The sequence below is a fragment of the Stenotrophomonas sp. B2 genome (assembly GCF_014947095.1).
Lineage (GTDB): Bacteria > Pseudomonadota > Gammaproteobacteria > Xanthomonadales > Xanthomonadaceae > Stenotrophomonas > Stenotrophomonas maltophilia_P.
Window position 1 is genome coordinate 231968 of the sequence record NZ_JADCQA010000004.1, and the last position, 56864, is coordinate 288831.

At 63.7% G+C, this 56864-nt stretch carries 51 protein-coding genes and 1 tRNA gene (1 of these 52 cut by a window edge); 31 read left to right on the plus strand and 21 right to left on the minus strand.

Features of this window, described 5'->3' with window-relative positions; translation table 11 throughout:
* Positions 1-79 precede the first annotated feature (79 nt).
* A complete protein-coding gene (locus IMX13_RS06225) occupies positions 80-514 on the minus strand; it encodes a PepSY domain-containing protein (RefSeq protein ID WP_053520368.1) in 435 nt (144 codons plus the stop codon).
* 147 nt (positions 515-661) lie between these two features.
* On the opposite strand from IMX13_RS06225, the gene IMX13_RS06230 reads away from it, so the two are divergent.
* From IMX13_RS06230 to IMX13_RS06240, 3 genes are read left to right on the plus strand one after another with little or no spacing between them, the layout of a single operon-like run.
* A complete protein-coding gene (locus tag IMX13_RS06230) occupies positions 662-952 on the plus strand; it encodes a PepSY domain-containing protein (protein WP_193396024.1) in 291 nt (96 codons plus the stop codon).
* Positions 952-1611 carry a response regulator transcription factor gene (locus IMX13_RS06235; protein WP_053520370.1) on the plus strand — a complete coding sequence of 220 codons (660 nt, stop codon included), beginning with the start codon at positions 952-954 and terminating at the stop codon, positions 1609-1611. Before IMX13_RS06230 ends, IMX13_RS06235 begins: the two co-directional genes overlap by 1 nt.
* On the plus strand, positions 1608-2951 hold the full coding sequence (locus IMX13_RS06240; protein ID WP_193396025.1) for a sensor histidine kinase: 1344 nt from the start codon (positions 1608-1610) through the stop codon (positions 2949-2951). The genes IMX13_RS06235 and IMX13_RS06240 overlap by 4 nt, the downstream gene beginning before the upstream one ends.
* Positions 2952-2978: 27 nt before the next feature.
* Here the strand turns inward: IMX13_RS06240 and IMX13_RS06245 are convergent, their stop codons facing one another.
* Both IMX13_RS06245 and speA read right to left on the minus strand, forming a co-directional pair.
* Complete coding sequence (locus IMX13_RS06245; RefSeq protein ID WP_053520372.1) at positions 2979-3299, minus strand: DUF6122 family protein; 321 nt, start codon at positions 3297-3299, stop codon at positions 2979-2981.
* Positions 3300-3342: 43 nt separating this feature from the next.
* Positions 3343-5232 (minus strand): arginine decarboxylase, encoded by a 1890-nt coding sequence (speA, locus tag IMX13_RS06250; protein WP_053520373.1) that lies wholly within the window; start codon positions 5230-5232, stop codon positions 3343-3345.
* Positions 5233-5438: 206 nt separating this feature from the next.
* Between speA and speE the strand changes: the two genes are divergently transcribed.
* Positions 5439-6293, plus strand: coding sequence for a polyamine aminopropyltransferase (gene speE / locus IMX13_RS06255; RefSeq protein ID WP_053520374.1), 855 nt, complete (start codon positions 5439-5441; stop codon positions 6291-6293).
* A gap of 77 nt (positions 6294-6370) precedes the next feature.
* On the opposite strand, the gene IMX13_RS06260 is transcribed toward speE, so the two are convergent.
* The gene (locus IMX13_RS06260) at positions 6371-7276 is read right to left on the minus strand and encodes an aspartyl/asparaginyl beta-hydroxylase domain-containing protein (RefSeq protein ID WP_053520375.1); all 906 of its coding nucleotides are present in this window, start codon (positions 7274-7276) and stop codon (positions 6371-6373) included.
* A gap of 447 nt (positions 7277-7723) precedes the next feature.
* Between IMX13_RS06260 and IMX13_RS06265 the strand changes: the two genes are divergently transcribed.
* Complete coding sequence (locus IMX13_RS06265) at positions 7724-8383, plus strand: RIO1 family regulatory kinase/ATPase (RefSeq protein ID WP_053518133.1); 660 nt, start codon at positions 7724-7726, stop codon at positions 8381-8383.
* A gap of 147 nt (positions 8384-8530) precedes the next feature.
* On the opposite strand, the gene IMX13_RS06270 is transcribed toward IMX13_RS06265, so the two are convergent.
* A complete protein-coding gene (locus IMX13_RS06270) occupies positions 8531-8869 on the minus strand; it encodes a P-II family nitrogen regulator (RefSeq protein ID WP_005411374.1) in 339 nt (112 codons plus the stop codon).
* 154 nt (positions 8870-9023) lie between these two features.
* Here IMX13_RS06270 and IMX13_RS06275 point away from each other — a divergent pair, with 154 nt between their 5' ends.
* Both IMX13_RS06275 and arr read left to right on the plus strand, forming a co-directional pair.
* The gene (locus IMX13_RS06275) at positions 9024-9275 is read left to right on the plus strand and encodes an accessory factor UbiK family protein (protein ID WP_053518135.1); all 252 of its coding nucleotides are present in this window, start codon (positions 9024-9026) and stop codon (positions 9273-9275) included.
* Positions 9276-9400: 125 nt separating this feature from the next.
* A complete protein-coding gene (arr, locus tag IMX13_RS06280) occupies positions 9401-9835 on the plus strand; it encodes an NAD(+)--rifampin ADP-ribosyltransferase (protein WP_193396026.1) in 435 nt (144 codons plus the stop codon).
* Positions 9836-9928: 93 nt separating this feature from the next.
* On the opposite strand, the gene IMX13_RS06285 is transcribed toward arr, so the two are convergent.
* On the minus strand, positions 9929-10537 hold the full coding sequence (locus IMX13_RS06285) for a DUF998 domain-containing protein (protein ID WP_193396027.1): 609 nt from the start codon (positions 10535-10537) through the stop codon (positions 9929-9931).
* 600 nt (positions 10538-11137) lie between these two features.
* On the opposite strand from IMX13_RS06285, the gene IMX13_RS06290 reads away from it, so the two are divergent.
* On the plus strand, positions 11138-11494 hold the full coding sequence (locus IMX13_RS06290; protein WP_128988331.1) for a hypothetical protein: 357 nt from the start codon (positions 11138-11140) through the stop codon (positions 11492-11494).
* A gap of 67 nt (positions 11495-11561) precedes the next feature.
* On the opposite strand, the gene IMX13_RS06295 is transcribed toward IMX13_RS06290, so the two are convergent.
* The 3 genes from IMX13_RS06295 to IMX13_RS06305 all read right to left on the minus strand — a co-directional run bounded on the left by IMX13_RS06295 (position 11562) and on the right by IMX13_RS06305 (position 15370).
* Positions 11562-14555, minus strand: a complete 2994-nt coding sequence (locus IMX13_RS06295; protein WP_193396028.1) for a TonB-dependent receptor — start codon at positions 14553-14555, stop codon at positions 11562-11564.
* A gap of 313 nt (positions 14556-14868) precedes the next feature.
* Entirely contained in the window at positions 14869-15072 is a 204-nt protein-coding gene (locus tag IMX13_RS06300; RefSeq protein WP_193396029.1) for a hypothetical protein, read from the minus strand.
* 4 nt (positions 15073-15076) lie between these two features.
* A complete protein-coding gene (locus IMX13_RS06305) occupies positions 15077-15370 on the minus strand; it encodes a hypothetical protein (RefSeq protein WP_128988337.1) in 294 nt (97 codons plus the stop codon).
* Between the two features lie 88 nt (positions 15371-15458).
* On the opposite strand from IMX13_RS06305, the gene IMX13_RS06310 reads away from it, so the two are divergent.
* Positions 15459-16964: a YifB family Mg chelatase-like AAA ATPase gene (locus IMX13_RS06310; RefSeq protein WP_193396030.1), complete on the plus strand. Its 1506-nt coding sequence runs from the start codon at positions 15459-15461 to the stop codon at positions 16962-16964.
* Between the two features lie 7 nt (positions 16965-16971).
* Here IMX13_RS06310 and IMX13_RS06315 read toward each other — a convergent pair whose 3' ends face one another.
* The gene (locus IMX13_RS06315) at positions 16972-17409 is read right to left on the minus strand and encodes an NUDIX domain-containing protein (protein WP_180875595.1); all 438 of its coding nucleotides are present in this window, start codon (positions 17407-17409) and stop codon (positions 16972-16974) included.
* Between the two features lie 194 nt (positions 17410-17603).
* On the opposite strand from IMX13_RS06315, the gene IMX13_RS06320 reads away from it, so the two are divergent.
* Genes IMX13_RS06320 through IMX13_RS06335 form a run of 4 tightly spaced genes read left to right on the plus strand, consistent with a single transcriptional unit; the run spans position 17604 to position 21987 of the window.
* On the plus strand, positions 17604-18299 hold the full coding sequence (locus IMX13_RS06320) for a response regulator transcription factor (RefSeq protein WP_053518144.1): 696 nt from the start codon (positions 17604-17606) through the stop codon (positions 18297-18299).
* A gap of 45 nt (positions 18300-18344) precedes the next feature.
* Positions 18345-19565: a HAMP domain-containing sensor histidine kinase gene (locus IMX13_RS06325; protein ID WP_193396069.1), complete on the plus strand. Its 1221-nt coding sequence runs from the start codon at positions 18345-18347 to the stop codon at positions 19563-19565.
* Between the two features lie 60 nt (positions 19566-19625).
* On the plus strand, positions 19626-20045 hold the full coding sequence (locus tag IMX13_RS06330) for a diacylglycerol kinase (RefSeq protein ID WP_193396031.1): 420 nt from the start codon (positions 19626-19628) through the stop codon (positions 20043-20045).
* 49 nt (positions 20046-20094) lie between these two features.
* Positions 20095-21987 (plus strand): phosphoethanolamine--lipid A transferase, encoded by a 1893-nt coding sequence (locus IMX13_RS06335; RefSeq protein ID WP_193396032.1) that lies wholly within the window; start codon positions 20095-20097, stop codon positions 21985-21987.
* A 213-nt stretch (positions 21988-22200) separates the two neighbouring features.
* Here IMX13_RS06335 and yidA read toward each other — a convergent pair whose 3' ends face one another.
* Positions 22201-23034, minus strand: coding sequence for a sugar-phosphatase (yidA, locus tag IMX13_RS06340; protein ID WP_193396033.1), 834 nt, complete (start codon positions 23032-23034; stop codon positions 22201-22203).
* Between the two features lie 149 nt (positions 23035-23183).
* Between yidA and IMX13_RS06345 the strand changes: the two genes are divergently transcribed.
* Positions 23184-23846, plus strand: a complete 663-nt coding sequence (locus IMX13_RS06345) for an exopolysaccharide biosynthesis protein (protein WP_193396034.1) — start codon at positions 23184-23186, stop codon at positions 23844-23846.
* A 130-nt stretch (positions 23847-23976) separates the two neighbouring features.
* On the opposite strand, the gene IMX13_RS06350 is transcribed toward IMX13_RS06345, so the two are convergent.
* Together IMX13_RS06350 and IMX13_RS06355 are read right to left on the minus strand one after the other, a co-directional pair.
* Positions 23977-25287 (minus strand): sorbosone dehydrogenase family protein, encoded by a 1311-nt coding sequence (locus IMX13_RS06350; protein WP_053518151.1) that lies wholly within the window; start codon positions 25285-25287, stop codon positions 23977-23979.
* Positions 25280-25720 (minus strand): DUF2231 domain-containing protein, encoded by a 441-nt coding sequence (locus IMX13_RS06355; protein ID WP_053518153.1) that lies wholly within the window; start codon positions 25718-25720, stop codon positions 25280-25282. Before IMX13_RS06355 ends, IMX13_RS06350 begins: the two co-directional genes overlap by 8 nt.
* Positions 25721-26006: 286 nt before the next feature.
* Between IMX13_RS06355 and IMX13_RS06360 the strand changes: the two genes are divergently transcribed.
* The 6 genes from IMX13_RS06360 to IMX13_RS06385 all read left to right on the plus strand — a co-directional run bounded on the left by IMX13_RS06360 (position 26007) and on the right by IMX13_RS06385 (position 31954).
* Complete coding sequence (locus tag IMX13_RS06360) at positions 26007-27782, plus strand: S8 family serine peptidase (protein ID WP_193396035.1); 1776 nt, start codon at positions 26007-26009, stop codon at positions 27780-27782.
* On the plus strand, positions 27782-28378 hold the full coding sequence (locus IMX13_RS06365; protein ID WP_193396036.1) for a DNA breaking-rejoining protein: 597 nt from the start codon (positions 27782-27784) through the stop codon (positions 28376-28378). The genes IMX13_RS06360 and IMX13_RS06365 overlap by 1 nt, the downstream gene beginning before the upstream one ends.
* Positions 28379-28559: 181 nt before the next feature.
* Entirely contained in the window at positions 28560-29384 is an 825-nt protein-coding gene (locus tag IMX13_RS06370) for an AraC family transcriptional regulator (protein WP_065174337.1), read from the plus strand.
* A gap of 30 nt (positions 29385-29414) precedes the next feature.
* A complete protein-coding gene (locus IMX13_RS06375; RefSeq protein WP_193396037.1) occupies positions 29415-30503 on the plus strand; it encodes an alpha/beta fold hydrolase in 1089 nt (362 codons plus the stop codon).
* 90 nt (positions 30504-30593) lie between these two features.
* Complete coding sequence (locus tag IMX13_RS06380; RefSeq protein ID WP_193396038.1) at positions 30594-31277, plus strand: VOC family protein; 684 nt, start codon at positions 30594-30596, stop codon at positions 31275-31277.
* A gap of 59 nt (positions 31278-31336) precedes the next feature.
* Positions 31337-31954, plus strand: a complete 618-nt coding sequence (locus tag IMX13_RS06385) for a YiiX/YebB-like N1pC/P60 family cysteine hydrolase (protein WP_053518162.1) — start codon at positions 31337-31339, stop codon at positions 31952-31954.
* A gap of 52 nt (positions 31955-32006) precedes the next feature.
* On the opposite strand, the gene IMX13_RS06390 is transcribed toward IMX13_RS06385, so the two are convergent.
* From IMX13_RS06390 to IMX13_RS06410, 5 genes are all read right to left on the minus strand, one after another.
* On the minus strand, positions 32007-32189 hold the full coding sequence (locus IMX13_RS06390) for a hypothetical protein (RefSeq protein WP_193396039.1): 183 nt from the start codon (positions 32187-32189) through the stop codon (positions 32007-32009).
* 241 nt (positions 32190-32430) lie between these two features.
* A complete protein-coding gene (locus tag IMX13_RS06395; protein WP_193396040.1) occupies positions 32431-33855 on the minus strand; it encodes a TIGR00366 family protein in 1425 nt (474 codons plus the stop codon).
* Between the two features lie 105 nt (positions 33856-33960).
* Positions 33961-34845 carry a 4-hydroxybenzoate octaprenyltransferase gene (ubiA, locus tag IMX13_RS06400; RefSeq protein WP_193396041.1) on the minus strand — a complete coding sequence of 295 codons (885 nt, stop codon included), beginning with the start codon at positions 34843-34845 and terminating at the stop codon, positions 33961-33963.
* Between the two features lie 43 nt (positions 34846-34888).
* The gene (galE, locus tag IMX13_RS06405) at positions 34889-35878 is read right to left on the minus strand and encodes a UDP-glucose 4-epimerase GalE (RefSeq protein ID WP_193396042.1); all 990 of its coding nucleotides are present in this window, start codon (positions 35876-35878) and stop codon (positions 34889-34891) included.
* A 106-nt stretch (positions 35879-35984) separates the two neighbouring features.
* Positions 35985-38210 carry a polysaccharide biosynthesis tyrosine autokinase gene (locus IMX13_RS06410; protein WP_193396070.1) on the minus strand — a complete coding sequence of 742 codons (2226 nt, stop codon included), beginning with the start codon at positions 38208-38210 and terminating at the stop codon, positions 35985-35987.
* A 436-nt stretch (positions 38211-38646) separates the two neighbouring features.
* On the opposite strand from IMX13_RS06410, the gene IMX13_RS06415 reads away from it, so the two are divergent.
* The 11 genes from IMX13_RS06415 to IMX13_RS06465 all read left to right on the plus strand — a co-directional run bounded on the left by IMX13_RS06415 (position 38647) and on the right by IMX13_RS06465 (position 50841).
* Positions 38647-39813, plus strand: coding sequence for a nucleotide sugar dehydrogenase (locus IMX13_RS06415; protein ID WP_065181483.1), 1167 nt, complete (start codon positions 38647-38649; stop codon positions 39811-39813).
* A 104-nt stretch (positions 39814-39917) separates the two neighbouring features.
* Positions 39918-40892: a nitroreductase family protein gene (locus IMX13_RS06420; RefSeq protein WP_193396043.1), complete on the plus strand. Its 975-nt coding sequence runs from the start codon at positions 39918-39920 to the stop codon at positions 40890-40892.
* A complete protein-coding gene (locus IMX13_RS06425; protein WP_065181482.1) occupies positions 40889-42007 on the plus strand; it encodes a polysaccharide pyruvyl transferase family protein in 1119 nt (372 codons plus the stop codon). Before IMX13_RS06420 ends, IMX13_RS06425 begins: the two co-directional genes overlap by 4 nt.
* Positions 42004-43440, plus strand: coding sequence for an oligosaccharide flippase family protein (locus IMX13_RS06430; RefSeq protein WP_065181481.1), 1437 nt, complete (start codon positions 42004-42006; stop codon positions 43438-43440). The genes IMX13_RS06425 and IMX13_RS06430 overlap by 4 nt, the downstream gene beginning before the upstream one ends.
* Positions 43430-44335 carry a glycosyltransferase family 8 protein gene (locus IMX13_RS06435; RefSeq protein WP_193396044.1) on the plus strand — a complete coding sequence of 302 codons (906 nt, stop codon included), beginning with the start codon at positions 43430-43432 and terminating at the stop codon, positions 44333-44335. The genes IMX13_RS06430 and IMX13_RS06435 overlap by 11 nt, the downstream gene beginning before the upstream one ends.
* Before the next feature lie 21 nt (positions 44336-44356).
* Positions 44357-45157, plus strand: a complete 801-nt coding sequence (locus IMX13_RS06440; protein WP_065181479.1) for a WecB/TagA/CpsF family glycosyltransferase — start codon at positions 44357-44359, stop codon at positions 45155-45157.
* Positions 45158-45220: 63 nt separating this feature from the next.
* A complete protein-coding gene (locus IMX13_RS06445; protein WP_065181478.1) occupies positions 45221-46162 on the plus strand; it encodes a glycosyltransferase family 2 protein in 942 nt (313 codons plus the stop codon).
* Entirely contained in the window at positions 46159-47313 is a 1155-nt protein-coding gene (locus IMX13_RS06450) for a hypothetical protein (RefSeq protein ID WP_065181477.1), read from the plus strand. Before IMX13_RS06445 ends, IMX13_RS06450 begins: the two co-directional genes overlap by 4 nt.
* Positions 47314-47394: 81 nt before the next feature.
* The gene (locus IMX13_RS06455; RefSeq protein WP_193396045.1) at positions 47395-49239 is read left to right on the plus strand and encodes an acyltransferase family protein; all 1845 of its coding nucleotides are present in this window, start codon (positions 47395-47397) and stop codon (positions 49237-49239) included.
* Positions 49240-49328: 89 nt separating this feature from the next.
* Complete coding sequence (locus tag IMX13_RS06460) at positions 49329-50354, plus strand: acyltransferase (RefSeq protein ID WP_193396046.1); 1026 nt, start codon at positions 49329-49331, stop codon at positions 50352-50354.
* A 410-nt stretch (positions 50355-50764) separates the two neighbouring features.
* Positions 50765-50841 (plus strand) — tRNA-Arg (locus IMX13_RS06465).
* A gap of 187 nt (positions 50842-51028) precedes the next feature.
* Here IMX13_RS06465 and IMX13_RS06470 read toward each other — a convergent pair.
* The 3 genes from IMX13_RS06470 to IMX13_RS06480 form a co-directional block, all read right to left on the minus strand.
* A complete protein-coding gene (locus tag IMX13_RS06470) occupies positions 51029-52384 on the minus strand; it encodes a Gfo/Idh/MocA family oxidoreductase (protein ID WP_111187265.1) in 1356 nt (451 codons plus the stop codon).
* 65 nt (positions 52385-52449) lie between these two features.
* Positions 52450-55425 (minus strand): TonB-dependent receptor, encoded by a 2976-nt coding sequence (locus IMX13_RS06475; RefSeq protein WP_193396047.1) that lies wholly within the window; start codon positions 55423-55425, stop codon positions 52450-52452.
* Between the two features lie 119 nt (positions 55426-55544).
* A protein-coding gene (locus IMX13_RS06480; protein WP_193396048.1) for a TIM-barrel domain-containing protein crosses the window boundary here: on the minus strand, positions 55545-56864 show its 3' portion. Its footprint extends 2034 nt past the window's final position; 1320 of the gene's 3354 nt are visible here — the last part of the coding sequence; its start codon lies beyond the right edge, outside the window; it ends in the stop codon at positions 55545-55547.

A 56864-nucleotide genomic window follows, 5' to 3' on the forward strand; every position in this document is an offset into this window, starting at 1 on the left:
GGGGCGGCGCGGGCCAGGCCCCGCGCGCCGCCCCCCGGGCATCCGCCCGCGGGGCTGGCCCCGCCGCTACCCGAGGCGGTCAATCCAGCCAGCCGTCGCGTTCGCTGTGCAGGATGCGGCCGTCATAGCCGCTCAGGCGCACCTCGACCTTCTGGTTGCGGGCATTGCGCGCTTCCAGCGACCAGGTGGCGCCATCGCGCTCCAGCGAGTGGATCTCGCGCAGGCCCTGCGACTGTGCCTTGGCCAGCACCTGCTCGGTCGGCAGCAGCGCGCGGCCGTTGTGCTCATCGAAGATCTCGCCGGTCTTCGGGTCCACGTAGACCTCGCTGAAGCGGCCATCGGCGCGGCTGACGTCGGCTTCCCACAGGCCGTCATCGCGTTCGATCTCGTGGATCTGGGTGTAGCCGGCCTTGCGCAGGGCCTGCTCGGCCTGGGCCATGCCCAGCGGTGCAGCGTGCGCGGCCGGAGCGATGGCCAGCACGGCGACGGTGGCGAGGGTGAGCGACTTCAGCATGGGAGTTCTCCTGTTCGTGGCCGGACCATTCCGGCAGCACCACGATGTCGCGGTCGGCTAACAGCCCCTTAGCGGCCATCGTTAGTCGGCTGTTAGTCAGCGGTGCCATGCTCGCGCCTGTCGCCATCGCCCGAGGATCCGTCACCGATGCTGGTCTCCCTGCCCCTGCTGCTGGCCCTGGCCACTCCGGGCTCCGCTGCCGCCCCTGCGCCGGACCCGGCGCAGCAGGTCGCGCGCCGCGCCGTGCAGCAGGGCCGTTACGTGCCCCTGGAACAGGTGGTGCGCGACGCGCTCAGGCGCCAGCCTGGCCAACTGCTGGAGGTGGAGCTGGACGACGCGGTGTACGAGGTGGAGATCCTGCGTGACGACGGCGCAGTGGTGGAGCTGGACTATGATGCGCGCAACGGGACGTTGTTGAAGATGGAACTGGACGACTGATGCGGATCCTGCTTGCCGAGGATGACACCGAGCTGGCCAAACGCCTGCAGCCCCTGCTGGAGCAGGCCGGCTACGTGGTCGATGTGGCCACCGATGGCCGTCGTGCGGAAGAGATCGGTCAGATCGAGGACCTGCATGCCGCGGTCGTCGATCTTGGCCTGCCCGGCCTGGATGGACTGAGCGTGATCGAGCGCTGGCGTGCCCATGGCCGCGATTTTCCGGTGCTGGTGCTGACCGCACGCAGCCGCTGGCACGACAAGCTGGCCGGCTTCGATGCAGGCGCCGATGACTACCTGACCAAACCGTTCCAGGCCGATGAACTGGTGCTGCGCCTGCGTGCCCTGATCCGCCGCAGCCGGGGCCACGCCAGCCCGCGCCTGCAGTGCGGCCCGCTGCAGCTTGACGTCAACGCCGGTCGCTTTGAACTCGACGGGCAACCGTTGCCGCTGAGTCCCCAGGAGTTCCGCGTACTGAGTTACTTCATCCATCACGCCGGCCGCGTGATCAGCCGCGACCGCCTCGGCGAACAGGTCTTCGAAGGCGGTTACGATCCGGACTCGAACGCGCTGGACGTGCTGCTTGGCCGGGTGCGGCGCAAGCTGGGCGTGGAACTGATCCATACCGTGCGTGGCCAGGGTTGGCGGCTGGCCGAGGCATGAGCGCGCGCCAGCCTTCATTGCGGCGGCGGCTGCTGCTGGTGGGGGGCATCGGCCTGGTGCTGGTGTCGGTGCTGGCCAGCGTGCTGCTGGGCGAGCTGTTCAAGCGCAGCGCGCGCGACCGTCTTGACGGCGAGTTGCAGCAGGACATGCTGACTCTGCTCGCGCAGGCGGAGATCGATCCCGACGGACAGCTGCGGCTGCGCCAGGAACCCAACGACGCGCGCTTCCAGCGTGTGTTCTCCGGCGCCTACTGGCAGATCACCGACCGCAACGGCAAGGTGCTGCTGCAGTCGCGCTCGCTGTGGGACCAGACGCTGCCGGTCACGGCCACCGGCCCGACCGAGCGCAATCTGAGCGGGCCGATGCAGCAATCGCTGCGTGCCCGTGTGCAGCAGGTGCGCCTGCCACGTGCATCGCGGCCCTACATTGCGCTGGTTGCCCATGATCGCAGCGCGCTGGACGCGGACACCGCCGCCTTCCGTCAGCGCAGCGCGCTCGCGCTGGGCCTGCTGGTCGCGGCATGGCTGGCGGTGCTGGCCAGCCAGGTGCATTTCGGCCTGCGCCCACTGCGCGGCCTGGGCCAGCAGCTGGAACGCATCCGCCGTGGCGATGCCGAGCGCATCGACCGCAGCCGGCTGGATCTGGAGATCGCGCCGCTGGCCGATGAGCTCGATGCCCTGCTCGATCACCACCAGCGCATGGTCGCGCGCGCGCGCAGCAGCGCCGAGGACCTGGCGCATGCGCTGAAGACGCCGCTGAGCGTGTTGGCGGCCGAAGCGGAGGGTGAAGGACGCGGCTGGCGGCGCACGGTGCACGAACAGGGCGCGCGCATGCGTGCGAGCATCGACCGCTACCTGGCCGCCGGCCTGGCCGTGGACCACCACCAGCGCAGCGATGTGGCGCCCGCGGTGGAGGCATTGTGCCGATTGATGACCCGCGTACATGCCGGCCGCCGCATCCGCTTCCAGATGGACGTGGCACACGGGCTGGCCTTCGCCGGCGCAGCCACCGACCTGGAGGAGATGCTGGGCAACCTGCTGGACAACGCCGGCAAATGGGCCGCCAGCGAAGTACGCCTGCGGGCCCTGGCCAAACAGGACCGGCTGCATATCGAAGTGCGCGATGACGGCCCGGGGCTGGACGAAGCCAAGCTGGAGAGTGTCCTGCAGCGTGGCGTACGCCTGGACGAACGGGTGGAAGGCAGCGGCCTGGGCCTTGCGATCGCCGCGGAGATCGCCGCCAGCCACGGCGGCTCACTGCGCCTTTCCAACGAGAACCCGGGACTGCGCGCACGGTTGGAACTGCCGCTGGCCCCGACGGACGCCCCGCCTCCCCGGTAGAGCCGCCCCGGCGCTGCACGACCCGCCTCAGCGCTGATGCATCCACCAGCAGTCGATGGCGTCGAGCACGATGTGGATCACCAGGCCGATGCCCACCAGGCGGGTCTTCTTCGGCACGCACAGCCCGGCATACACCGCGATCGCCGGCGCGGTGTGCAACGGGTGGAAGCCGATGCTGCAGCGGTTCGGCGCGTAGATCGGATCGGCCAGCAGATGGTCGAGGTCGATGATCCAGCCCAGCAGCATCAGCAACCACGCCGACGCAAAGCGCTTGCGCCAGAACAGCCATGCCAGCAGGGCTGGCACGGCGGCATGCAGGAACAGGTGGAAGATCGCGCGGGCGCTCATCAGGACCGTTAGCGCCGGGCCATGCCCGGCGTTGCCGCAGGCATCAGACCAGCGGCTCGTCGGACAGGTAGGTGTAGCCGGTCAGGCCCGCCTCCAGCGCCTGCGACAGTTCCTGCGCACGCTCCGGCGACAGCCCGGCGGCAGCCACGCGCTGGGCATAGGCCGCGCGCAGGTCATCCAGCCGGTAGCCCACGTAGTCCAGCATCACGTCGGTGGTGTCGCCACGACGCTGCTGGGTGATCGCGTAGCCGTCCGCATCGGCCACCACTTCCACCGCGTCGGTGTCACCGAACAGATTGTGGATGTCGCCCAGGATCTCCTGGTAGGCACCGACCATGAAGAAGCCGATGCGGTAGCTCTCGCCGTGCTTGATCGCGTGCAGCGGCAGCGAACTGTCCAGGCTCTCGTTCTCGACATAGGTCTTGACCATGCCGTCCGAGTCGCAGGTCATGTCGGCAATGATGCCGCGACGGTCCGGAACTTCGTCCAGCCGCTCGATCGGCACGATCGGGAACACCTGGTCGATGGCCCACGCGTCGGGAATCGATTCGAACACGCTGAAGTTGACGAAGTACTTGTCGACCAGGCGCTCGTTCAGTTCATCCAGCGCCGGACGGTGGCTCTTCTCGTCATAGCTCAGGCGCGCACGCACGCCGTGGGCGATGGCGTAGAACAGGTCGTCGATGCGCGCACGCTGCGGCAGGTCGATCTGGCCCAGCGCGTAGCTGGACAGGCCTTCGGCATGGAAGTGCTGCGCCTCCTGGAACAGTTCCACCGCCGGGCGCACGTCCAGTTCCTCGTGGATCTCGCGCAGATGACGGATCGAAGCCGGCTCGTCATCGTGCTGGTCCGGCACGCGGCCTTCCTGCGCCTGTTCCACTTCGGACACATTCGCGATCAGCACTGCATGGTGCGCGGTCATCGCACGGCCGCACTCGGTAACGATGCGCGGGGGGGGCAGGCCGTGCTCTTCGCAGGCGTTGGCCAGCGGCTGCACGATGTTGCTGGCATACGAATTCAAGCCGTAGTTGATCGAGCAGAAGCTGCGCGACCGGGTGCCTTCGTAATCCACGCCCAGGCCGCCGCCCACGTCCACATGGGTGATCTTCGCGCCCAGCTGCGACAGTTCAACGAAGTAGCGGGTGGCTTCGCGCATGCCGTTGGCGATGTCGCGCACGTTGGAGATCTGCGAGCCCATATGGAAGTGCAGCAGGCTCAGGCAATCGGCGTACTCGGTATCGCGCAGCGACTTCCACAGGTCCAGCAGCTGGCGCGGGGACAGGCCGAACTTGGCCTTGTCGCCCCCGCTGTTCTGCCACTTGCCGGCGCCCAGCGAAGCCAGCCGCATGCGCACGCCCAGGCCGGGCTTCACGTCCAGCGCCTTGGACTCTTCCAGCACCAACTTCAGCTCGGACGGCTTCTCGATGACGATGAAGGTCTGCAGGCCCAGCTTGCGACCGATCAGGGCCAGGCGGATGTACTCACGGTCCTTGTAGCCGTTGCAGACGATCAGGCCGCCCGGGCGCGACAGTGCCAGCACCGCCATCAGCTCCGGCTTGCTGCCCGCTTCCAGGCCGAAGCCCTCGCCGTGGTGGCTGGCCAGGGTACCGGCCACGCCGCGGTGCTGGTTGACCTTGATCGGGTACACCGCGGTGTAACCACCCGCGTAATCCCAGTCCTGCTGGGCCTGGGCGAATGCCGCCTGCAGCTTGCCCAGGCGCTGGCCGAGGATGTCCGGGAAGCGCACCAGCAGTGGCAGCTTGGCGCCCGCCTCGCGGGCGGCGTCCACCACCTTGGGCAGCGACACCACCGGGCCGTCCGCCCCGGTCGGTCTCACCACCATGTGCCCGGCCTGATCCACGTCGAAGTAACCATCCGCCCAATGCGGGATCGAGTAGGTCTTGCGGGCTTGGTCGAGGGACCAATCGGTCATTTCAGTCGGCCTTGTTGGCAATAAAAGGGGGGGCATGATAACGCCTATATGCCCACAGGTTCGTTATCATGCGCGCCCGCGCCCGTGACCCGGCTCCTGCCGGACCTGAACAGGCCGATCCGTCCGGATGTGGCTTGCGCCACGCGGCCCCGTGCCGCCAACCCGGCTCTACCCCCTCCGAACAGGACCCCAGAAGGACACGTCCCATGACTGACAGCAACAACTGGTACATCGAGCATTTCGAGCGCACCGGCTCGGCCATCGGCTACCGCATCACCGGCAAGCTGGACGAGGTGCAGTCGCCCTTCCAGAAGATCGAGATCTTCCAGACCACCGACTGGGGCAACCTGATGACCATCGATGGCGCCATCATGCTGACCAGCAAGGACAATTTCTTCTATCACGAGATGATCAGCCACCCGGTGCTGTTCACCCACGCCGCCCCCAAGCGCGTGGTGATCATCGGTGGCGGCGACTGCGGCACCCTGCGCGAAGTGCTCAAGCACAAGGGCGTGGAGAGCGTGACCCAGTGCGACATCGACGAGCAGGTCACGGTGATGGCGCGCAAGCACTTCCCGGAGCTGTGCGACTCCAATGACGATCCGCGCGCCGAACTGCTGTTCGACGACGGTGTGGCCTACATGGCCAACTGCCCGGCCGGCAGCGTGGACGTGGTGATCGTGGACTCCACCGACCCGGTCGGCCCGGGCGAAGGCCTGTTCAACAAGGCCTTCTACGAGAGCTGCTTCAAGGCGCTGAAGGACGATGGCATCCTGGTGCAGCAGTCCGAATCGCCGCTGATGCAGCTGGAACTGATCAACGAGATGCGTACCGAGATGGGCAAGGCCGGCTTCGGTTCGTTCAAGACCCTGCCGTTCCCGCAGCCGTGCTACCCGACCGGCTGGTGGAGCGTGACCATGGCGCGCAAGGGCGACAGCAGCTTCGACTTCCGCCAGGCTGATTCGGCCGCCAAGACCTTCACGACCCTGTACTACACCGCCGCGCTGCACACCGGCGTGCTGGTGACCCCGCCGTTCGTGCAGGCGGCACTGAAGAGCTGATCCAACAAAAAACCCGCGCTGGCAGCAGCGCGGGTTTTTCATTTGCAGGCAACGCCGGGCGATGCCCGGCGTTTCGCTTACAGCGCCCAGATTCCGGCAATCACCGCCGCCACCAGGCCCCACTTGATGACCTGGTAGGCCACCACGCTGCGCTCGCGCAGCGCCTTGGCCTTCAGGCGCACCTTGTACAGGCTGCCGAATGCCTTGTTGACACCCCCGGTCGGATCACCTGGCAGGTTCGGCGAAGCGCCACCGGCCAGCAGCGTGGCGGCCACCGCACGGTTGAACAGGCCCGGCAGGCCGAAGCGCAGCGGGCGCGCGATGTCGCAGAACAGGATCACTCGGTCCTGCTCGGTCTCGTTATGCGCGTGGTGGATGTAGGTTTCGTCGAACATCATCCACTCGCCGTCGCGCCAGCTCTTCCGGATGCCGTCCACTTCGATGTAGCAGGCATCATCGTTGGGGGTGCTCAGGCCCAGGTGCAGGCGCAGCGAACCGGCGAACGGATCGCGGTGCGGACGCAGCTCGCTGCCCGGCGGCAGCTGCGCGAACATCGCTGCGCGAACATCCGGAATCGACTCGATCAGGGCCACGGTCTTCGGGCACAGCGTCTTCGCTGACGGGTGCGAGGGGCCGTACCAGCGCAGGTAGAAGCGCTTCCAGCCACGGCGGAAGAACGAGTTGAAGCCCGCATCGTTGAAACTGCTGGACGCAGCGATCTTCTGCGCATCGCGCAGCGCCAGCGCCTCGTCACGGATCATCTGCCAGTTCTGGCGCAGGGGTTCCAGCTGCGGGAACTCCTTGCCCGGGTCCAGAAACGGCGTGGTCGGCACCTTCGAGAACATGTACATGACCACGTTGATCGGGGCCATGAAACTGGAGTGGTCCAGCAGCTGGCGCGACCAGCGCGCGCGGACCTTGCCACGGAAGTGGATGTACAGCACGCAGGCCACGAACAGCACTGCCAGTACGATCTTGATCATCAAAAACTTTCCTCCGGCGGCAGCCGGAACGGGAATCAGGGGGCGATGCACGGCGCAGGCGGCCGGCATCGGTGGCAACGCGGCAGGGGACGGGGACGTGCCGGAACGGGGCGGCCGCCGATGTCGCGGATGAACAGCTTATGGTCGGCAGGCCGTGCGCCGGGGTCAAGCCACACGTGCGCCATGTTCAGCGGCGCTTGGCTGAACGGGTGGATTTCCTCTTCAACTTATTGATTTTCAATGCCCCAAACCTAAGAGTGAGACGAAATTGTCCGCCCGTGCGCGACGAACTGTTCCAGCCACGGCCCCGACATTTCTCCGACAGAACGTGGATTAGCGAACTTGCCGGTACTAAAATTGACTTAACGAAAGTTTAGCCAGTTTCCCCCGCCTCACCGGTTCGCTTGACGCTTCAGCGCCGCCCACCGGGTCGTCCGAGACCCCGCCATGCCCCTTCCTGCCTCCCCCTGCCAGACCTGCGGCGATGACGCCACCACGCCCCTGCTGCTCAAGCGTGGCGAACGCCTGCTGGCCCCCGATGTCTATCGCACCTGCCTGGATGGCCGCGAGGCCGTCATCAAGGACTACTCCCGCTATCGCGGCACGCCGCTGTCGCTGGTCGCACGCCTGATGGTGCGCCGTGAAGCGCGCATGCTGCAGCGCCTGGGCGGCTGGAAGCACGCGCCGGCGCTGCTGGGAACACTGGGAGGCCTGGCACTGGGCATGGAGTTCATTCCCGGCCAGACCCTCAGCACCGCCCAGGCAGTCGGCAATGAAGTGTTCGAGCAGCTGCAGCACGCACTCAGCCGCCTGCATGCGGCCGGCATCACCCATAACGATCTGCACGGCACCAACGTGGTGGTCAGCGGCGGCGTACCGGTGCTGCTGGACTTCACCTCGGCCTGGCGCGCACCGCGCTGGCTGCGCCGCAACCCGCTGACCCGGCAGATGCGCCGCAGCGACATGAAGAACCTGCTGAAGATCCGCCAGCGCGTGACCGGGCAGGCGCCCAGCGCCACCCAGGCCGCCCTGGTGGCCGACCCCGGCTGGGTGGCCGCAGTGCGCCAGGGCTGGAAGCGGTTCTATAAGTGGGCGAAGCGCCGGTAAGCGTCGCTCCGCTCACCGCTTTACCGCTCCTTGTAGAGCCGAGCCCATGCTCGGCTGCTCTTTGTAGAGTCGAGCAAGCTCGACTCTACATAACGGCGGAACGGCAGCCGCGCATCGGCTCGGCTCTACAACATCCCGCCGGACGGCTTACAACGCGTCTGCGTCCAGCTCGCCGGTACGGATACGCACCACGCTGCCCAGGTCATACACGAACACCTTGCCGTCGCCGATCTTGCCGGTGCCGGCCGCCTTGACGATGGCTTCCACCACCGCCTCCACCTGGTCATCGGTCACCGCCACTTCCAGCTTCACCTTCGGCAGGAAGTCGACCACGTACTCGGCGCCACGGTACAGCTCGGTATGCCCCTTCTGGCGGCCGAAGCCCTTGACCTCCGTCACCGTGATGCCGGTGACGCCACGCTCGGCCAGCGCTTCGCGCACGTCGTCGAGCTTGAACGGCTTGATCACCGCCATGACCATCTTCATCGTCGATCTCCTGTCTTCCGGCGTGGAGGATAGCGCCTGAACGCGCCCGGTGCGACGCCGCGGCTGCCTGTCCGGGCAGCGCGCGCCGGCAGTATCCTTGTGGCTGAACGGCCTGCCCGCGCCTGATGCGCGGGCGCCACCCACGGAGCACCCCATGATCGACCTGAACCAAATCGATGACCTCGCCCGCCGCCTCAGCGACCTGGTGCCGCCGGGCCTGCGCGAATCACGCGAGGAACTGCAGGCCACCTTCAAGAGCGCGCTGCAGGCTGGCCTGGCCAAGCTCGATCTGGTCACGCGCGAGGAATTTGAAGTGCAGCGCGCGGTGCTGCTGAAGACCCGCCAGAAGCTGGATGCGCTGGAAACAGCGGTGCGCGAGCTGGAAGGGCGCCGCGCCGCAGAATGAAAAAGGAGGCGCGCTGCGCCTCCCACTTACAGATTATTTCCCGGATGGGGCCTTGCAGCAAGGCCCACCTGGCCCCCTAGACTCGCCGGCCTGTCGATCCGGCAGGACAACCTGGGGGTATCGCGATGACGCAGGACACCGAATGGACACCCGTTTCGCAGGACACCTGCGATCAGGTCGCCGGGCCGTTCTATCACGGCACCCGGGCCGACCTGGCCACGGGCGATCTGCTGGTTGCCGGCTACAGCTCCAACTATCGCGATGGCGTGGTGATGAACCACATCTACTTCACCACGATTGCCAAGGGCGCCGGGCTGGCCGCGGAGATGGCCCGGGGCGAGGGACCGCCACGTGTGTACGTGGTGGCACCGACCGGGCCGTTCGAGGACGATCCGAACGTCACCAACAAGAAGTTTCCCGGGAACCCGACACGGTCGTATCGCAGTGCACAGCCGTTGCGGATTGTCGGTGAGATCACCGAGTGGGAACCCTACGATGCGGACTTCATCCGGCAGTTGAGGGAATTCGTCGCATCGGGGAGTGGCGAGATCATCAACTGATCGTTGGAAGACGCCGACGCGATACGTCGGCGTCTTCCAACAGCCGCGCATGTACGTAGCGTGCTTCCATCATCAGAACCTGATGTGATGGCCTTAGAGGCGCTGCTCGGGCGGCGTCCGCAGTGCATTGGGGCCGTTGCGCAGCAGGTACAGCGCGACCAGGAAGGGCCACAGGGAGTTGATGGAAGAGAACAGGCGCTGGGTGAGTCCCCTAAAACCCTGCGGATCCGCGCCCACCAGGTTCAACCATAGATAGACCACTGCCGCGATGCTCACCACGGCAGTCACGGCATAGGCCCTTCGGTTGACCGACCAGGCCCTCAGTTCGATATGCGACATCGCCGGCGCAATGATGTTCGCGATACCGATGGCGTAGAAGCCGTGCATCGGATGACCCATGGGCCAGAGCCCGTTGGTCAACATGGAGACGCCAAAGATCATCCAGCAGGCGGCACCCACGGCGATCCGGCGACCGGATTCCCGCCATAGCGCAATGGCAAACAGTACGAACCCCAGCCCGCAGCCGATGGCGGCGATCCGTGCGCACAGGCTTGCGAGCGCGGGTGCCTGCAGCAGCTCGCTGGCGTGCTGTGCAATCGGGTTGTAACCGGGGGCGAGCATCGCAGCAACGGTGGTCCAGAACAGGAACCATGGCAGGGGTATCAGACCCGCGAAAAGAAGAGGTCGGCTGTCGCGCAACATCTGCAATGATCCTTGTCGGGGTCTGCGGGGGGCGGCGAATCCATTCAAACACCACCGCCTTCTCGTACTGCGTGCAGCCACGTCCAGGTGCCTGCCGCGGCAGTCAGACTCGGCGTGGCGCGCTGGACGGTCAATAGGTGGAAAGTCACTCGCACCTTCGCAGGCGCGCGCCGCACGCTGTCGCAATCAACGCACTCTTCTCCCTCCAACAGACGAATCTGACGGATCCGTCCCAGAAATGCCGAAAGCCCCGCCGTTCAAGCCTCTCGCGCCACTTCCCCCTATGCGACAATGCCAGAAACGTCTCGGGCTTTGGCGGCATTGGCCCCGATCCCTTGGCATTCCCCACAACGGCGGGTAATCGTTGCTCCGCCACCGTGCATCGGTGGCCGGGCCTCGAAAACCCGTCGTTGGGAAGTAGTTTGCGCCTGCCAGCCGGCACCACCGCAAGTGGTGTCGGCTGGCAGTCCGTCTGCCGGCTATGGCGGGCGGTGCGTGGGGGCCTCGTGCCCGCCGGTTCCCAACAGCCCGGTTTTCGAGCCACGCATCGTCCGCCACCTCCATCGGTGGCGGCTTCTGTCTGCTTTCAAGGAGCCTGCCATGACCACACCGCATTCCCCGCCGCCGCGCCCCATCCAGGAAGCGCCCTCGCCCGAACCCACCCAGGACCCCAACACCCTCATTGCTGCCCTGCACAGCATCGGGTCCGGTGCAGCATCTGATGGCCGGCCCTGGCCCGAACGCCATCCCCTGCGAGGTCGGCAGATGGCACTGGCCGACGCCGACTGTGCGTTGGCAGGGCAGCGCATCGTGCAGGAGGTCGCGCTGGCGGCCGAGCGCACGCGCCAGAACGGAGCGCCCGAACAGTTCGTGGGCGATCGGGTGATGGAAGGCTTGCTGATGGCCAATCTCGCGCTGACGTCCCTCATCCAGGAACGAGTGCGACCACCGGCCTGAGCCTGCGCTGGCCCCCATCCAAGGCCGGCACGGGCGGGCTGCCAGCCGCCCGTGCCGGCGCATTCCCTCAGTAGTCGTAGCTCACGCTGACGCGCAGCGAGCGCGGTGCCTGCCGTACCGTCGCTGCGCCGTACAGCGGGTCCGGCTGTCCCGGATCCAGTTCGGAGTACGGCGATTTCCACAACGCCACCTGGCGGTTGAATACGTTGAACACATCCAGGTTGAAGCCCAGCCGCCCAGCCGCCACCGAAGGCCGGTAGGAGACACCCAGATCCAGCTGTTTCAGCCAGGGCAGCCGCCCCTGGCTGCCCGGAGGCGCGGGCTGGCCGTTGTAGAAGTGGTAGGCAATGCCGTAGCCGGAGGGGTCTTCGAAGTTCGGGCCATACGAACCCAACGCGCTGAAGGGCGCGCCGGAAATCACCTTGAGGTTGGCCGAGACCAGCCATTCCGGCGTCAACTGGTAGTAACCATGCAGCTTGAACTGGTGGGTGTGATCGTTGCTCTGCGGCCCGTTGGTGTGCTCCATCAGCTGCGCGTAGTCCCAGGCCTGCGTGGTCGACACCGCCGTCTGGCCGATGCCCGACAGCAGCTGGCCTTCGGTGGTGCCGTAGCTGCGCGACCACGTGTAGTCCGCCCGGCCATACCAGCGGCCATCAAACGGGTGCTCCAGCGACAGGTTCACCGCGTAGTAGTTGCGCTTGAACCTGGGGAAGCCCATCTCGGCATTGGTCAGCGGCACGCTTACGTAGTTGCCGCTGGTATCGACCAGATTGAAGGTGTTCGCGCGGCCAGGATTGATCAGCCAGCAGCTGACCGGATTGCTGTCCTTGGTGACGTCATACCCCAGGCTGTCGGCCTTGGCCAGCACCGCGCCGATATCGCAGTAGTCATCCACGCCGCTGCGCAGCACCCGATAGGTCGCCTTCGCGCCGTACACCCAGTTCTGGCCGAGCGCCCTGCTGAAGCCCAGGATGAACTCGTCCTGGTAGGACGGCTCGATGCCGGAGGTCGCCACCGTCTTCGGATCGGGCAGCACGCCGTAGTAGTTGTTGGCCGACACCGCGCCGGAGAACGCGGTGAGGTCGGTTGGATAACCGTTGCTGTCGATGCCGCCATAGGTGTAGTACGTCGAGGTGGCCAGCGTCGCGCCCGCCGCGTTGAAGGCCGGGTTGAGCGGCAGCGCGAGGTAGTAGCGACCCGCGTTGCCGAACACCTTGAAGCGCCCGTCGCCGTCGACGTCCCAGCTGAAGCCCAGCCGCGGCGCCCACTGCCCGCTGGTCTGCTTGATGTAGGCGTCGCCATCGCGGTTGTAGTTGGTGAACTGATCCAGGCGCAGGCCCAGGTTCAACAGCAGGCGGTCGGTCACCTGCCAGTTGTCCTCGACGTACTGCGCCCGCTGCGAGGCGCGTACCGACGCCAGTGCGCTGTAGATGTACTGGCGCACGTAATAACCGTCCTCACCATTGCGGATGCCGCCGGTGGCCGGCACGCCCAGGCCGGTATTGAGGGGTACGTTCGGGTTGGACTGGCCATAGATCCAGTAGTAACCGTCGGCGGAGGCCACCGAGCCACGGTTGAGCGCACGGGCATTCTGGTTGTCGATGCCGACCGTGATGCTGTGGTTGCCCCATCTGTAGTTCGCATCCAGTCGCAGGTTGTTGGTGCGGTTGCCGCGATCCGGGTTGACCAGCAGCGACGTGGTCTGCGCATTGGTGATCGGCGTACCACCGTTCAGCGCCGGATTCTGCAGCGTGGCGCTGCTGATGTAGGTCAGGCTGCCGTCGTAGGCCGGGTTGCCGATGTAGTCATCGGTACGCATTTCGCCATACTGCGCGCTGACGGTAAGCCGGTCGGTCAGGTAGCCGGTGTACTTGGCCGTCCACAGGTCGCCACCGGTCTTGGTGGTGTCTTCCTTGCCACGCTGCGCACCGCGGGTGAGCGTGTCGTAGTCGTAAGCGAAGCTATCGCCCCGGAAGACATTGCGGCTGGAGGCTCCGGTCAGTTCCAGCAGGTGGTTGTCGGTGATGTTCCAGTCCAGCTTGGCGTACCAGCGCGGGCGGTCGTACTCATAGCGGGAGTAGGCATTGGTCGCCTCCACATTCTTGACGTCGGTGCCCTCACGGCGCTCGAGCTCGTACGAGCCGAAGAAGAACAGCCGGTCTTCCAGGAGCGGGCCACCGGCGTAGATGCTCTGCGTGGTCACCCACTCGCGGTCCTGGCTTTCCGGTGAATACAGCGCGCCATTGCCCGGGTAACGCACATCGTCCTTGTCCGAGCGCGTGGACGCTGGTTCCCAGGTGACCTGGCCACCGAATCGCCACTGATTGGTGCCGCGCTTGCCCACCGCATTGATGACGCCGCCATCGGAACGGCCGTACTTGGCGCTGTAGCCACCGGTGTAGATTTCCTGCTGGTCGATGCTGCCGTAGGGCAACGTGAGGCCACCCAGACCGCGCAGTGGATCGGTGCTGTTGAAGCCATTGATGTAGTAGGCGTTCTCGGCAGCGGACGAACCACCGAAGCTCACCAGCTGTGCACCGGTCGGGCCGGCATAGGTGCCATTGCCACTGTTGCCGTTGACCCCGGGCGCAAGCTGCGCGATCGCCTCGGCCGAGCGACCCAGTGGCAGGCGCTGCAGCTGCTCGGCCGTGATCACCGTGCGCGAGTCCACGCTGCTGACATCGATCGCAGCCGCTGCCCGGTCGGCGCTGACCTGCACACCGTCCAGCCGGGTGACGTCAGTGAAGGACACCTCGGTACTGGCGCCTACCGTCAGCGAAATGCCCTCGCGGGTCTGCAGCACGTTCCCTTCGGCATCGCGTGCTTCCACCACGTAGCGGCCCAGTGGCAGCTGGCCGACGGTAAAGCGGCCTCGCCCATCGACCGTCACCTCGCGGGTGAGGCCGGTATCGCTACGAACGAAGATGCGCTGGGCGGTGGCCGGCGCCTGTCCGGCGATCGCGCCGGTGGTGGACTGTGCATGAAGTGTGGGAGACGCGGTGGCAAGCAACACCGCCAACGCCAGCAATCGCGGGCGCAGTGAAGAACGAGCTGTCGTCATCGTGGGCTGTACGGGTAGTGGGGGAAGCAATGCCAGCCGCAATCGGTGGACCAGACATCGCACATTCATTAACCCCGCCCGCGCCCCAATGCAGAAATGCTCAGTAGTTATCTGCTTTTGGCCGACGGTCATACCGAACCGCGCGCGCGTCGGTGCCCCCCCCTCCTCGTGCCACGCAGCTTCGATGAAGTGAGCTTCAACCAGCTGAGCACCGACGACACGGTGCCGCCACTTGCTAGCGAAAATCAGGAGGTCGGCGCCCGTCGCGCATGGACACCACCCGTCGCATACGCGCCGGTTCGGCGTTGCGCGTTCAGCGTGGCGCGGAACGCTTGCCGAATACCGCCATCAGACCGACGCAGGTGCCGATCAATGCGCCGAAGCCACCCCACTTGGCCGGTTCGCCGACTGACAGCACGATGCCCCCCATGTTCATGTCCATGCCCAGGCCGATCAGGGCGCAGAGTATGCCGACGGCAACCCAGTAGGCCGGTTTGCCGGGCAGTTCGAACTTCATCCGGTCAATCATTCTTCTTGCCTCTCTTCATTTGGAATACATGAGGTTGCGGCCTTTCATACGACGTTCCCTTCGCGAACTGCTTGCTATCAGCGAAGTCGCCGACGCGATGATTCGCCATCGACTGTCGCATGAACACCGATGCCTCGGCCAGTGCTTTGGACGACGCTCCATTGCTCAGGCAGTCGTCGATCAGCGTCGCACGCTCAGCAGGTTCGCGTGGGTCCGGTTCTATCGCCGGATCGAAGCGGACCATGCGGCGCAGGCGCACGTCGCTGAGCGCCAGCTTGCGCAGCAAAGCCCTAGGCGCCTGGCCAGCAATGCCTGATGGCGACGGACAGAGTGACGGCCGCACCATCGAGCCTCTCTCTCTGCAGGAAGCACACATGAGCCTGGCCCTGGTCTACAGCCGTGCCCGCGCCGGGGTCGAGGCCCCGCTGGTGCGGGTGGAAGTACATCTTTCCGGTGGCCTGCCCGCCACCCAGATCGTCGGTCTGGCCGAAACCAGTGTGCGCGAGTCGCGCGAACGCGTACGTGCGGCGCTGCTCTGCGCGCGCTTTGATTTCCCGCAACGGCGCATCACCCTGAACCTGGCGCCCGCCGACCTGCCCAAGGAAGGTGGGCGCTACGATCTGGCCATCGCCCTGGGCATTCTTGCCGCCAGTGGCCAGATCCCGCCGCAGTCGCTGCTGCCGTACGAGTTCCTGGGCGAGCTGGGCCTGACCGGCGAGCTGCGCCCGGTTGCAGGCGCGCTGCCCGCCGCCATCGCGGCGGCCGAAGCGGGCCGCATCCTGGTGGTCCCACCGGGGAATGCGGCCGAATCGGCGCTGGCCGAACACGCCGACGTGCGCGTGGCCCGCACGTTGCTGGAATGCTGCGCCGGGTTGGGCAATCCGCGCCTGCTGCCGCAGGTTGAGCGGGTGGACACCACGCCCCTGCCGCTGCCGGATCTGGCCGATGTGCGCGGGCAGGTGCATGCACGGCGCGCGCTGGAAGTGGCTGCGGCCGGCGGGCACCATCTGCTGCTGATCGGCAGCCCCGGTTGTGGCAAGACCCTGCTCGCCTCACGCCTGCCCGGGCTGCTGCCGGCGTCCACCGAGATCGATGCCTTGCAGCTGGCGGCCATCGCCTCGGTCAGCGGCGAAGGGCTGGACCCGAAGCGATGGCGGCAACGACCGTTCCGCGCACCACACCACAGCGCCAGTGCTGCGGCACTGGTGGGCGGCGGCAATCCGCCCTGCCCCGGCGAGATATCACTGGCGCACCATGGGGTGCTGTTCCTGGACGAACTTCCCGAGTGGAACCGCAGCGCGCTGGAGACCCTGCGCGAGCCGCTGGAATCGGGCCACATCCGCATCGCCCGCGCTGCACGCAGCGTGATGTTTCCGGCGCGGTTCCAGCTGGTCGCGGCGATGAACCCCTGCCCCTGCGGTTGGGCCGGCGACCGCAGCAACCGTTGCCTGTGCACCGATGAGCGGATCACCCGCTATCGCGCGCGAGTCTCCGGCCCGTTGCTGGACCGCATCGACCTGCACGTCGCGGTGACGCGCATGGATGCGGTGGAGCTGCGTGAGAGCACGCCGCTGGGCGAGCCCAGTGATGCGGTGCGCGGGCGGGTGGAGGCTGCGCATGCGCGGCAGCAGATGCGCGGGGGACTCAATGCGCATCTGCCGCCCGCTGCGCTGCGCGCGTGCACGCGGTTGGGCGAGGCCGACCAGGATCTTCTGGAACACGCCATCGAGCGCCTGCAGCTGTCAGCGCGCGCGATGCATCGCATTCTGCGCGTGGCACGCACGATTGCCGACCTGGCCGGGTGCGAAACGATCCAGACGGCGCACCTGGCCGAGGCAATTGGCTACCGACAGCTGGATCGCGGGAAGGCGAGCCAGTGATGCTGCGTCATGACCGCAGCCGCTCCAGCAATCCCGGCAGCCATTCCGGCTTGAACACGCAGGAAGGCTGCTCTCTCATTTCCTCTGCGCGCCACCACTTCCAGTCTGTGATCGTGGCGTTCTCCTCTTCTGTCCAGCCGTCACGTCGAATGGCTGGCTGTGCGGGAGCGTGAACCAGAAAATACGTCTCCAGCCATCGCGCGGGTGTCGAACGGGCGACCGCATAGACGGCGTCCCTTTCCTCAACAAGCCTGCCGATCTGCAGGTTCAGTCCGGTTTCTTCCCGGAGCTCGCGCCGCGCCGCGTCCAGATAGCTCTCGCCCGGCAGAAGTTCACCGCCCGGGGTCGCCCAGAAGGGCGCGTGGTGTTCGTCGTGGTACCGGAACAGCAGAAGCCTTCCGTCTTCATCGACGATCACCAGGCGCGCCGATCGTCTGGTCTCCATGATTTCCTCCGTCTGTCGATGCCCGCTGGACCGCACACGATAGGCGAAAGCTCAAGAGATGAAAAAGAACATGCGCAGCTGCTTCATGCCGCAGTCACGGCGTGCGGGCCCTTGGCGGAACGGGCGACGAGGCTTGGCAAACGTCGGTGGATCGGCCAAAGTTCGGGCTTCATGTCTCCTCATGCGCGCGGCCCATGACACGCCTGCTCATCATTGAAGACAATCCCGAGCTGGTAGCCAATCTGTATGCGTTCCTGGAACCACTGGGCTACGTGCTGGACGATGCGCGGGACGGCGCCAGCGGGCTGCGCCGCGCGACGGAGAACGACTATGACGCCGTTCTGCTGGACCTGATGCTGCCCCGCCTCGATGGGATGACGCTGTGCCACAGGCTTCGGCAGGAGTTTCAGAACCCCATACCGATCCTGATGCTCACCGCGCGCGACCAGGTGGACGACCGGGTGCAGGGCCTTGCGCTGGGCGCGGATGATTACCTAGTCAAGCCGTTCTCACTGGCCGAGCTGGATGCCCGCATCAAGGCCCTGGTACGTCGAGCCCAGGGCCGGCAGGTGGACACGGTGATCGCGTGGCAGGAGCTGCAGGTGGATACGCGCTCGCCGCAGGCATGGCGGTGCGGCAAGGCGATCAGCCTTACGCCGACGGCCCACAAACTGCTCGTTTCACTGGTGCGGGCGGCGCCGGCCGTCGTGCGCAAGCAGGAGATGGAGTACCTGATCTGGGGTGACGAGCCGCCTGACAGTGGCGCGTTGCGAACGCATATCCACGAGCTGCGCCTGCAGGTGGATCGGCGCTTCGACTACCCGCTCATCGCAACGGTACACAGCGTAGGCTGGCGTCTTTCCAACCCCGCGCCCGGGCAACCGGAGTAGGTCATGCCGACAGGACCGACGGCGTGGACGTCGATCTATCAACGGATGTCGCTGCGGACGCGCATCACGGTGTCCTTCGTGCTGCTGATGGCCGGAGCCATGTGCTTCATCGCCGTGGTCGAGCTCGTCGACTATGACGAGGTACGCGCCTCGGCGGTCTCACGGGCGCAGGATGGCGAGGTACGCAGGCTGGAGGATGCGATCCGCCTTGGATCACCACGCGTGGTCACGCATGACAGTCAGCTCTATGACGAGGAGAACGTGCCGACCGTGCTGCGCCAGTATGGTCCCGGTTACCACGGCGAGCCCGCACCCAACGAGTGGCACCTGCGGGTGTTCGACGTCGAGGGCAAGCGCTACTACCTGCTCCAGGACGGCGAGCACTATGCCTACCTTGAACACCTGATCAATGCCTTCGCCGCACTGGTCATCCTGACCTGCGTACTGTGCGCCTACTGGATCGGGCGACTGACGTCGGCCCACGTCATCGCTCCGATCACCCGACTTTCCGAGGCGGTGCAGCGCACATCCAAGCCGTTCCCGTACCAGGACGCGCGCGACGAAATCGGCGTTCTTGCGCGTGCCTTTGCCCAGCATAGCGATGAGCTGGAGCGGTTCCTGCACCGCGAGCGGTGCTTTGCCGGAGACGCCAGCCACGAGCTGCGTACGCCCTTGGCCATCATCGCTGGCGCGGCCGAGACACTGCTTCACCAGTTGCCGCCCGACAGCCATCTGCTGCCCAGCGCCGACCGCATCCTGCGGACCACACAGGAGATGCAGCGCCAGCTGACCTGCCTGCTGCTGCTCTCCAGATCCCCTGCGAGCCTTTCTCTGACCGACGTCCCGTTGCGTGCCATCGTCCAGGAGTGCATGGCACGCTGTGCACCCTGGCTCGCAGGGAAGCCCGTGACACTGCGGCTGGATGCACCAGAGGAGGTCACTGTGGTCACCCATGCGGAGCTGGCGCATTGCGTCGTATGGAATCTGCTGCGCAACGCCTGCCAGTACACCGACAGGGGCGAGGTCCGCATCACCCTGCGGGAGGGCGAGCTGGCCATCGCCGACACCGGTCCGGGCCTGCCCCCGACCATCGACCCTGCCCAGTTCAGCAGGTTCCTTCCCAGCGCACGCCAGGATGGCGAAGGGCTAGGGCTGTCCATCGTGCAGCGCGTGGTAGAGCACCTTGGGTGGCAGATGAAGGTGGAGACATCTGCTCAGGGGTGCCGATTCCTGCTTCACCTGTCCTCGCCGCAAGCGCGTGCCTGACACTTTGCTGACATTGCCAGCCACATTCTGGCCACCTTTTCATGGAGAGGCAGGTCAACAATGCAGCAGCAGCACGCACCGCAGGGTGACGGCAAGTACCGACACGGCAGAACCGGATTCCGACGCATCCTGCACACACTGATTCACTCACGCGACGGTTTCATCGCCACATTCCGCGGGGAGGCAGCATTCCGCCAACTGCTTGTCCTGCACGGCCTGCTCATGACGATGGCCTGTGTGCTGGACATCAGCGCGGTGGAGCGTGCCGTGATGCTGGCCGTCAGCCTGCTGAGCCTCGTGGTTGAACTGCTCAACTCGGCCATCGAGGCGGTGGTCGATCGCATCTCGCTCGAGTACCACCCCCTGTCAAAGAACGCCAAGGACATGGGCAGCGCTGCGCAGAGCGTGGTGCTTGTGATGGTCGCGCTGGTATGGGCGGTGATCCTGCTGGGTCCGCATCCGCAGCTGACAACTTCCTGATGAACGCGTCCAGATACTGCGCGCCTCTCTGGCTCCGCAGGATCTGCACGTGCGCGATTGCTTCACGTGGCATCGGCCACATCCGGTAACGCTTGTCTGGCTCTCGGCCGCGTTCTTCGCAACGGCGGGCAACATGGCCCTCTGGAAGAGCCTGTGGTCCATCGTGGAGATCCATGGCTTTCGCAGCGCACTGTTCATCGGCTCGTTGCCATTGCTGCTGTTCTGCCTGTTCAACCTCCTGCTGACACCCGTCGGGATGCTGCCCTTGCTGCGCAAGCCGCTTCTGGTGCTGCTGCTGATCGTCAGCAGCGCCGCCAGCTACTTCATGCTGCATTACGGCGTACTGATCGACAGAAGCATGGTGCAGAACGTGCTGGAGACCAATCAGGCCGAGATGGCTTCCTACTTCTCGCTCCCGCTGGTGCTGTCCGTCCTCCTGCTGGGCGTGCTGCCCTCATGCATCCTGCTGCTCATGCGGACGGGCAATCACGGCCGTCCCCTGCGATCCTCCCTGGTGTGGCTGGCAAACGTTCTTGCCACGATGATGGTGCTCGTCACCATTGCGTTGGGCTTCTACAAGGACTATTCATCACTGCTGCGGAACAACCGCTATCTGAGGGAACAGGTGCTGCCACTGAACATCGTGCGGCACACCTATGGCCATCTCGGCAGCAGCCACCGCGCCCGTCTCCAGCCGCTGCGCACATTGGCCGACGACGCCGTGCGTGCACAGGGGCCCCGGCCCCGGCTGGTGATCCTCGTCGTTGGGGAGACCGCCCGATCCCGGAATTTCCAGCTCAACGGCTACGACAGACCCACCAACCCGATGCTGTCGCGCAAGGACAACGTCATCAGCTTCCAGAGCGTATCGTCCTGTGGGACCGCCACCGCGATCTCCCTGCCGTGCATGTTCTCATCCATGCCGCGCACACGGTTCGATGCGGAGAGGGCCGCGTCGCAGGAGAACGTCCTCGACATCCTGAGGAAGACCGGTGTCGACGTGGTCTGGCGTGACAACAACAATGGCGGCTGCAAGGGCGTGTGTGCGCGGGTGCCGACGGATTACATGGCACAGTTGAAGGTCGACAGCCTGTGTACCAACGACGATGGCACGTGCCTTGACGAAATCCTCCTTCACGGGCTGTCATCGCGCATCGAAGCCATGCAGGGCGACGGCCTCGTCGTTCTGCACCCGCTGGGCAGCCATGGCCCCACCTACTTCCAGCGATACCCCGCAGACGCCCGTGTCTTCAGTCCAACCTGCGACAGCAACCAGATCCAGAAGTGCAGCAATGAAGCGCTGGTCAACACGTATGACAACACGCTTGTCTATACCGATCGCATGCTCGGCAGTGCGATCGACCTGCTGCAGTCCTACTCGGACGACCGCGATGTGGCCCTGATCTACGTTTCCGACCACGGTGAGTCACTCGGCGAGCACGGCCTGTACCTGCATGGAACGCCCTACCTCATCGCGCCACAGGAGCAGACCCAGGTGCCCATGATCATGTGGTTCTCCGCGCAGTTCGCCTCCCATACAGAACTGGATCCTGCGTGCCTGCGCCGCGATGCGGCTACGCGGGTGTTCAGCCATGACAACCTGTTCCACTCACTGCTGGGCCTGTTCCAGGTCAGTACCACCGAGTATCACGCCGGGCTGGATGTCTTCGCCGGATGCCGCGGGCCATCAGCGGGGTCCGGTCCTCGCGCGATCGCCTGCCCCGCTGCGCGAGGCACCTCTGCCCCGGGCAGCGACGGCTGCCAGACGGCGACTGACGAGACCGTAGAGGTCCTGCAGTTCGGCCGAACGCTCGGCGGTGGTATTGCTGCCGAACATGACCCGCGCGAGCGCGACTTCCTGGGTGTCCGCAGGAAATCGCAGGCGGGTGCGGTAGACCGCCTGCAGAACCAGCCAGGCCCGCCGCAGGCCCCCGCCGGGTAGGGGGCGGACAAGACGCTCATAGACCTGCCAGAACTGATACTCGGCGTCGAGATCGACCCTGGGCACAGCGCAGGGCGCGGGTCGCGGGCATGCTCGGACGCCCGGACGGATCGGTGGTTGGGCGGAATCGGACTGGGCCATGCCAGGAAGCATGACGCGGCAACATTGTGTGAACCTTGCGTCGACGCAGGAGACGGCCTACCGCCGCGGACCCTACCGCAGCACGAAGCGCTCGATCGCGCGTGCCACGCCCTCGTCGGCATTGGTGGTGGTCTCGAAGCGCGCCACGGCCTTCACCGCATCGATCGCGTTGCCCATCGCCACGCTGGTGCCGGCGTACTGCAGCATGGTCAGGTCGTTCTCCTGATCGCCGATGGCCATGACGTTGGCACGGTCGATCCCCAGGTGCTCCGCCAGTTTCTGCAGGCTGGGGCCCTTGCCTGCACGATGATCGAACACCTCCAGGAAGAACGGTGCGCTCTTCAGCACCGCGAAACGCTCGGTCAGCTCACTGGGCAACCGCGCAATGGCCGCATCCAGTACCTCCGGCTCATCAATCATCATCAGCTTGATGAAGGACATGGTGGGATCCATGTCGGCCACTCGGCGGTACGACAGCGGCATGCGCGAGAGGTGCGAGTCGGCCACCGTGTAATAGCTGATGTCCTGGTTGGGCGTGTACATGCGCTGGCTGTCCAGCGCCTGGAAGTGCACGCCCAGTTCGCGCGCCACCTGCTCGCAGAACAGGAAATCGTCAAAGCTGAGCGGGTACTCGACCACCGTTTCACGCGTGCCGATGCGCTGCACCAGGCCGCCGTTGCAGGCGATGCAGTAGTCGTCGTTGCCAACGATGCCCAGTTCGTGCAGGAACGGCGCCAGGCCGGGGACCGGGCGGCCGCTGGTCAGCACGATGTGCACGCCCAGCGCGCGCGCCTGCGCGATAGCCTGCTTGGCGCGCGCGGTGAGCGCGTGGGTGGGATCCAGCAGGGTGCCATCCATGTCGATGGCGACCAGTTCGACGGTCGATTGCCTGCGGCCCATGTCCATTGCGTTCAACTCATGCGGGGCACGCCAGTTTACCCCCTCATGCCCGGTTCACCTCTTTGCCCACGTTGGCCGGGATACTGCCAGAGCCTGTGCGTCCCACACCGCAGGACGGCCCGTTGACCGCCCTTCCCTGGAGAAGCTTGCGACGCATGACCTACCTTGCCCCCGAAACCAACGACAGCGCCCCCTTGGCCCAGCAGATCGAGCAGATGATCGACGAGCTGCCCGGTGACCAGGTCAGCGTCGGCACCTTGCTCGGCGCGCTGGGCGATGAAGGCCTGCTGCTGATCGTGATCCTGCTCTCGGCCATCTTCATCATTCCGGTGTCGATTCCCGGGCTGAGTACCGTATTCGGTGCCTCGATCCTGCTGATCGGCCTGAGCCGGGTGCGCAACCGCCCGCTGTGGGTGCCCCAGAAGCTGGCCCGTCGCGAGATCGCCACCGACAAGCTGAAGGCCAACCTTGGCCGCGCACTGAAGTGGGTGCACCGCATGGAGCGCCTGTCGCGACCGATGCGGCTGGCGGTGATGGTGCGCTCGAAGAGAATGATGCGCCTGAACAACCTGGCCCTGATCGTGGCCACGCTGCTGCTGATGGCGCCGGCCGGGCCGATTCCCTTCAGCAACACGCTGCCGGCACTTGCCCTGATGTCCTTCGCCATCGGCTTCATCCAGCGTGATGGCGCGGCGGTGGCGGCCGGCTATGCCTTCCTGGTCGCCACGGTTGCGTACTTCGGCGTGCTGCTGGGCGGCGTCGGGTTTGCGGCCGAATCGGTGTTCAGCGGGTTCCGCAGCGGTACCACGGAACTGTAGAGCCGAGCCCACGTTCGGCTGCTCTTCGACCTGTACGCGGAAACCCAGCGCTGCGCGCGTAGGCCGAGCATGGGCTCGGCCCTACAGAAGCCAGATCCAGAGCAGTCGAGCATGGCTGGACTCTGCAGAGCTACCTGGCCGACACACGCCACACCACATCGCCGACGTCGTCGGCCACCAGCAGGGCGCCCTCGCTGTCGATGGCCATGCCCACCGGTGCGCCCCTCAATGTCTTCTCGTCCTCCGAGGCAAAGCCACTGACCACGGTCTGCGGACGCCCCGTCGGCCTGCCATCCTTGAACGGCACATACACCACTTCATAGCCGCTCAGCGGAGAGCGGTCCCAGCTGCCATGTTCGCCGATGAAGGCGCCGCCGTGGTACTTCGCCGGCAGTGCCTGGCCGGTATAGAACAGCAGCCCCAACGGTGCCACGTGCGAACCGATGGCGTAGTCCGGGCGGATCGCTTTGGCCACCAGATCCGGCCGCTGCGGCTGCACACGCTCGTCCACATGCTGGCCGTAGTAGCTGTACGGCCAGCCGTAGAAACCATGTTCCTGTACCGAGGTGAGATAGTCCGGCACCAGATCGGCACCGATCTCGTCACGCTCGTTCACCACTGCCCACAGCCTGCCGGTGCTGGGTTCCCAGTCCAGGCCGGTGGGGTTGCGCAGGCCGGAGGCATAGATGCGGCTGCCGCTGGTCGCCACGTCCACCTCCAGCACCACCGCGCGCCGGTACTCGATGGCCAGGCCGTTTTCGGTGATGTTGCTGTTGGAGCCCACGCCCACGTACAGCTTGCTGCCATCGCGGCTGGCCAGCAGATCCTTGGTCCAGTGGTGGTTGACGGTGCTGGGGAGGTCGGTGAATTCGCTGCCCTTGTCGGACATGCGCGTTTCGCCGGGCACGTAGTGGTACTTCATGATGTTGTCGGTGTTGGCGACGTACAGCGTGTCGCCGATCAGGGCGATGCCGAATGGCGAATGCAGGCCCTCGATGTAGACGTGCTGGGTCCATGTGGCAGTGCCGGGCGCGCGCCGCAGCAGCGTGACCCGGTTGCCTCCCTTGCCGGCCTTGCCCGAGCGCGCCTTCACCTTGCCGGCAATCCATTGCTTGGGGGTGGTGACCGGCTCGGTGCCCGGACCGTTGCCTTCCACCACCAGCACATCGCCATTGGGCAGGGTCAGCAGGCGGCGCGGGTGCTGCAGGTTGGCAGCGATGCGCTCGATCTTCAGTCCGTCGGCCACCGACGGCGCCTGCCCATCGGCCCAGCCCACCCCGCGCGGTACCTGCATGGGCGGCATCAGGTAGTTCTCCGGCGCCGGCAGCGGCGGATGCGCACCGGATTGTTCGCTGGGGTGATATTCGGCTTTGCCGGCACACGCCGACAGGATTGCGGCCAGGACCAGCCCGCCTGCAGCAGGCACGATGCGATCAACCATGACGGCCTCCTTGCAGCACCGGCGGCTGCAGTGACAACAGGACATGGCCAAGACCGATCAGTGCAACGGTCAGCGCCGACAGGATCGTGCCGGGAACGGCCACCGCATACGCATCACGGCTGTGCACGAAGGCGTTCCAGATGGCCAAGGCGACCGCCACCAGATTGAGCAGGAAATCGAGACGGTCGATGCGCGTGGCAGTGTTGCCCCGGCGCCAGACGGCGAACAGGTTGATCAGTCGCGGCACGATGGCGATGAGCAGGCCGAACGTGATCAGCCACGCCGCGGATTTGCCCCACATCACCTCGGCAGAGTTGAGGTAGATGGCATCGAAGATGAGGGCGCCGACGAAGAAGCCGAACGGGATCGGGTTCAACAGGCTGAACAGCGTCGTGCCAAGGCCACGATGGGCCTGGGCCAGCGGATTGACCATCGTCCTGCTCCATTGCGGGGAAGTGCAGGGGCCTTGGTAGCACAGTCGGTGGTGAAGGCGCGCGATGAGCCTTCGGTTCTGCGACGAGGCCAGGCTCGGCCTTACAACAGGAATGCGCAGTCGTCATTACCACGGGGCATGAGTGTTTGTGACGCAATCGGCACATCTGCAGATTGCTGCCGTGAAGAGGTAGGGGGTTCTCAGTTGTGTCGCGTTTGGCTCGTTGCGATGGGGCAATTCCGTCCCGCCGTCCTGCCAGGCCGATTCACAACAGAAGGATTCGTGTATGAAGCGACACACGCACCACTCCGCGCCACCGCGCTCCGCGCGGCTGGCCCTGGCCACTGCCCTGGTACTGGGCAGTTTGGCCGTGACCGCCCAGGCCCAGCAGGCCGATCCGCTGGCCGGCATCCAATGGCATCTGCTCAACACCGGGCAAGCGGTACAGGGCGACACGCGCCCGGTTGCCGGCAATGATCTGAACGTGGATGGGCTGTTCCGCAATGGCATCCGCGGCGAAGGAGTGATCATCGGCATCGTCGACGACGGCCTGCAGATCGCCCACCCGGACCTGGCCGCCAATGTGGCAGCCGTGGCGGGCAAGAACTTTGCCAACAACTCCAACAACCCCTCCCCCTCCGCTCCGGATGTGGACAATCACGGCACCATGGTCGGCGGCATTGCCGGCGCGGTGGGCGCCAACGGCGTGGGCGTGCGCGGCGTCGCCCCGGCGGCCACGCTGAAGGGCTTCAACGTACTGGCCTCCGATGCAAGCGGCAGCCAGACGGCCAACATCGAGTACTCGTGGTGGGACGGCGCAGAGGCCGCCGACGTGCAGGTGTTCAACAACAGCTGGGGCGCAGGCCCGGGCAACCCGAACCTGCCATTCGCGTTCAGCGAGAACGATATCCGCGCGTACGAGCAGGCGCTGTCCGGCACGCGCGGCGGCAGCGGCGGCATCTACGTGAAGTCCGCCGGCAACAACTTCAACAACGCATCGATCAGCCAGACGCAGGATGTCTGCACCACCGACACCAAGAACCGCGGCACCGGCTGCGTGCCTGCCGGCCGCGACCCCCGCAACAATCTGTTCAATGTGATCACCGTGGGCGCCGTGCGCGCCGACGGCGTGCGTTCGTCCTATTCGTCCACCGGTGCCGCGCTGTGGGTGTCCGCATTCGGTGGCGAGTACGGCTGGCAGCGGCAGGTCGTCCCGGGCCAGCCTGCCGTCCGCTACGATCCGGCCATCGTCACCACCGATGTCACCGGCTGCGCGCAGGGCAGCAACAAGAACACGAGCCTGCGCAACACGCTGGACGGCAATCAGTCCGCTGTCGACAACACCTGCAATTACACCGCCAAGATGAACGGCACCTCGGCCTCGGCGCCGATGGTGTCGGGCGTGGCGGCGCTGGTGCTGGAAACCAATCCGAACCTGACCTACCGCGACGTGAAGTACATCCTGGCCACCACGGCGACCCGCAACCATCCCAACCAGCCTGCCGTGACACTCGCCGATGGACGCACGCTGGTGCCGGGCTGGACCGTCAACGCTGCAAACCGGGCCTACAGCAACTGGTACGGCTTCGGCGTGGTCAACGCGGCGCGCGCGGTGGAGGTCGCAGAGAACTTCCAGTCTCTGGGGCCGCTGGTGGACAGCGGATGGCGCAACACCACGCGCCGGGTCGCCATCGGCAACACCTCCGCTGCGGCAGCGCGGCTGACGGTGCAGCTGGCCAATGTCGCACGCAACGTCGAATCGGTGCAGCTGGGCTTCCGGGTGAATCACAGCAACACCCGCCAGCTGCAGTTCGTGCTGGTTTCACCCAGCGGTACGCGCAGCGTGGTGCAACCGGCGTTCACCTCGATCGGCTCCGGCCTGTCGGGTTCCGTGGCGATCCAGCGCAACTTCACCAATTGGGACCTGCTGTCCAGCAACGCCTTCCTGGATGAGACCGGCAACGGCACCTGGACCCTGGAAGTGACCGACATGGGGCAGTCCGCGAACGCAGCGTCGCGCGGCAGCCTCGAATTCTTCAAGATCCGCGTTCTGGGGCACTGATGATGAAGACGACCATTCTGTTGACCACCCTCGCCGTCGCGGCGATCTCCTCTACCGCCTGGGCGCAGAGCTCGACCCAGGCCCCCACAGCCCGGAGCCTGTCTGCCGTGGACGCACAGGAACTGAAGGCCAGGGCCACGGGCCGCGCGTTCAACGTGGGCGCGACCCGCTTCCAGCTGGCGCCGTCGGCTACCGTGCAGCAGGCCAAGGGCGGTGAGTTCCGCATCACGCCCTCGACCGACGCACCGGCGCCCGCCACTGGCACCCGCAGCAAGCGCTCCACCGACGCCAGCAGCACCGGTGCCGCTGCACGTCTGGATGCTGGTGCCGGCAAGTTCGCTGCCGCCATTTCCAGCGACGGCGCGCCGGTGGTGGCCACCTCCCGGGTAAAGGTCTTCTTCACCGATGCGGCCTCCGCACAGCGCGCGGCAACGGCCACCGGCGGCACCGTGGTGAAGGTGTCCAAGGCCTCCGGCCGTGCGATCGTCGAGTACCCATCGGTGAACGCCGCACTGGACGCGACCACACGACTGCTGTCGACCGCCGGCATCCGCGCCGCCGAGCCCGACGTCGTGCAGTGGGAAGAAACCAAGTGAGGCGGTAAAGCGTTGTGTGGTATCCCCGGCGGGCCGGCTCTCCCGGCCGGCCGGGGACTTTGCCGGAGTCGACCGGCGGCCCGGTTCTCTCCCCCATGTCAGCCATCCACTGCGCAAGAACTGCTAAGCGCAGCGGCAGCCGATCCGCTACTGTGCCGGACAGTGCAGCGGGGATGGCGGGATGAGCGCGGCAGGCAAGGCGTTGTGGTACATCGAAACCCATGCGGGCCGTCCGCTGGCGTTGGCCGATATCGCGGCAGCCGCTGGCCTGTCGCCCTTCCATCTGTCGCGTCTGTTCCACGCGCGCACCGGCACGTCGGTGATGCGCTACCTGCGCGGCCGCCGCTTGAGCATGGCAGCGCAGCGGCTGGCCGACGGCGCCGACGAAATCCTGCCGGTGGCGATGGACGCCGGTTATTCCACGCATGCCGCGTTCACCCGTGCCTTCTGCGAGCAGTTCGGGCAGACCCCCGAACGGGTGCGCGAGTCCGGCACTGCGGATCTGGTCCTGGTGCAGGCGGCGCGCGTGGACGACATTCCCACCGCCTGCAGCGTGGCACCGCGCCTGCTCGACACGCCTTCGTTCCAGGTGGCCGGAATCGGCATGCGCCACACCCGCCACAGCAGTGGCGCCATCCCTGGCCAATGGGCGCAGCTCAACCGGGAGTGGCCCAAACCCGCACCGGTCAGTTTTGGTGTATGCCACGACAGCGATGACGACGGCGGATTCACCTACCTGGCCGCATTGCCCAGCGCCGCGCTGACCTCGATTCCAGCACATTGGCAGCGCCTGCAGATTCCCGCGCGCCGCTATCTGGTGGCCTGGCATGACGGCCACATCTCGTCCATCCGCGCCACCTGGTTCTGGTTGCTGGATCACTATCTGCCCACCTCCGGATTGAGTCTTGCCGCGGCGCCGGACCTGGAACGCTACGACGCCCGCTTCGACGAGCACAGCGGCAATGGCGGTGTGGAGATCTGGCTGCCCGTGGACCCCCACCCCTGATGAATGCAACACACTGAAAGGAGTCGTGCGATGCGCTTGATGCACCTGCTGCTGGGCCTGGTCCTGATTGCCCCCGCGTCGCTCGCCGGCGTCCCCGGCAGTGGCCTGGCCGGCGAACACCAGGCGGTGACCACCGTGGCCAGCGCTGCGGTACGCGACGCGCAGCAGCGCGATACGCTTCGCTACACCGTCTGGTATCCGGCTATGGCGGGCAGCAGCGAAGTGCCACTGCGTATCGGTCCGCCCGATGCACCGCTGTTCGTGGTGGGCCAGGCGGCGCCGGAGGCCGCCATTGCCGGTGGCCGCCTGCCGACCTTGCTGCTCTCGCATGGCAACGGCGGCAGCGCCCGCATGATGGGCTGGCTGGGCACCGCGTTGGCGCGCGCTGGTTATCTGGTGATCGCCGTCGACCATCCCGGCAACAACGGCGTGGATGAATTGACCCTGCAGGGCAGCATGCTGAGCTGGCTGCGTGCGGATGATCTGCGCGCCGCATTGGCCGCCGTGCAGGCCGATCCCAGGCTGGGGCCGCACGTGGATGCGCAGCGGATCGGTGTAATGGGCTTCTCGGCCGGAGGCTACACGGCCCTGCTGGCGGCGGGGGCGCGACCGGACCTGCGGCGGTTGCGTGATTTCTGCGAAGCCCATCCGGATGACGGTGTGTGCCAGCCCCAGAGCGAGGCGCCGTCGCACACCCTGGAGGCTCGCAAGGCCGCGGCGGCGGCGGCGGATCTGGCGCCGTGGATGGCCCACGCCGATGATGCCCGCCCGGTCCCGGGTGTGCGCGCCGTGTTCCTGATGGCACCGGCGATCATGCAGGCGTTCCCGCCCCAGCAGTTGCAGGCGCTGCGGCAACCGGTGTCGATCATCCAGGGCGCGGCGGACACGGTCGCTCCTGCAGCCACCAACGCGGAGGTCGCCAAGGCGTCCATCACGGAGGCGAGACTGGATGTCCTGCCCGGTGTCGGCCACTACGACTTCCTGTCCGAATGCACGCCGCTGGGCCAGCAGCGACTGCCCGCCCTGTGCAGCAGCCAGACGCCAAGAGCGCAGACGCATGCACGCACCGTGGCGGAGGCGCAGCGGTTTTTCGAGGCCGCCCTGAAGCCGCGACCATAGCGCTTCGCGACGCCCGGTTGCACGGATGAAGACGCCGCGCGAAGGCCCGTGCCGCTACACTGTCAGCGCACGCATCGAGGCGGAGAGACCATGCGTCTGTTGCATCTCACCCTGCCGGTATCCGACGTCACCGGGGTGGCGGCCTATTTCCGCGATGTGTTGCAGCTGCCGGTCAGCGGCAACCGCATCCGCATCGGCTGGAGCACGATCGAGCTGCGGCTGGCCGATGACGTCGCGGTCGGCGGCGTGCACCTGGCCTTCAACGTGCCGGACAACCTTTTCGCGGCCGCCATGACCTGGCTGCGCGAGCGTACGCCGCTGCAGCGCAACCCGGCAGGACTGGACTACTTCGCGCTGGAAAGCAGCTGGCAATCGCAGTCGGTGTACTTCACCGGCCCGGATGGACTGATCCTGGAGCCGATCGGCCGGCGCCGGCTTCCGTGCAGTCCGCAGGAGGGCGCCTTCCATGGCAGTGAGATGACCTGCCTGAGCGAAGTCGGCCTGCCCAGCCACGATGTCGATTCGGTGCGCCTGCAGGCCGCCGGGCGCTTCGGCCTGCAACCCATCAGCGCGCCCTCGGCCCAGTTCGCACCGATGGGCGATGACGAAGGCCTGCTGATCGTCGTTGCCGCCGACCGGCGCTGGTTCCCCGAACAGAAGGACCTGCCCAACGCACGGGGATTGCAGGTGCTGATGGGAGATGTACCCGCGGGCGAGCTGCGGGATGCGGAATTGGGCTGGGAGGTACGCGCCGTACCGCATCGGCGGGGCTGAACGGGCCGTGTGCCGTGCAGGAACCTACAATGGCGCTCCCTCCCGTTGCCGGACCCTCCATGCGCCGCATCCTGCTGTTGTTCGCCCTGTTGTTGCCCGCTGCCGCGGCGACGGCCGTGGATCTCCAGGAGGGCGACCTGCTGTTCGTCACCGCAGGAGACAGTGGCCTGAGCGCTGCCATCGATGATGCGACCGGTACGCAGGCTCATCCCGGTTTCGATCATGTGGGTCTGGTGGCCGCCACGACGCAGGGCTGGGAAGTGCTGCATGCGGACGAGAAGGGCTCGCGCCGGCAGACGTTGGCTGCGTTCCAGCAGGACGCGCGCGCCCGGCTGCGGCAGATCGTGGTCTACCGCCTGCGCGCACCGCACAACGCTGCCATCGGCGACGCCGTCGCCACCGCGCGTACCCTGCTTGGAAGGCCCTACAACGCCTCCTACGTGCCGAACGATGACAGCTACTACTGCTCGGACTTCATCGAACGTGCCTTCCGTGCCCACCATGTATTCGCGCTGCAGCCAATGAACTTCCGCAATCCGCAGACCGGGAAGATCGCCCGGCATTGGATCGACCTCTACCGCAGCATGGGCATGGACGTACCGCAGGGCGTACCGGGTACCAATCCCAACGACATGTCGGCGGCGCCCGTGCTGGAGCGGATCGGCACACTGGAATGAGAAGCCCCGCACAAGGCGGGGCTTCAGGCGATGCTGGACAGGGACGCGAGGGTCACTCTTCCTCGTCCTGCCCGCCCTGCTGCTGGTTGCGCTGGCCGCGCTGCTGCTGTTCCTGCTGCTGTTGCTGCTGCTGATCGCGACCGCGCCCCTGCTGATCCTGCTGATCCCGCTGATCCTGCTGCTTCTGGTTCTGCTGGTTCTGCTGGTTCTGCTGGTTCTGATTGTGCTGGCCCATTGCGGTGTCTCCAGTGCCACTCGCGGAATGCGGTGGTTGCGGCCATCGTCTGCAGCGGTGGGTTAACCATGCGTTGTGACGCAGCTACAGAAATGTGCATGCGCGTGAATGAACCGGCGTGGCGCCTTGTGCCGCAAGCGGCTGAAGGATTCATGTGGGTTCGGCATGTGCTCATGCCCGCAGAGGCTGTGACCCATTCAGCGGCGCCCGCCCGGCCCGGCCGCGCAGCGGGCGCAGCACCTCATGGCATCACAGGCGGCACGTAATCCAGCGTCATGCCCAGCAACCACAGCAGGCCCAGCACCAGCGGGATGTGCACCAGCAGCTGGATGAAGGTGAAGCCGACGATGTCGCGGGCCTTCAGGCCCAGCACGCCCAGCAGCGGCAGCATCCAGAACGGATTGATCAGGTTCGGCAGTGCTTCGGCGGCGTTGTACACCTGCACAGCCCAGCCCAGGTGCGCCTTCAGTTCGTTGGCCGCCTGCATCACGTACGGTGCTTCGATGATCCACTTGCCGCCGCCGGAGGGAACGAAGAAGCCCAGGACCGCCGAGTACACGCCCATCACCAGAGCGAACGTATCGGTGCTGGCGATGTGCACGAACAGGCTGGACAGCCGGTGCGCCAGCGTCTGCCCATCGGCGCCGGCCGCGTGGGTGAGGATCATCGCGATGCCGCCATACAGCGGGAACTGGATCAGCACACCGGTCGTGCTGGGCACCGCCTTGGCCACCGCGTTGAGGAAGCTGCGCGGGCGCCAGTGCAGCAGCAGGCCGAGCGAGATGAACAGGAAGTTGTAGGTATTGAGGTTGGCGATTGCGGTCACCACCGGCTTGTTGGCGAACTCGTTGAACAGCCATCCGAAGGCCAGCAACGAGAGCAGCACGGTCAGCAGTGGGCTGTATTCGAGCCATTCGCCGGGGCGCGTGCGGCGCTGCAGCGGCTCAGGCTCGGCCTGCGCCGCACCGGGAAACGATTCAGCGGTGCGCGCACTGCCAGCCGCCGGTGCGGTCAACCAGGCAATCAGCAGTGACACCAGGATCAACGCCGCGGTCAGCACGATCGACTGCCACAGGAAGATGGTTTCAGTGAAGGGCAGTACGCCGGTGATCTCCACCAGCCCCGGCGGCATGCTGGCCGGGTTCGCCTGCAGCTGCGCAGCCGAAGAACTCAGGCCCATCGCCCAGACCGCGCCCAGGCCGAGGTAGGCGGAGGCACCCGCTGCGCGGTAGTCCATGCGCAGATCGGTCCGGCGCGCCAATGCACGCACCAGCAGACCGCCGAACACCAGCGAGAAGCCCCAGCTGAGCAGCGAAGCCAGCATGCTGACCAGGCCTACATAGACCACCGCACCGCGCCCCGTGCGCGGCACCCGCGCCAGCAGTTCGATGAAGCGCGCCACCACAGGCGCGGTGGCCACGGCATAACCGCCGATCACCACGAAGGCCATCTGCATGGTGAACGGAATCAGGCTCCAGAAGCCATCGCCAAAGGCACTGGCCGTGGTCTGCGGCGTGGAACCGAAGCCGATGGCTGCCAGGGCGACGATGACCACGCCCAGCACCGCGAACACGTAGGCATCAGGGAACCACTTTTCCGCCCAGGAGGCCGAGCGCAGCGCTGCGCGCGCCATCCAGCCATCCTGCACTGCTGCCGTCGAGGCCATCACCTACCCTCCCAGGTTCGATGGCTCGATTCTCGGCCTCGCGGCGGGGACTGTCAGTCGCCTATTGGTCGTAGGACGGTACGCGCCCCTTCCCGGCGGCGCCTGTCAGCGCAGCGCCAGATCCAGCGCGATACCGGCAAACAGCGCCGCGCCGACCCAGTTGTTGTGCAGGAACGCCTTGAAGCATGGCCCCCGCTCGCGGTTGCGGCAGATCCAGAATTCGTACACCACCAGCGCCGCAGCCACCGCCAGGCCAGACAGGTACCAGCTCCCCAGGCCGGCGCGCACACCGACCAGCGCCATGGTCGCCAGGAACAGGGCGTAGAGCACCCCTTGGATCACCAGATCCAGGTCCCCGAACAGGATCGCCGTGGAGCGCGAGCCCATCTTCAGGTCGTCCTCGCGGTCGACCATGGCGTACCAGGTGTCATACGCGGTCGACCAGAGGATGTTGCCGGCGTACAGCAGCCAGCCAAGCAGCGGCACATCGCCCTGGACCGCGGCGAATGCCATGGGAATACCCCAGCCGAACGACATGCCCAGGTAGACCTGCGGCAGGTGCGTATAGCGCTTCAGGTAGGGATAGCTGGCGGCGAGGAACACGCCGATGAAGCTCATGCCGATGGTCAGCCCGTTCAGGGTCAGCACCAGCCCGAATGCCACCAGCATCAGTACCGCGAACAGCACCAGCGCGGCACGGCCGCTGATCGCCCCCGTCGCCAACGGACGGGCCTTGGTGCGCTCCACATGCGGGTCGAGCCAGCGATCGGCGTAGTCATTGATGACACACCCCGCCGAGCGGGTCAGCCAGACACCTGCGGTGAACACGAACAGGGTCCACAGCGGCGGCATGCCGCCTGCCGCCAGCCACAGCGCCCACCAGGTGGGCCACAGCAGCAGCAACGTGCCGATCGGACGATCCGCGCGCATCAGACTCCAGTAATGCCGCCAGCGCGGAATGTCGGCAAAGGGGGCACGGTCTTGCATCATTCGCCGATGATACGCCGATGCGCACGGCATGACAGCGCTGAACTCAGACCCTGCCCCATACTGCAGGCTCACGATGCCAGCGCCATGCACTCTCGATGATTGGCGCCAGTTCGGTCCATGTCGGTTGCCATCCCAGCAACCGGCGCGCCCGCTCGCCGGACGCCACCAATCGCGCAGGATCACCTGGACGTCGATCAGCGATGTCGAAGGGGACCTGCATGCCGGATACGGTCGCAGCTGTCTGGATCACATCCAGCACAGAGAAACCCTGCCCGTTACCAAGGTTGAACGCATGTGCACCGGGCTCCGTGTCCATGTAGTCCAGTGCCAGCGCATGAGCTCGGGCAAGATCCTGCACGTGGACGTAATCCCGCACACAAGTGCCGTCGGGGGTGTCGTAATCGCGTCCGAATACCTGGAGACGTCCTGCTTGGCCAAGCATCGAACGCAGCACATTGGGTATCAGATGAGTCTCGCAGCGGTGCGCCTCCCCGATCCCATGTTCCGGCAGCGCCCCGGCAGCGTTGAAGTAACGCAGGCTCACGGAACGCAAGCCGTATGCGGCAGCAGCGTCTGCAAGTACGCGCTCGGCCATTTGCTTGCTGGCGCCGTAGGGGTTGATGGGCTGTTTGCGATGGTCTTCATCGATCAGCGCTGAGCACGGCTCACCAAAGATCGCTGCCGTAGACGAGAACACGATGCGCTCAGTGCCATGTTTGCGCATTGCCTGCAGCAGGTTGATTGTTCCGCCGACATTGTTGGCATAGTACGCGTAGGGATCACGTACGGATTCACCAACCAACGACTGTGCGGCGAAGTGCATCACTGCATCGAAGCGACGGCCGGCAAACAGCCGCTGCAACGATGCGGCATCCAGCAAGTCGCCCTCAACCAACTCCCCCCAGGCGACGGCTTCGCGATGCCCGGTGGACAGATTGTCGAACACCGTGACGCGGTGCCCTTGCTCGGCCAAGTGCTGGGCCATGTGGCTACCGATGTAGCCGGCACCGCCACAGATGAGAATGTCACGCATCGGGGCCTTCCTTGATGTGAATGGTGCCCGGAGCATCCTCGCCCACGGAACACACAGAGGGCCGACACCTTGCCGTCGGCTTCCTCATCCCTCCGATGGCAGGGAATTACTCCTTGCCGTCGGTTTTGTATTCATAGTAGCCATAGCTGTAGTAGCCAGTGGCACGCTTCTCGACGGCGTTGAAGATTGCACCCTTGATCTGCACGCCGTTCTGCTCAAAGCGCTGCAGTGTCAGTTCGATCTCCTTGGCCTGATTCACGCCAAAGCGGGTTACCAGCAGACTCGAGCCGGCATGGGTCGCCACCAGCGCCGGATCGGTGACGGCCAGGATTGGCGGCGTATCAACGATCACCAGGTCGTACTTGTTCGACATGTCCTGCAGGAGCTGCGCGAAGCGTGGGTGCATCAGCAGCTCGGCCGGGTTCGGTGGAATGTTGCCACGCACCATGTAGTGCATGCTTTCCAAGCCGGATACCGGGTGGATCACGTCTTCAACGCTGAGCTTGCCGCCCAGCACGTCCGACAAACCGTTCTGATGCGACACGCCGAGAATGTTATGGAGCGTGCCTTTGCGCATGTCGGCATCGATCACCAGCACACGCTGCCCTGCCTGCGCGATTACTGCCGCCAAGTTGGCCGAAACGAAGGTCTTGCCCACCCCAGGACGTGGACCCGAGATGGTCAGGATGTTGTTCTTCGCTTCCAGCATGGCGAAATGCAGGCTGGTACGAAGGCTGCGTAGCGCTTCCACCGTCGGATCAGCGGGAGCTGAAACGGCCAGCAGATGCTGGCGACCATCGGCGATTACGCGCGTTCCGTGCTTGCCCTTGCGCAGCTTTGGCAGCGTGCTGGACGCACTGAGCGGGATGGCCGCGTAGACCGGCAAGCCCATGGCCTCGATGTCGGCTGGGTCTTCGATGCCGGGGTTGAGCATACGCTGGAGGAAGACAAAGGCGGTGGACAGGAAAGCGCCCAGCAGCGTAGCAATAGCAATGATCAGGGCCTTACGCGGCTTCACCGGATTGGTTGTATCAACTACGGCCGGATCCACGATGCGCACGTTGCCGACCGTGCCTGCGCGGGCGACATCCAATTGCTGCGCCTGGTTCAACAGCGCGGTGTAAAGCTCATTGCTCACCTGCAGGTCGCGGGTCAAGCGCAGCAACTCCTGTTGCGTATCCGGCAGGCTACTTACCTGGCGCTGGAAGCCGGACTTCCGGCTCTCAAGTTCGCTGATCTGGCGCAGCAGTGCACGGTAGGCGGGGTGCTCTCGCGTGAAACTCCGATCCATCTCGGCCTGCTTCAAGCGCAGCTGCTGGATGCTGCCCTCCACAGCCACTTCCTGATCCAGGAGACCTTTGGTCTGCATGGTGATGTCAACGGAATTGGCGCGTGACTGGTAGTTGGTCATCGCCTGCTGAGCTTCTTCCACCTGCTTGCGCACGATGGGGAGTTGCTCCTTCACAAACTGAAGCTGTGCCGCCGCTTCTGCAGACCCACGATCAACGTTCTGACGCACATAGGCCTGGGCAACACGCTGAACAACAGATTCGGCCAGTTCGGGATCTTCGTTCTCGAATGTAACTTTGAGGATGCCCGAGTCCTTGCCCTGCTCGGCGGCAACCACAGCCTGTTGCAGGCCAGAAATCACATCCAGGCGACGGAGCTTGATGACCCTGAAGCGTGTACCAGGCGATGCACGCAGTTGCGCCACCTCAATGGTCACTCCCCCCCCCTGGGCACTTTCTCCCGCCTTCCCCTTGAGCACGACGCGGCCGTCGTCATCTTCCAGGACGAACGCGCCATCCGTGGCAGCACGCAGCACCAGCTCCCGATTGATCAGAGCTTCAGGGACGTCGAGCCGCTGGACGTCAAGCAATTCTCCGCCCCATCCGTAACTCTCTGCACCAAACTTGGCAGGTGCTACTTCACCCGACTTCTCGGGCATGAAGCGGCGCGCAAAATAGTCGCCCAGCAAAGGAAACCGGTACGGAGCCACGCTGATATCCAGACGCAGGTCATCCACGGCCTTGCCGATCACGCTACGTGAGGTGAGCAGCGCAACTTCGGTGGTTGCTGCCGGGCTCGCACCTGTCACGCCGATCGAAGTGAGCTCGGAAAGCCCGGGGATGCCGGGCATCTTGGACTCCACCTGCACCATCGATTGGGCCTGGTAGACCGGAGTGGCGAGCAGTGCATACAACGTCCCCACCACGAAGAAGAGCCCCGTGACCGCCGCAATCAACCACTTCCGGTCGAGAATCGTGCCAAGGATCTCTCGGAGATCGATCTCATCGTCCTTGATTGCTCGGGCTTCCGTCTGTCTTGTCATCGCTTCCACTTCAAAATGAGGAGACGCAGTGGCGCGGCCACGATTCACTGCTCGATCAAAGGCTTGGGTGTTCAGGGTGACCGCAAAATCTAGCCAGCGCATCAGTGTACTAGATTGCCAGGCACAGCGAAGCCTTGGCCCGAAGGGAGCGGGACGACAACCACACCCTGCGCAACAAAGTCAAGTGCAATTGACTAACCACCTGGGCGCCAGCGGGCCTTCTCGGTCCAGCGATAGGCCAGCTTCGCTGTAGTACGATTCAATCTTCGCTTTGGGCTGCACGCGTTGTGCAACCCCAAAATGAACGCCCCTATACATAAATGAACAAGGACCTTGGAATGACCGACGCCGAGGGGCGCGACGGCCACACCGCGTCTACCCTGCCTCCCCCAGTTGGCACGACTGACGTAGTGCAACGCCAGAGAAGGATGCTGAAGTGAAGATTGCCGTTGCCGGAACAGGCTACGTTGGCCTGTCCAACGCTGTGCTCTTGGCGCAACACCATGAAGTTGTCGCGTTAGATATCGATGCAGGCCGTGTCGAGCTCATCAACTCCCGCCGGTCCCCGATCGAAGACCGGGAGATCGAAGATTTTCTGGCGAACAAGCCTCTGAAACTGAGCGCGACCCTTGACCGAGAGGTCGCCTACAAAGACGCACGCTTCGTCATTATCGCAACTCCGACCGATTACGATCCAGACAGCAATTGCTTCAACACGTCTTCGGTCGAGTCCGTCATCCAGGATGTCGTTGCCACGAATCCGAATGCGATAATGGTCATCAAGTCGACTGTGCCGGTAGGATGCACGGCCGCCCTGAAGGCCCGCTTCAGAACCGATAACATTATCTTTTCCCCCGAATTTCTGCGGGAAGGAAAAGCACTGTATGACAACCTTCATCCAAGCCGCATCATCGTGGGCGAACGCTCAGCGCGTGCAACCGAGTTCGCAGAACTGCTGAAAGAGGGCGCCATCCGCAAGGAGATCGCCACCTTGTTTACCGATGCCACCGAGGCGGAGGCCATTAAGCTTTTCGCCAATACTTACCTGGCCATGCGTGTCGCCTATTTCAATGAGCTGGACACTTATGCCAGCTCCCGCGGCCTTGATACCCGCCAGATCATCGAAGGGGTCAGCCTCGATCAGCGCATCGGCAATCATTACAACAACCCATCGTTCGGGTATGGCGGCTATTGCCTACCGAAGGACACGAAGCAGTTGCTGGCCAACTACAGCGACGTGCCTCAGAACCTGATTCACGCCATTGTCGAATCAAATCGCACGCGCAAGGATTTCATTGCCGATGCCATCATTCGACAAGCCCCGAAGACTGTTGGTATCTACAGACTTGTCATGAAGGCCGGATCTGACAACTTCCGCGCCTCAGCCATTCAGGGCGTCATGAAGCGAATCAAGGCGAAAGGAATTGAAGTCATAGTCTACGAACCATCACTCCGCGATGGAGAATTCTACCGCTCCCGCGTTGTCAACGACCTGCCTGAGTTCAAGCGCAAGGCTGATGTAATTGTAGCCAACCGAGTTTCTGGCGAACTTCAGGATGTCGCGAAGAAAGTCTACACGCGCGACCTTTTCGGTTCGGACTGAATTGTAATCGCCAATGCCACTCTCACCCCCAAGGCCGCGGATTCCTGGTGACGCGCGATGCTGCGTGAAAACCACCCTCATTCCGCCATCGGCACGACAGCCATATGAAAAAGCTAACTGAATTTATAAAAGTGGCCTATGGCTACGCGAAAGTCTACTCGTATGACATCTACCGTTTCGTCAGATTCAGCGGCACCCTGAGAACGCGCACGCATCCGGCCACGCGTGGCGCCCTCATGACCAAGTACTACCATATGGTGGAGAAAGGTCTAGCGTTGCCTCAGCCGCGGCCAGGATTCGGCGCCGAGATGACCAGGGATCTTGGCGATCAAATGGAGCGGGCCATGCGGGATGGCATCTGCGCACATGAAGTGCAACTGTCCGCAGACGCCCTTGATACTTACATGGCTTTCAACGCGGAGATGGGTACACCTTCGCCTTCGCACGTAACGCAGTCGGTCGTCAGCGCTCGCAATGCAGGATTTGCGCCCTCCGGCTCGGCTCTCAAGCATATGAAAGTGCGGCAGCAAGACTCTGAGATCCATCTAGCTTTCCTGCGCAGCCGCAGCTCAGTGCGCGGCTTCGGCGATGGAGCCGTGCCACAAGAGGTGTTGTTGAAGGCAGCTCAGGCGGCCCAGTTTGCGCCGTGCGTGTGCAATCGCCAGGCTGGCCGACTCTATTTTCTTACGACCGAAGAGCAGAAGCGAAAGGCACTGAGCTATCAGAAGGGAAATCGCGGCTTCGGAGACACTGCCGCCGTCATTGCAATCGTGACAGTGGATATCGCCGAGATGCTTGAACCGACTGAGCGCTACCAACACTGGATCGATGGCGGCCTGTTCGCGCAAAACTTCCTGCTCGGCATTCACGCGCAGGGATACGGAGCGTGCCCGCTTAACTGGTCCGCGCCCATCACGCGGGACATCGGGATCCGCAAGTTGGGATATATCCCGGACTCGGAGAGCATCATCATGATGGTTGCCATCGGGCCACTCAAGGACGAGTACAGCGTGGCTCGATCAGAGCGTCGACCATTGGCGGACATTGCTCACTTCCCGGACTTGGAGCACAAGCAATGAACGTGCTGCTTCTGACCTATTCATTCAATTACAACTATGGCGGCCTGCTGCAGGCATACGCGACTGCGCAATACCTGAGCAGTATCGGCCATGAAGTTGTCGTACCCACGGCTCACCCCGCCCATATGGTGGGGAACACCTCGTTCTGGCGAGGAATGGGGCTGAAGGGCGGGAATCCGCTCAAGGCCGTCCTGAGGCGCTTTCGGCAGGCCAAGCGATACCGACGTTTTGACGCTTTTCGTTCAAGGCTTCCGCTGGCTCCGCAACTGTCCTCCAAAGAGGCCATCAATGCCGCCTTGGCGCGCTTCGACGTGATCCTTACCGGGAGCGACCAGACCTTCAATACGAAGTTCATGCCCAAGTACGATTCGTACTTCTTCCAAGGCTTTCACCACGGCGGTCCACGCAAGGTAAGTTACGCTTCCTGCTTCGGTACGCGCGAGCAGAAGCCCGAGATAATCACAAGGGCTGCGCCGGATCTGAAGAATTTCGACGCGCTTGCAGTTCGCAATGAAGTGAGCCGACAGATCATCGCCGACTTGATCGGCATTGAGTCGACAGTTGTCGTCGACCCGACGCTCCTCCATGACTTCAACGAGCTGAAGTCCGATGGGGAAGGTGCTGCCGCATCCGGTCGATACATCATGGTCTATGCATTGGACACCGCAAACTTCCCCATTGCTGAACGCATCATTGGCCAGCTGAAGGAGTCCGACCCCAATCTGGAGGTTCATTTTGTCAACGGCGAGAAGAACTTTGACAAACCTGCGTGGGCGTCGCATCTGATAAATGACTATGGCCCCCTGGAGTTCCTGCGTTCGATCCAGAACTCGGCGTATGTGGTGACCGATTCCTTCCACGGGGTCATCTTCACCCAGAAGTTCGACCGTCCCTGCATCGCCTATTCCTCAGGCTGGCGCTCCGAGCGGATCGTCAGCATGATGCGAGATTTCAATGCCTCTGATCTGTTGGTGCTGGAGAATGATCCCAACGTTGTGAGGGCAGCGGTCACTCGGGTTGTCCGCGATGGCGCGCGCCTGAGCATCAGCGACGATCTGGAGAGTAAAATCCTGCGCTCGAAGCGATACCTCAACGAAGCATTGGGCAACCCGTGAATCTGAGCCAAGTAGGCAAAAAGGGGTTTGCCCACCTGCTGGTCATTGTGCTGACGAGCAGGGCGTCTGCGTTCATTGCCCAATGGGTGATGGGCATCTTCCTGTTTCCGGAAGACTTCGGACTGATTGCAATCATCTCCATCGTCTATCTCCTGGCGTCCGGATTCAAGGAAGTCGGGCTCTATCAGATACTGCAGGAGCATCGTGACGATTTTGAATCCCAAGCACCAAGCCTCACAGCCTCTGCGCAGATACTGAATCTGAGCGGCGTTGCGCTGTTGCTTGTGGCGGCGCCAATCATGGCTGAGCACTACCACGATCCGCGGCTTCTTTGGATTACGGTAGTGCTCGCGCTCACCATGCCGTTCAACATCGCCGCACTCCCATACAAGGCCAGATCGGCGATCGCGTTCAACTTCAAGCGTATTTCCCGAGTTGAATCGGTATCGGCACTGGCCAGCAACCTCAGCATGGCCGGGCTCGCCGCAGCTGGCGCGGGAATCTACAGCTTTGTCGCGTCCCAAGTGATTTTGGCGCTCGTCACATTTCTCATGTACCGCTGGGGCCAACCGCGCATTGCAAGCCCCTTATGGCCGGGCGCAAGCAGGCTTCGAGCGTTCTTCAAACGCTGCAAGTGGTTGATTGTTTCCTCCTATCTCAACAACGTTGCTACACGAGGCGAGTACCTCGTGCTGTCTCTGATCCTGAGCAAAGCGGCTCTCGGGCTGTTCTACTTTTCCTATCAGTTGATGGCAGCAGCGGTGCAGTTGATCGGAATGGCGCTGAATCATCTCCTCTTGCCGCTCTTCTCCGCGATCAGAAACGACGCGGCTAGAGTTCGCTCAGGGCTGCACAAGGCCGGCCACGCGCTTTCGCTGATGTCAGGGGCCTTGTGCCTTTCCCTGTTGGTGTGGTTCCCATTCGTCATTCGTCATGTCTGGAGCGGAAAGTGGGATGCCGCGATTTCGCTTACTCTGATAGTGACGGCCGCTGTCCCACCGCGACTGCTGTCTTCGCCACTTGGCTCTTCCGCACTCGAAGCGATGGCGCGTTACCGTGAGCGAGGAATATTGTCGCTGGTCGATGCATTGACCTTGATTGTCTTTGTCTGGATCGGCGGCCAATTCTTCGGCGTGGAAGGCGCGTGTGTCGCAATGGCGGCCCAACGGCTGAGTGCAGGAATGCTGTTCTATTTCGCCGCCGCCAGCGCCTGCGGACTGCGCACCCGCATGGCCTTCTATCAGCTCATGAAGAACCAGGCACCCTACCTTGCCTGCGTGGCGGCGCTGTCCGGATACGTTTTCCTGATCATTGGCTACAACGGTTTCATTCACCTCGGCTTTGTTCACACCCTGGCCGTCTACGCTGCACTGATGGTGGCGTATGTGGTCATGAACCATAAACGCATCGCTGAATATGTCCTTGAACGCTGACAAACAGATTCCCCACGAGCCGCAGCGCTACTGCTTCTGCGCGGATGGGCGCTATGTGGACTTCATAGTCCCTGCCGTAGAATCAATCGCGAAGAGCTGCGCGTCGGGCACCAAGTTCTCGGTTGATATCATCGTGGACAAGGAACCAAAGGCTGGCGTTCTGGGTGCACTCAAAGCACTATGCTCCGGTGATGTGACCGTCCATGTCATTGATCCCGCCCAGTTCGGCGACCTACTGGAAGTGACGCACATTTCCAGAGGCATGTATTACCGGCTATTGATTCCAGAACTGCTCGACGCGGATAAGGTCCTGTACCTCGACTGCGACGTTCTTGTAAGACACAGTCTTAGCGACCTGTTCAACATCGACCTGGAAGGTGTTCTGGCGGGGGCGGTCATCAATCCCTTCTATGATGGAAGTCGATTGGGGCTGGCGGACGGTGATCGTTATTTCAATTCCGGCGTCTTGCTCCTGAACTGCGCAGAATGGCGTGCTGATGGCACCAAGGACAAAGTTCTGGCGTATCTACGCGCCAACACGGACTTGCTGAGGATGCCGGACCAGGACGCATTGAATGCCGTGCTCAGGGGACGATGGTGCGAGCTTGATCCCACGTACAACTGCCAGGTATCAATGCTGCTCAGGCACAAGGAACTGGCTAGAGAGCTCGCACCTGGCTGGTCCATGTCATTCCTCGAGTCACCGGCGATCATGCACTTCTCCTCGGCACACAAGCAGTGGCATTCCAGCAATCGGATCGTCTTTTCGAAGGAGTACCGACAGCTGCGCACGCACATCATGGAGCCGCGCCGCGGCCCGTTCCTGGACTTCGTCATAGGCCGGATCAGGCAAGCGAAGTTCGCCATCGGGCAATCCAATCCCTACTTCTACTAATCAGTTCGACGAAAGGCGGCAATGGCAACCAGCATCCCGGCACCGACAGTTCCCCTAAAGCGGCCCACGTTCGATACCGTGCGGTTTGGCGACTTCAACATCATTTGCGCGTCACGGCAGGACCTGGTGGACATGGCGCTTTACGACTGCGCGCATCGATCGCGCCCTGCGCAGCTGGTGTTCGATGCTAATGGCCACGCATTGTCATTGGCACGCACCGATCGGAGATTTGGCTCACTTGTACAGGAGGCCGACATCATTCATGCCGATGGAGGATTTCTGGTGTCCCTGTCCAAGCGATTGAAGCTCAATGCCATCCCTGAGCGCAGTGCCACAACTGACATGCTCCACGATTTTTCGAGGGCATTCGAGAATACCGGCTTTGGGTTCTATCTTCTGGGATCCGAGGAGCGCGTCAATTCATCATGCACCAGCATTCTGCAAGAGCAGTACAAGGGCATGAAGATTTCTGGCCGTCGCAATGGGTTCTTCACCCCGGACGAAGAACAGGAAGTTGTCGACGCAATCAACGCTTCCGGCGCGGATATCCTCTGGGTCGGCCTGGGGAAGCCCAAGGAGCAGGAATTCTGCGTTCGTTGGCGCGACAAACTGAAGCCGCGATGGATCATCACCTGCGGAGGGTGCTTCAACTACGTGACCGGTGACTATCCTCGCGCTCCTGCCTGGATGCAACGCAACAACCTGGAGTGGGTTCATCGCTTGGCCACGCGACCGAAGGAGTTGTTCGTCCGATATGCCGTTACAACGCCTCACTCGCTGTGGATCGCGCTGACAGATCATTCCAAGCTGGCTTCAAAATAGTCGCACGGCAGTTCTGCTTTCTCCACTTCCCATGGCTCGGGTAGCAGCCGATGAGAGACACGCATGTCCCCCTTCTTTTCGATTGTGATTCCCACCTACAATCGCTCATCAACCATTCTCCCGACGCTGCTTTCGGTTCAGGGTCAGACGTTCTCCGATTTCGAATGCATCATCGTCGATGATGGATCAAAGGATGTCGACGCGCTGACCAGGTTGGTAGACCAGCTTGCGGATCGGCGTTTCCGTGTAATACAGCGACCCAACGGGGGAGGGGGGGCCGCGCGCAATACGGGAATCGAGGCCGCAGTCGGACTTTACATCGCATTTCTTGATTCCGACGACTTCTTTGTACCCGAGAAGTTGGAGCTCTTCCACGCGTATCTGCGTCGGTCGCCCTATCCGGCACTTTATTCTTACGCCAAGGTGGACCGTGGGGTTCCCGAGCGCATGTGGATACGTCCCGACCGCCCGATCCGGGAGGATGAGTCGATGGCCAGCTATCTGTTCATCGCAAATCAGTTCGTGCAGACCTCAACGATCGTCATGGACAGCAGCCTCGCGAAGCGGATCAAGTTCAATCCAGAGCTTCGCAAGGGTCAAGACCTTGATTTCTGCCTCAGAGTGGACGTGGATGGGACCAAGTTCCGCATGCTGGAGCAACCCTTGATCGTCTGGACGGACATCAGCGAGGTAGGACGTACGTCGCGCCATGCGGGATCAGCGGCACCTGCCCAGTGGTTGAACCAGCACGCCCATATGATGACACCGGCGGAGATCATCGGATATCGAGCTACAGTGCTCTCCTATTATCAGCCCAAGCATCGTTTCCTGGTTGTCCTGAAGGATCTGGTACAAAGTGTGACTGTCGCGAAAGTGCCGCCCAAGGTGGCGCTCCGTCATTGGTTGCGATTCATGCTACCAAGATCGCTTTACCGCTCTATTGTCTCTGTCGCCATTCGCTCTCTGAAGCAGAAGGGCCCAAGCAGCAGTGAATTCCAAGAATGAGTATTTCCAGCGCATTCACCATCAAACGCCGGCCGTATCCAATTTCGCTGCTCTACCTTGGAACGATTCTCATCGTGACAACAGCGTGGCTACCTCGACTGTCCGGCGTGACGGTTGGCGAGCCCATGCTGGACTTGGTTTTCGCGGCATCGTCTGCTGCCCTGCTGTGGGTGTATGGCGCACGTAAGGATCGGCTCTTTGCTCAGCAGCTCTTCTGGATTGGCTACCTTGTCGCCGGTGCGGCGCTTGCCGTTGGCTTGCGGAATACAAATCCGTTGGACTTTGCGCAGGCGTACAAATTCGTCTGGTACTTGATCCTGCTCGCACCGTTCGCGTGGGCACCTGGCCCCATGAAATCGGAAGATTTCAGGCGACTGCTGAACCTTTGCCTTTTCATGTTCTTCAGTGTCTATCTAGCAAAGCGGGTCATCGGAATTGATCGGCCCGTTCTGATGACAGAGAACAACTTCGAAATCATCTTCTTGTCACTCGTCTACTTCAGCGCCCATGTTTCAGGTGTAAAGATCAGCGGATTGCAGACTGGCACACTGCTGGCCGTGGTCATCCTCTCCGGATCTCGCTCCGCTGCAATCGCTGCCGCCTTGGCCGTTCTGTTCGCGTTCGACTTCAGGTCCCGTAACTCTGCAAAAGTCGTCGGCGGAATGATCGCCGGCACCGCAGCAGTCGTGTTTGCATTCCTGATTTTCGAGAATCGCTCACAAGGTGGAATCGAGTCGATCGATAGATTTCGGTTTCTGATGATGTTCCTTGAGTCGATAAGAGACTGGGACACAACGGACTATCTACTTGGTGCCGATAGGATTTCTCCACTTCCCGCACACGTGTGCTCGTCACTCTCCTACTATCAATCGCTCTTCAGTTTTAGCGGCAACGGGAGTTGCTATTCCGTCATCCTGCATAGCTTTAATATGCGGGTGATCTACGATCATGGCCTTGCAGTAACCGCCCTGACGTTCATCTACCTCATCGGTGTGATGAAGAACGCCAAACGCCATCAGCGGCTCTGCGTCATTCTCATCGTTCTGGCAAGTGGCCTTTCCGTATCGGCCCTCAACAATGTGTATACAACACTGGGCATTGCGCTTGTGTGCCTGGCAGCCGGCGCTGCGAAGAACGAAAGATGTGAATGATTCCGCCCCCGACGGAGCGAAAGCTCGACGGCTCACGCAGCAGCTCTCCTAGAACACCCAGTTGGCGACCAGGGAAATCAGATGCAAAAGTACCGCGCAGATATCGATGGCCTAAGATCGATCGCTATCCTGCCCGTGCTCCTTTATCACACAGGCATACCGCTCATCACCGGCGGGTACGTCGGTGTGGATATTTTTTTCGTGATCAGCGGCTTCCTGATTACAGGAATTCTGCTTAGAGATTTTGATAACAACACCTACAGTGTTCTATCGTTCTACGAACGGCGCATCAGAAGAATATTTCCTGCTCTTGCAGTCGTGGTGTTCTTCACGATCATCTGCGCGCCTTTCATCTTGCTTCCCAGCGAGTTCGAGCCGTTCGGACGCGACGTCGCGTCTTCCCTGCTATTTGTCGCAAACATCAATTTTTGGCTGCAGTCGGGATACTTCTCCCCTGTCTCCGAGGCCAAGCCGCTCCTGCACATGTGGTCGCTGGGTGTCGAGGAGCAATTTTATCTGATCGCGCCCCTCGCACTCTTTGTGACCGTCAAGTATGCGCGTCGATATCGACCGGCGATAACGCTGATAGCGATCGGTCTTTCACTGGGCGCCTGCATCTATCTCACACCGCGATCGCCCTCGGCAGCCTTCTATCTCCTGCCTACGCGCGCGTGGGAACTTCTGGTGGGTTCGGCGCTGGCCATCTACATCTCGACCCGAGACAATCCTGCTCCAACGCGGGCTTCTGGATTGATCGGCGCCATAGGACTGACGCTGACCATGGTTCCAGTGTTTGTCTATGACAAGTCGACTCCCTTCCCCGGCTATGCGGCCATCGCGCCAACCGCAGGCGCGGCCATGCTGATCTATGCTGGGCCCAGCAGCTTCGCTGGACGATTGCTCAGCACAAGGCCGCTGGTCTTTATTGGCCACATTTCCTACTCCCTGTACCTCTGGCATTGGCCAGTAATCACCCTGTTTAGGAACGTGGGCTGGCTCGAAAGCAGCTTGGGCAAGGCAATCGTCATCCTTCTGTCGTCCCTGCTTGCATGGCTCACGTGGCGGTTTGTTGAATCGCCCACCCGCGATCGCACGAAGATCGGCAGCAGAACGCTTTTCGTAGGCGCAGCTTCCTCGACCGCGATCTTGTTGTTCGTCTCGGCAATCTATTCCTCTCTCGGAGGATGGCCGGGCCGGCTACCTGCCTCGACGGTCGCGTTTGACGCCGCCAGGAACGACTACAGTCCAGACCGGGCTCGGTGCCATTTCGACGGAGGCCTCCCTGACTATTCTTCAGCCTGCGTGCTTGGTCCCAAGAACGGCCTCAAGGTGGCAGTGTGGGGAGATAGCCATGGTGTAGAGATGGCGAAAGCTATCAGTGAGCAGGGCTTTTCCGTCAGGCAGCTCACCTATTCATCCTGCCCGCCCAGCTCCAACGGCGTGGGTACGAGTAACCGCCCTCAGTGCAGTGACTGGAACAAGCAAGTTGCCAAAAGCCTCGCCGATGACAAGTCAACCGGCGTCGTAATTCTATCGGCATACTTCGAATCACCGGTGTCACGCTCGGCGACCAGGCAGAACGAGCTTGCCAGAACGGCGTCGTTCCTCAGGAGTGTCGGAAAGCATGTCATTGTAATTGGACCGTTTCCGATGATCAGCCAGCGCACTGACTTGCCAACTTATCTTGCACGCGGCGGGAGCGCCGAACACGTCATCCAACTCGAAGGGATGAAAGAACTTGAGAGCACGCTGTCGAAGTCGGCAACATTGTATTCCCCTCAAAGGCTCTTTTGCCAACGCGATATATGCAACTTCGCGCCCGGCGGTAACGCCATGCTTTTTGACTCGCATCATCCCAGCATGTCGGCTGCACGTCTTGCAGCGGCGCAGATATCGCCATTGATTCATGACGTCATAGGGGAATGATAGCGTTGCAGCCCTTTTGTCCGTTATTGAATTGCAACCACATGACTGACCAACTGGCGACGTCCCGCAGTTCCTTTGAAGGATGATTCATGAGATCAGCATATTGGGATAACTGGAAAGGGCTCGCCATTGCCGCAGTCGTTACGATTCATGCGTGCAGCGCATTCCCAGGCGGCACAGCAGAATCCGGCGCGGCCACCCAGGAAATGTGGATCAGACAGCTGACCAACTTCGCAGTCCCATTTTTCTTTGCAGCCGCAGGCTTCTTTGCTCCGAAGGGGCAGATTACCTGCATCAGAGAATTCTATGCTTCCCGATTGCTGCGAATACTGCCGCCGTATCTGGTCTGGACCACGATCTATTTGGGCGTTGGAGCATTCCGTGAAGGGATGGATCCAATCACGGCACTCAAAGGCTATGTATTCGGAACGGGAATAGGAATCGGCTACTTCGTAATTGTCCTGTGCCAGTTCACTCTTCTAACCCCTTTGCTGCTGAGTCTAAAAAGTCTCACAACGCACTGGATCGTGATTATTTCCATTTCTCTTGTGGGAATCGCATACACATATTATTTTCAGACCATCGAGCCCAATACCAGACTGTCGGGCTTTCCCGCTCATGCTCTGCCCTTCTTTGTCTGGTACCCCTTCTACCATCTCGGACTGGTAGCCGGGTGGCGACGCGATGCTTCACGGATTCCGCTCCGCATGATCATTGGCGCTGTTCTCCTTGCATTCGCCGCTGGACTGCTGGAGAGCAAATACTGGCTTGCGACGATTGGCGGATCCTTCCCATTCTCGCAGCTCAAGGTCTCGAATTTCCTGTATTCAGGAGCACTATTCGCATTGGCCATTCGCCTCGCCGATGCGCAGACGCTCCTGCACAAGGGCGGCGTGCTCACCTGGCTTGGACGCAACTCGTACGCCATTTACTTGATCCATATGTTGTTCCTGCCCTCGATTCTTTCGCTATTGAAGGATTCCTGGCCATGGTCAACAAGCGGTTTGGCGCTCGTACTATCCGGTGCAGTGTTGTGCCTGGCCGTTACGAGTCTCACTGTGTTCCTGCTGAGGAAGCGCCTTCCAGAATCCCCTGCCCGCTATATTCTCGGCTAGGTGCCTGCTGCGCCAACCGCCTGGAGTTGCAGATGGCGAGTCCATCTGACATGGCCAAGCTGGGGGCATCTCGACCGGGTAAGTGCTCCATACCGGGCCGGGGTTCGACTGCGAGCCGCATTGCGAGCACTCAGGAACCGGCCAGAGCGCGTATGGCGATGCCCCTGTCGCATGGACCCGGCAACCTTGAGCGTGAGTCCCATCATCTCATCAGGCGATTCTCGACTGATCCAGCGGGCTTCATTGTCGGCCTCCCTGCGGATGGGCGAGCGGCCGGGCGCTTCGGCGATCGGTTCCACATTGCCCGTTCTTCTGTGCTCGAAATCCAGTAGCGCAATCAGGGGCAGATTTTTATCGTGGACTCCGCTAGAATTCCGCCCTACCACCGGACAACCGGTGGGTTCTACAACGCGCCCGTAGCTCAGCCGGATAGAGTAGTGGCTTCCGAAGCCATTGGTCGGGGGTTCGAATCCCTCCGGGCGCGCCATCTTTCCCTGCTCAGGCCATCGATTGTTGGCCCACCGGCACGGCCCCAGAATCAGCAGGCCGCTGATCTTCCACGCTAAGAACTGGAAGCCGGCAGCCGCCGAGCGCAGGCCCAGCGCCACAGGGGCGAGCACACCGGTCCACATAGCAACGCCGGGCATGGCCCGGCGCTACCGTGGGTGTACGGATCAGTACGTGCCGTCGAAGGCGAAGATCGGCTTGCGCTGCTTCCACGCGCCAGCGGTGAAGTCAGGGAACTCCAGCGTCTGGAAGCCATTGGCAATGGACTGCTCGGACAGCGGGGTGATCGCGCTCCAGGTCACTGCATCGTAGATGTCGATCGGCATCGGCGCCTTGGCCTTCAGTGCCTCGACGAACGCATGGATGACGAACCAGTCCATGCCGCCGTGACCGGCGCTGGCCGCGGTGTCGGCATGCTGCTTCCACAGCGGGTGCTCGTACTGATCCTGGTAGGTCTTGAACTCTTCCCACTGGTGCGGCGGGCTGCGGCCTTCAATGTGGATCGAGTGGTTGACGTCCATCCACAGACCCTTGGTGCCCTGCACGCGGAAGCCCATCGAGTACGGTCGAGGCAGCGAGGTGTCGTGCTGCAGCAGGATGGTCTCACCGTTCTCGCAGGCGAGCGTGGTGGTCACGATGTCACCCAGCTTGAACTTCACTTGGGTGCTGGGGTGGGTGGTGCCACCGCTCTTGGCCACGGTGTACTCGTGCAGGCCGCGTGCCTTGGTCGCGAAAGCGTTGATATGGGTAAAGCGGTTGCCGCGGTTGATGCCGGTGTACATCGCGCACGGGCCGATGCTGTGGCTGGGGTAGAGCTCGCCGTTGCGCTCCACCGAATGCTCGGTGCGCCAACGCGCCTCGCTCCAGCCCTTGGGACCGAATTCCACGCCACTGTCGTAAGGCTGGCTGGGATCACCGGAGTTGAACTTCACCCCGCGCAGGTCGTGCTGGTAGCCGGCCTGCAGATGCACCAGCTCGCCGAACAGGCCCTGTCGCACCATCTGCAGGGCGGCCATCACATCGCGGCGGTAGCAGACGTTCTCCAGCAGCATGTACGGCGTGCCGGTCGTAAGCTGGGTCTTCAGCACATCCCAGTGGTCCTGCAGGGTGATGCCGGCCACCACCTCGCAGCCCACGGCCACGCCCGCCTGCATGGCGGCGATCGCCATCGGCGCGTGGTATTCCCACGGCGTAGCGATGATCACGCCATCGATGCCCTTCTGTTCCAGAAGGCGCTTCCAGGCGTTGCTGTCGCGATCCTGGCCATAGGTTTTCGGCGCAGGCTTGCCGGCCTTGGTGACCATGTCCACGGCACGACCCAGCATGATCGGCTCGATGTCGCACAGTGCAATAACCTCGACATCGTCGCGGCGCACCAGCTCCTTCAACAGCACCTGGCCGCGCATGCCGGTACCGATCATGGCCAGGCGGAGGGTGCGCCCGCGCGCCCAGGCCGGGGTCTGTGGCAACAGGCTGCTGGCGGCGACGGCGGCACTGGCCGCGATGAACTCCCTGCGTTTCATGGCAAACATCTCTCCTCTTGGAAGCGCGCCGGCCGCAACCGGCGCGCTGGATCACTCGAACCTGCTTACTTGAATCGATAACCGATGGTCACACTGTAACCACGGCCGAAGATCGTCGCGTAGTCGCTGGAGTCACCCAGGAAGCTGTTCGGATCGTAGAACGGCAGCCGGTCGAACAGGTTCTTGACGGTGAAGCTCAGGTTCCAGGCGTCATCGGGGCGCCAGGTGACGCTCAGGTTGGCGGTCCACCAGGACGGCGCGCCGTCGCACTTGCTGGCCTGCAGCGCCAGGTAGCCGGCGGTGCAGGTCTCCTTGTTGTTATCGACTTCATCCACGCGGTCACGGGCCCACTTGGTACCGCCCACATAGTTGACGAACATGCTGGTGGTCACCTGCTTGTAGGTCCAGTCGGCGTTGAGCGTGGCGCGCAGGCGCGGGTTGTTGTAGTAGCCCACCACGTCGCCGTAGTACCAGCCGCTTTCCTCATCCATGTAGTAGCGGTTGCGATTGGCGATGGTGGCGGCCAGGCCCACGTTCAGCCCGCCCCACTCGCCCAGCGAGAAGCGGCTGCGTGCGTCCACGTCGAAGCCGTCGACCAGGGTCTTGCCGCGGTTCTTGTACTGGCCGACCACGCTGGCCACGTTGCCCACGGTGTAGCCGGGCAGAACCGAGGGGCAGCTCACACCGCTGGCCGGGTCGGCGCACATCGCCGCCAGCTGGGCCAGGTTTGCACGATCGGCATCAGTGATCGGCGAACGGGTGGAGGAGATGATGTCGGTGTCACGGCTGAAATCCGGGGCGACGATCTCGTTGTTGCGGTAGATGAACCAGTAGTCGGCCGACACCGACAGCCAGCTGGCCGGCTCGTAGACGAAGCCCAGGGTGGCGATCTTGGCCTTCTCCGGCTTCAGGTCCTGGTTGGGCTGGGTCATGCGGGCCACGGTGCGGCTGCAATCGACGTTGGCCAGGCTCTTGCCCAGGTCCACGTCACCGGCGCGCTGCGACTGCCGCAACAGGTCGGCGATCGCGTTGGTCTCGGCGCAGCGCACCTCATCGCGGTAGCCACCGAGCTGGGCGAACACGCCACCGCTGCCGGACTCGGCCAGGCTCGGCGCACGGAAGCCGGTCGAATAGGTGCCGCGCAGCATCAGTTGATCGAATGCCTGGTACTTGAAGCCGATCTTGGGTGCGACGTTGGCGCTGAAGTTCGGGTATTTGTCCACGCGGACCGCGGCATCCAGTTCCAGCTTGTCGGTGATCGGCGCCACCGTTTCGGCGAACAGTGCATAGGTGTTGCGCGCACCGTCGAACCACGAGCCGCCCTGCTGGGTGATCAGGCCGGCGGCTGCGTCGGCATTGCCCGGCGTGTAGAAGGTTTCGCGGCTGGCATTGAAGCCGAACGCGGCGCGCATCTCACCGGCCGGCAGCTGGAACAGCGGGCCTTCGATCTTGCCGTCCAGGGTGTGCAGGCGCGTCCAGGACTGGATGTCGAAGGTCGGGAACGCCTCGCGGATCAGCGCTGCGTTGGCTTCGCTGATCTCACCGAACTTGTATGCCGGATGGTCGGAAATGATCACCCGCCCGGTACCCGGATCCACCGAGTAGGGGCCGAAGGCCTTCTCGAAGCCCTTCAGGTTGACGTTGATGGTCTGGTAGGTGGTGGAGTGCGTGCCGGCGGTGGCGAAAGCAGTTTCCCAGTTCCAGTCACCCATGTTGCCACGTGCACCGGTCAGCACGCGGTAGCTCTTGTCGGTGTTGCGCTGGCCGAAGTAGTTGGCGCCGGCATCCTGCAGCAGGTACTGCAGGCCGACTACGCCGCCCATCATCGCCTTCAGTTCAGGGCTGGCGTGGTTGTACTCGTTGTTCGGCCCCAGGTAGGGATACAGGAACTGGTTGACCGTAGTGCCGGTATCGCGGGAGAACCAGCTGGTCGGGTTACCGGTGGTGGTGCCATAGCTGCGGGGTGTACCGCCATTGGCACGCAGATCGATGTCGGTGTAGGTCGCCTCGGCGAAGATTTCGGTCGAGTCGCCCACCAGGAAGGTGCCATTGAGGTAGGCGGTGTTGCGCTCGGACTTGGCGCCGGCGTCGATCTCGTTGTTCATCCAGGTCTCCCAGACACAACGCGGACCGGCGGCCTCGCCCTGCAGCACGTTCTTGCACCCGGGTGCGGCCTCCTGCACGCGGCGGCCGGTGACCGGATCGAAGGCGAAGTAACTGCCCGGGTTGAACTCGCCCGGCTTGCTGCCCACGCCCAGGCGCAGGTTCGTCAGGTAATTGGGATTGTTGACGTAGTACTGCTCGGGACGCTTGTCGTAGAAATCACGCAGCGGGATCGCGTCACGGCGGTACATGTTGACCGCACCGTAGATGTTGAAGCGGTTCTCGGCCAGGTCGCCGAAGCCGGCGGTGATGCTGGCCTGGCGCTCACCGTAGGAGTCGATGCGCGATGACGTATCGTTGGTGAAGTTGATCTCCGCGCCCTGGAAGTTGCGCTTGGTGATCACGTTGATCACACCGGCCACGGCGTCGGTGCCGTACACCGCCGAAGCACCATCGGTGAGCACTTCCATGCGTTCGATGGCGGCAGCCGGGATCGCATCGATGTTGACGAACTGGGTCTGGAAGCCGGCGGGTGCGCCGTAGTACGACAGGCGACGACCGTTCAGCAGCACCAGCGTGCCCTGTGCGCCCAACCCACGCAGATTGGCCTGCGAGGCACCGTCGGAGCCGGTGAACAGCGAGCGCGAATCCTGCTGCGCCGGGCGGGCAGCCGGCAGGTTGTCGAGCACCTGCAGCAGCGTACGCGCACCCATGTTCTGGATGTCCTGCTTGCTGATGACCTGGACCGGCGAAGCGGTTTCCACATCGGTACGGCGGATGTTGGAGCCGGTGACCTCGATGCGGGCCAGGTCGGTGGCGTTGTCCTTGCTGTCCTGCGCAGCGGCAGGCAGGGCGACCGAGAGCAGCGCGCCGGCAATGGCCAGCGTCAGCGGAGCGATCGTGCGACAGGGGGGGCGGCGGTAGCGTGCGGGCAACATCGGGGTTCTCTCCTGGCAGGGGTGCGGCGCGAATGTGGATCAGCGGGCAAAACGCTCCCGGGCCACGGCCAGCAGGCCGCAGTCGGTATGGGCGGGGGAGGAGCGGTGTTACGAAGGGGTCATGGGGCGACGATGCTGGCGGAGTCGCCCTCCTGGCCGATCAGCACGGCGTTGGCCCAGTTGGCACAGACCTGGGCGGGTTGACTGCCCTGCGCACCCAGCGTGCGCAGGCTCAGGGTGGTAAGGCCACGGATGTCCAGCTCCGGCTTGACCACGCCGGGCGCCTTCACCAGGCCGCTGTCGTAGAGCAGGCGGTTGTCGCCCCAGACCTGGAACTGCAGGCCGCCTGCGCTTCGGCAGGCATCATCGATGCCCAGATCCGCACGCAGCAGGCGCCAGCCGCCCTGCAGGCGCAGGTCGATGCGGCTGTTCGCGCCCACTCCCAGTCCGCGGCGGAACTGCAGGCCGTTCATGCGCATGCCGGCCTCGCCACGGAAGGCCTGGTCGGCGCGCATCTGGCTGGCCAGCGCGGCCGGCACCGGCAGCTCGGAGAGATAGCGCTGCCGGGCCGGTCGCTCCGGTTCCTGGTGCTCGAGGATGTGGAAGGTGGACAGCGCGATCGGGCCGACATCGCGTGGCTGCAACGCGTCGAACGCGCGGGCGCTGCCCTGTGCCGCAGTGACCATCGGGTCGGTGCTGCTGGCGCCGTCGCCTTCGGGGTTCTGCACGCTCAGCACCCGGAAACGCAGCAGGCGACCCGCGTGTGCGGGGAAGTCGATGCGCTGCATCCCTTCCTTCAACTGCAGCCGGCCCCGGGCGATCGGCTCGCCCCATTCGCCATTGCTGTCGCCCAGGTACACCTCGTAGTCGCGAACCTGGCCATGCTTCCAGTTCTTGTCGTTGCGTGGCGCCAGCTCGATGCCGTCGATCATCCGGCGCTCACCGAAGCCGACCACCCATTCGTGGGCGCCGGTGCGCACGGCCTGGTTGCGCACGCTGCGGAACCAGGTGGCCGGGTCATCGTCGAACGCGTTCTCCAGCGGATGGCCAGGCTCTTCCGCCGGGCGGTTGACCACCAGCAGGCTGTCGGCCGGCAGCTCGCGGCCGAGCACCGGCGCGGCCGGATAAGCATCGTCCGCAGCGGCAGCGGTCACGGCGAAGTCCAGCTGCACCTGCAGTGGCTGGCGGATATCCTGCGTGGCGGTACGCACATGGACGGTACCGCCACGCTCACGGGCATCGAAATACCAGCCTTCGTCGGCACCGTTGAAGGCAGCCGCGTCGGCCAGCGCGGGCAGCACACGGGCGCCGGCCTGCACTGCGCGCGGGGCCTGCCGGCTCAACACGCGCAGGCCGTAGCGACGCTGCGCCAGCTGGCCCTGGTAGGTGCCCTGCACGGCCGCGATCTGCACCTGGACCGGGCCACTGCCCTGTGCCGG

What these genes read in the sequence shown, in the direction of transcription:
- IMX13_RS06225 (WP_053520368.1), bottom strand. Translation starts at nt 514, where the DNA reads ATGCTGAAGTCGCTCACCCTCGCCACCGTCGCCGTGCTGGCCATCGCT.
- IMX13_RS06230 (WP_193396024.1), top strand. Translation starts at nt 662, where the DNA reads ATGCTGGTCTCCCTGCCCCTGCTGCTGGCCCTGGCCACTCCGGGCTCC.
- IMX13_RS06235 (WP_053520370.1), top strand. Translation starts at nt 952, where the DNA reads ATGCGGATCCTGCTTGCCGAGGATGACACCGAGCTGGCCAAACGCCTG.
- IMX13_RS06240 (WP_193396025.1), top strand. Translation starts at nt 1,608, where the DNA reads ATGAGCGCGCGCCAGCCTTCATTGCGGCGGCGGCTGCTGCTGGTGGGG.
- IMX13_RS06245 (WP_053520372.1), bottom strand. Translation starts at nt 3,299, where the DNA reads ATGAGCGCCCGCGCGATCTTCCACCTGTTCCTGCATGCCGCCGTGCCA.
- speA (WP_053520373.1), bottom strand. Translation starts at nt 5,232, where the DNA reads ATGACCGATTGGTCCCTCGACCAAGCCCGCAAGACCTACTCGATCCCG.
- speE (WP_053520374.1), top strand. Translation starts at nt 5,439, where the DNA reads ATGACTGACAGCAACAACTGGTACATCGAGCATTTCGAGCGCACCGGC.
- IMX13_RS06260 (WP_053520375.1), bottom strand. Translation starts at nt 7,276, where the DNA reads ATGATCAAGATCGTACTGGCAGTGCTGTTCGTGGCCTGCGTGCTGTAC.
- IMX13_RS06265 (WP_053518133.1), top strand. Translation starts at nt 7,724, where the DNA reads ATGCCCCTTCCTGCCTCCCCCTGCCAGACCTGCGGCGATGACGCCACC.
- IMX13_RS06270 (WP_005411374.1), bottom strand. Translation starts at nt 8,869, where the DNA reads ATGAAGATGGTCATGGCGGTGATCAAGCCGTTCAAGCTCGACGACGTG.
- IMX13_RS06275 (WP_053518135.1), top strand. Translation starts at nt 9,024, where the DNA reads ATGATCGACCTGAACCAAATCGATGACCTCGCCCGCCGCCTCAGCGAC.
- arr (WP_193396026.1), top strand. Translation starts at nt 9,401, where the DNA reads ATGACGCAGGACACCGAATGGACACCCGTTTCGCAGGACACCTGCGAT.
- IMX13_RS06285 (WP_193396027.1), bottom strand. Translation starts at nt 10,537, where the DNA reads ATGTTGCGCGACAGCCGACCTCTTCTTTTCGCGGGTCTGATACCCCTG.
- IMX13_RS06290 (WP_128988331.1), top strand. Translation starts at nt 11,138, where the DNA reads ATGACCACACCGCATTCCCCGCCGCCGCGCCCCATCCAGGAAGCGCCC.
- IMX13_RS06295 (WP_193396028.1), bottom strand. Translation starts at nt 14,555, where the DNA reads ATGACGACAGCTCGTTCTTCACTGCGCCCGCGATTGCTGGCGTTGGCG.
- IMX13_RS06300 (WP_193396029.1), bottom strand. Translation starts at nt 15,072, where the DNA reads ATGAAGTTCGAACTGCCCGGCAAACCGGCCTACTGGGTTGCCGTCGGC.
- IMX13_RS06310 (WP_193396030.1), top strand. Translation starts at nt 15,459, where the DNA reads ATGAGCCTGGCCCTGGTCTACAGCCGTGCCCGCGCCGGGGTCGAGGCC.
- IMX13_RS06315 (WP_180875595.1), bottom strand. Translation starts at nt 17,409, where the DNA reads ATGGAGACCAGACGATCGGCGCGCCTGGTGATCGTCGATGAAGACGGA.
- IMX13_RS06320 (WP_053518144.1), top strand. Translation starts at nt 17,604, where the DNA reads ATGACACGCCTGCTCATCATTGAAGACAATCCCGAGCTGGTAGCCAAT.
- IMX13_RS06325 (WP_193396069.1), top strand. Translation starts at nt 18,345, where the DNA reads ATGTCGCTGCGGACGCGCATCACGGTGTCCTTCGTGCTGCTGATGGCC.
- IMX13_RS06330 (WP_193396031.1), top strand. Translation starts at nt 19,626, where the DNA reads ATGCAGCAGCAGCACGCACCGCAGGGTGACGGCAAGTACCGACACGGC.
- yidA (WP_193396033.1), bottom strand. Translation starts at nt 23,034, where the DNA reads ATGGACATGGGCCGCAGGCAATCGACCGTCGAACTGGTCGCCATCGAC.
- IMX13_RS06345 (WP_193396034.1), top strand. Translation starts at nt 23,184, where the DNA reads ATGACCTACCTTGCCCCCGAAACCAACGACAGCGCCCCCTTGGCCCAG.
- IMX13_RS06350 (WP_053518151.1), bottom strand. Translation starts at nt 25,287, where the DNA reads ATGGTTGATCGCATCGTGCCTGCTGCAGGCGGGCTGGTCCTGGCCGCA.
- IMX13_RS06355 (WP_053518153.1), bottom strand. Translation starts at nt 25,720, where the DNA reads ATGGTCAATCCGCTGGCCCAGGCCCATCGTGGCCTTGGCACGACGCTG.
- IMX13_RS06360 (WP_193396035.1), top strand. Translation starts at nt 26,007, where the DNA reads ATGAAGCGACACACGCACCACTCCGCGCCACCGCGCTCCGCGCGGCTG.
- IMX13_RS06365 (WP_193396036.1), top strand. Translation starts at nt 27,782, where the DNA reads ATGATGAAGACGACCATTCTGTTGACCACCCTCGCCGTCGCGGCGATC.
- IMX13_RS06370 (WP_065174337.1), top strand. Translation starts at nt 28,560, where the DNA reads ATGAGCGCGGCAGGCAAGGCGTTGTGGTACATCGAAACCCATGCGGGC.
- IMX13_RS06375 (WP_193396037.1), top strand. Translation starts at nt 29,415, where the DNA reads ATGCGCTTGATGCACCTGCTGCTGGGCCTGGTCCTGATTGCCCCCGCG.
- IMX13_RS06380 (WP_193396038.1), top strand. Translation starts at nt 30,594, where the DNA reads ATGCGTCTGTTGCATCTCACCCTGCCGGTATCCGACGTCACCGGGGTG.
- IMX13_RS06385 (WP_053518162.1), top strand. Translation starts at nt 31,337, where the DNA reads ATGCGCCGCATCCTGCTGTTGTTCGCCCTGTTGTTGCCCGCTGCCGCG.
- IMX13_RS06390 (WP_193396039.1), bottom strand. Translation starts at nt 32,189, where the DNA reads ATGGGCCAGCACAATCAGAACCAGCAGAACCAGCAGAACCAGCAGAAC.
- IMX13_RS06395 (WP_193396040.1), bottom strand. Translation starts at nt 33,855, where the DNA reads ATGGCCTCGACGGCAGCAGTGCAGGATGGCTGGATGGCGCGCGCAGCG.
- ubiA (WP_193396041.1), bottom strand. Translation starts at nt 34,845, where the DNA reads ATGATGCAAGACCGTGCCCCCTTTGCCGACATTCCGCGCTGGCGGCAT.
- galE (WP_193396042.1), bottom strand. Translation starts at nt 35,878, where the DNA reads ATGCGTGACATTCTCATCTGTGGCGGTGCCGGCTACATCGGTAGCCAC.
- IMX13_RS06410 (WP_193396070.1), bottom strand. Translation starts at nt 38,210, where the DNA reads ATGACAAGACAGACGGAAGCCCGAGCAATCAAGGACGATGAGATCGAT.
- IMX13_RS06420 (WP_193396043.1), top strand. Translation starts at nt 39,918, where the DNA reads ATGAAAAAGCTAACTGAATTTATAAAAGTGGCCTATGGCTACGCGAAA.
- IMX13_RS06425 (WP_065181482.1), top strand. Translation starts at nt 40,889, where the DNA reads ATGAACGTGCTGCTTCTGACCTATTCATTCAATTACAACTATGGCGGC.
- IMX13_RS06440 (WP_065181479.1), top strand. Translation starts at nt 44,357, where the DNA reads ATGGCAACCAGCATCCCGGCACCGACAGTTCCCCTAAAGCGGCCCACG.
- IMX13_RS06445 (WP_065181478.1), top strand. Translation starts at nt 45,221, where the DNA reads ATGTCCCCCTTCTTTTCGATTGTGATTCCCACCTACAATCGCTCATCA.
- IMX13_RS06450 (WP_065181477.1), top strand. Translation starts at nt 46,159, where the DNA reads ATGAGTATTTCCAGCGCATTCACCATCAAACGCCGGCCGTATCCAATT.
- IMX13_RS06455 (WP_193396045.1), top strand. Translation starts at nt 47,395, where the DNA reads ATGCAAAAGTACCGCGCAGATATCGATGGCCTAAGATCGATCGCTATC.
- IMX13_RS06460 (WP_193396046.1), top strand. Translation starts at nt 49,329, where the DNA reads ATGAGATCAGCATATTGGGATAACTGGAAAGGGCTCGCCATTGCCGCA.
- IMX13_RS06470 (WP_111187265.1), bottom strand. Translation starts at nt 52,384, where the DNA reads ATGAAACGCAGGGAGTTCATCGCGGCCAGTGCCGCCGTCGCCGCCAGC.
- IMX13_RS06475 (WP_193396047.1), bottom strand. Translation starts at nt 55,425, where the DNA reads ATGTTGCCCGCACGCTACCGCCGCCCCCCCTGTCGCACGATCGCTCCG.